The organism is Micromonospora sp. NPDC047187 (assembly GCF_040643355.1).
Taxonomy (GTDB): Bacteria; Actinomycetota; Actinomycetes; order Mycobacteriales; family Micromonosporaceae; genus Micromonospora; species Micromonospora salmantinae.
This window is the reverse complement of sequence record NZ_JBEYUF010000004.1, coordinates 1-55925: the sequence shown is the minus strand read 5'-3', so window position 1 is coordinate 55925 and position 55925 is coordinate 1. Positions and strand designations below refer to the sequence as shown.

The following is a 55925-nucleotide window of genomic DNA, read 5'->3' as shown; positions in this document are numbered from 1 at the left end:
CAGCCCCTCGCCCAGGTCGGGCAGGTTGAACGTCTTGATCCGGGACATGTCGCTCACCAGCCGAAGGTGCGGTCGACAGCGTCGAGCACCCGGTCGAGGTCGGGCAGGAACTCCTCCTCCACCCGGGCGGCCGGGTAGGGGATGTCGAAGCCGGTCACCCGCAGCACCGGCGACTCCAGGGAGTAGAAGCACTCCTCGGTGATCCGGGCGGCCAACTCGGCGCCGAGGCCGATGTTGGACGGTGCCTCGTGCACCACGACCACACGGCCGGTGCGCTTCACCGACTCGTACGCCGCCGTCAGGTCCAGCGGCGAGAGCGAGCGCAGGTCGATGACCTCCAACTCCCGGCCGTCCTCGGCGGCGGCGGTCGCCGCCTCCAGGCAGGTCCGCACCATCGGGCCGTAGGCCAACACGGTGACGTCGGTGCCGGGCCGCACGACCCGGGCCGAGTGCAGGGGGTACGCGTCGGACAGCGGCGCGTCCAGGTCGACCTGGCCCTTCTCCCAGTAGCGCCGCTTGGGCTCCAGGAAGACGATCGGGTCGTCCGAGGCGATGGCCTGCTGGATCATCACGTACGCGTCCTGCGGGTTGGCGCAGGTCACCACCTTCAGGCCGGCGGTGTGCGCGAAGTACGCCTCCGGCGACTCGGAGTGGTGCTCGACCGCGCCGATGCCGCCGCCGAACGGGATCCGGATCACCATGGGGATGCTGAGCCGGCCGCCCGAGCGGTAGTGCATCTTCGCCACCTGCGACACGATCTGGTCGTACGCGGGGTAGACGAAGCCGTCGAACTGGATCTCGCAGACCGGCCGGTAGCCGCGGATGGCCAGACCGACAGCGGTGCCGATGATGCCGGACTCGGCCAACGGGGTGTCGATCACCCGCTGGTCGCCGAAGTCCTTCTGGAGACCGTCGGTGATCCGGAAGACGCCGCCGAGCTTGCCGACGTCCTCGCCCATGATGATGACCTTGGGGTCGTTCTCCAGGGCGCGGCGCAGACCGGTGTTGAGGGCCTTTCCGATGGTGAGCGTCTCCGTGGCCATCAGTGGGCGCTCCCCTCGAACGACTCCATGTAGCGGCTGAACTTCGCGCGCTGCTCGTCGAGCAGCGGAGACCCGTTGGGGTAGACGTGGTCGAACATCGTCACCGGCTCCGGGTCCGGCATCTCCAGGACCCGCTCGCGCAGGTGCACCGACTCGCGGCGGGCCTGCTCGTCGACCTCGGCGAAGAAGCCCGCGTCGGCGATCTGCTGCTTCTCCAGGAATGCCTTGACCCGGGCGATCGGGTCCTTGGCCTGCCACGCCTCGACCTCGCTGGCGATGCGGTAGCGGGTCGGGTCGTCGGAGGTGGTGTGTGCGCCCATCCGGTAGGTGTACGCCTCGATCAGGCTCGGGCCCTGCCCGAGGCGGGCGTTGTCCAGCGCGGTGCGGGTGACCGCGTACGTGGCGAGCACGTCGTTGCCGTCCACCCGTACGCCGGGGAAGCCGAAGCCGGCGGCCCGCTGGTAGAGCGGGACACGGGTCTGCCGCTCCAGCGGCTCGGAGATCGCGTACTGGTTGTTCTGGCAGAAGAAGACCAGCGGCGCGTTGAACACGCTGGCCCAGACGAACGCCTCGTTCACGTCGCCCTGGCTGGTGGCGCCGTCGCCGAAGTAGGCGATCGCCGCCTCGCCGTCGTCGGTGCCGGTCTTGCCGTCGATGGTGATCCCCATCGCGTAGCCGGTCGCGTGCAGGGTCTGCGCCCCGATGACGATCGTGTACATGTTGAACTTGAACTCGTTCGGGTCCCAGCCGCCCTGGTCGACGCCGCGGAACAGGCCGAGCGGCATGATCGGGTCGATGCCCCGGCAGTAGAGGACGCCGTGCTCCCGGTAGGTCGGGAAGGCCATGTCCTGGGTACGCAGCGCCCGCCCGGAGCCGACCTGGGCGGCTTCCTGGCCGAGCAGGCTGGCCCACAGGCCCAGCTCGCCCTGGCGCTGGAGAGCGGTCGCCTCGGCGTCCAGCTTCCGGACCAGCACCAGGTCGCGGTAGAGACCGCGGTATTCCTCGTCGGTGAAGTCGACGCGGTACTCGGTGCCGTCCGGCCCGGTGGCGCTGTCGATCCGCTCGCCTTCGGGGGTGAGGAGCTGCACCAGCGCGGGGTCGCCGGCCGCGCCCTTTTTGGAGCGGGGTGCGGCCCGCCTGCTGCGGGTGGTGCCCCCGGGGTCGCCCTTTGCCATCGGTCTCTCCCTGTCGTGTCTGCGTCGGCACCGGGGGGTCACCCGGCCGCGCAACTCGTGCGCCTGCCCGGCTGCTGCCGGACCGGTTCCTGGCGGCCGCGCCTAGCCCCGGTGGGGGTTGCCGCACGGCGTGATCCGGGTTCTGGCCGAACCCGGATCGGGAGCGCCGGCGCTCAACCGCGCCTGCCGCGAGGGTGCGCGGAGGTCACGGCTGCGTTGCCGTCGTGCTCCATATTCGCAGAGCAGGTGAGCGCGCCCACAGTACGCCTGCCTCCGCAATCCGACCGCCCCTGCTTTGACGCCGTTTGTCGCCATCATGCCGGCCCGCGTCTCCCATGCGTTGCGGCACGATTCGTCACCGTTCGGGCAGCACTGCGTGTCGACACGCGGTGGAGGTTGGCTGACCCACCGTGACTGCGCGAGGCTGATTCCCGCAGGATCGCGCCTATCGGGTTATTTGTCGGGTTTCTTGCCCCGGTGGCGCCCATTCATGTCCTCCGACGGCCGACGACTAGGGGTGTGCGGTGTACGAGCCAGGTGACGGTCCCGGCACACCAGCGCTTGGTAGGCACCGGTCAACCGGCGGCTACCGCCGGATGGTCGGTGTCCACCGGGCCCCCGGCGCCGGTGGCCCCTCCCGCGGTTACCTGCTCACCGTCGCGTTGCTGGCCGGCACGGCGTCGATGCCCATCCTCGCCGCGATCAGCGCGGGCTCGGCCACCCCGGGCAGCACCGCACTACCGGACAGCAGCACCCCGTTCATGCCGACCCCGTCCGTCGGGCCGGTGGTGATCCCAATGCCGATGACCAGCCAACCACCGCTTTCCCCGCTCGGTACACCCAGCGTCGGCCCGACCAGCGGCTGGCTGCCGGCCGCCCCGTCGCGTCCACGGGAAGGGCCCGCCGCTGCCGATCCCGGGCCCGCCCGGTGGACGACCGCCCCGCCGGTGGCACCGAGACCCCCGCGGAGCACCTCGCCGCCGGTGCCCCCGCCCGTCGCTCCGCCACCGCCGACCGACCCCGACCCGACCGATCCGCCGGATCCGGACCCGACCGATCCGCCGGATCCGGACCCGACCGATCCGCCGGATCCGGACCCGACCGATCCGCCGGACCCGGACCCGACCGACTCGCCGGGTCCGGACCCGACCGGCTCGGCCGACCCCGATCCGACTCCGACCCTGACGGTGGACCCGACGCCCACCCTGGAGCCGACACCCACACCGACCGACGACGCGACAGCGACCGCCGTGCCGACCAGCACCCGGTCCGTGCCGGCTCCCACACCCACGCCGCCCGCGGTACCGACCCGCCGACCCAGCCCGGCGATCCCGTCGCCGTCGGCCGTCGCCTCGACGCCCAGCGTCAGCCCGGCGCCACTGGCCGGACCGACGTACCCCGCGGTGTCGCCGACGGTACGGTGACGATCAGGCGCGGCCTGTCCGGCGACGGCGGCGCTCGGCGGTAGGCGCGTACCGGAGGGGGTGGCGTGGGCGGCGGTGCGGAACCCCGCCCGGTCACCACCCGGCCCGGCCCGGGGTTGCGGATCGCCCGGCTGGTCACCGAGGTGACCGCCCCGGCGGTGCTCGTGTCACTGCTGATCATCACGGTGAGCTGGCACAGCGCCAGCCGTCCCGGTCAGGGCCTCGTCTGGGGTCTGCTCGCCACTCTGTTCGTCACCGGCATCCCGTTCGCCTACATCGTCGGCGGCGTACGCCGTGGCCGGCTCACCGACCACCACGTCGGCCGCCGGGAGCAGCGCCGGGCGCCGCTGCTGGTCGGCCTCGGTTCGGTAGCGGCGGGGCTCGCCCTGCTCGCCGTGCTCGGCGCACCCCGCCCGGTGCTGGCACTGGCGGTGGCCGGCCTCGTCGGCCTCGTCGTGGCCGTGTCGGTCAGCCACTGGTGGAAGATGTCGATCCACTCGGCGGTGGCCGCCGGCACGCTGGTCATCCTGATGCTGACCTTCGGGACCCTGCTGGTCGCCGCCGCACCGCTGCTGGCGGTGGTCGGCTGGTCCCGGGTACGGCTGAAAGACCACACGCTGGCGCAGGTGCTGACCGGAGGTGCGCTCGGCGCCCTGATCGCCGCGGCGATCTTCGGACCGCTGCGCTAGCCCGATCCAGGGCGGGCGGCGTGCCGCTCAGCCCTGGCGGGCGACGCCGGCCGGGCCGAGGGCGGGCGGCGCGTGGCCGCCCACCCTGGGACGCCGTCAGGCGCCGTCGTCGGCGAGGCGGTGGCGGTTCGCCTCGATCCACGCGTCCAGCGCGGCCGGGTCGTCCGGGTCCACCCCGTCGGCCATCAGCTGCGCCACCGCAGCGGTGGCAGCGCTGCGCCGCTCACCGGTCGAGTAGAGGCGGGCGAACTCCGGCACCATCTCCTCGATCGCCTCGTCGGTGCGCGTCGCCGCCGCCTCGGGCAGCCCGCGCTGGCGCGACGCGTACCGCGCCCAGGCCCGCAGCACCCGGGGAAGCATCGCCGCGTCGTCCATGTCCAGCACGGCCCGGCGGTGCACCCAGTCGAGCAGGAAGAGCCCGGACACCGCCGGACTCCAGCGCATCGGATCGGCGTCCGGGAAGCTCGCCGAGTGGTCCAGCAGCAGGCTCAGGCAGAAGTGCAGGGAGGCCAACTCCGGGCCGTCGACGGCGTCCAGCCCGAAGCGGGCCGCCTCCGGCGCGGCGAGGAACCGCCGGACCAGGTCGGTGCGTTCGGCCGCGGAGAGCGGCTCGACCTCCGCCGGACCGGTCGGAACGGCCGCGATGGGCAGCGTCGCCAGCCGGGCCCCGACCAACGCTCGGTCGGTGGCGAGTGACCCCTCGCCGGGCAACTCGCCCAGGTCGTCGGTGACCGCAAGATGGCGAGCCACCTCGCCCCGGAACCGGGCTGGATCTTCGGCCCGGAACCAGGTCAACTCGTCGTCGGCGCACATCTGCCGGACCTGGTCCAGGATCCGTTCGGCCGGCCCGCCCACGAAGATGTCCTTGGTGATCCCGATGTTGTGGTCCACCAGGGCCACCAGCGCGTGCTCCGAGCCGCCGGACTCGTCGTCGTAGGCGAAGGTCGCGAGGTAGGAGGTCTGGTCGCCGTACACGTCGCCGTACGCCCAGGTGCCGGTTAGGTGCACCCGGCCGAGCTGGGCCGTCCAGGTGGGCGCCTGGCTGCCCGGGCGCACCCGATCGGCACCCTCGGCGGTCGGGACAAGCGTGGCGAAGACCTGCCGGATGGTGGTCGCCGCCGCGATCCTGCGGCGTGCGGTGGCGGCGAGAAAGCCGGTGACGAACTCCCGTACGGCGGCGTCGCGGTCGGTCTCCGCGATCGCGTAGACACTGCCCAGCAGGGCGCTGCCGAGCATCTCGGCGTCGAGGGCGGACTCCAGCTTGGTCACGTCGCGTGCGGCGTGCAGCACCGCGTCGTAGGGGGTCTGAGGCGTGGCCATGCTCCGACCCTACGCCGCCGGAGGCGTACGCAGAGCGGTAGCGAGCCGTGCGGAGCGTCAGCGGCGTGCGGCGTCCCGCAGCGCGTCGCGTGCCTCCTCGTACGAGCCGAGCACGATCCGTACCGGTGTCAGCACGTACTCGTCGCCCACCTGGGCGACCCGCGCCGTCAGCCGCTGGTCGGCGCGGGCCCGGGCGCGCCGGGCGGCCCAGCGCACCACCGGCCGGGTCAGCGCCGCCACGAGCAGCCCGGCCAGCAGGCCGCCGAGCAGCAGCACTGTCGGCAGCGGCACCTGGCCGACCATCGGGTTGTCCAGCGCGGGCAGGCCGAGCGCCCGCAGCGCGTAGCCGAGCACCAGCCAGCCCAGCCCGACCACGGCGGCGAGGGTGACCAACCACTGCACACCGCCGACGATTCGCCACCACAGCGGGCGACGGTCGAGGCCGAGGTCGGTGCCGGCGATCGTGCGATCCAGGGCGTCCGGCAGGTCGCCGAGGCGGGACCGGGCGGCGGAGGTCACCGCGCCGGGCCAGGCGGCGGGCAGGTCGGCGGCGGCCCGGTCGGCCACCGCGCGGATGGCGAGGCCGAGCGCCGAGCGTTGGGCGGCCGTCGGGTCCGGTACCGAGGTGGCCGCGACCAGGCTCTCCGCCGGGTCGGCCTGGTCGCCGGTCGGGCCGGGCAGGTGCAGCCGACGCAGCGGGTCGGGTCGCAACCGCCGCCAGCCCCGGACCACGGGCCAGCCGGTGGCCGCGCCGGCCCGGTGCCGGTACGCCCGTTCCACGGCCTCGGTCACCGCTGGCACCCCGGCCGCCCCGGCCAACGCCCGGTTCAGCCCGTTGACGGCGGTGTCGTCCGGCCCGCCCGCAGGCCGGGCCGAACCGACCAGCTCGTCCAGGCCGGCGACGACCGTGTCGACGTCACCCGCGAGCCGGCGCAACGCGGCCTGCCGCTCGGCGACGGTGCGCTCCAGCGCACTGCGCAGCCCGACCATCCCGGCCGGATCGATGGCGGTGGTGGCCAGCAGGGGCACCCCGGTCAACCCGTCCGTGTCGAGCAGCCGACGCAGGTCGTCCAGGACCCGGGGTACCTCGACCGGGGGCAGCCGGTCGGCCTGGTTGAGCACGACCAGCGTGACCTCGCGGTGCCTGTGGAACTCGCGCAGGTAGCTGTCGTGGATGACCCGGTCGGCGTACTTCTGTGGGTCGACCACCCAGACCACCTGGTCGACAAGGCCCAGGAGTCGGTCCACCTCGAGCCGGTGCGATCGCTGCACCGAGTCGAAGTCGGGCAGGTCGAGCAGGATCAGCCCGTGCAGGGCCGTCTCGTCGTCCGCGTCCAGGGCGCTCTCCCGGACGAAGCGGTGTCGGGGCAGTACGCCGATCCAGTCGAGCAGATGGTTGGCGCCCTCCAGCGGCCCCCACACGCAGGCGTGGGTGACGCCGGTGGTCGGCCGACGGACCCCGACCGGCGAGAGTTCCAGTTGGGCCAACGCGTTGAACAGGCTGGACTTGCCGCTGCCCGTGGCACCGGCCAGGGCGACCACTGTGTGGTCCCGGGACAGCGCGAGCCGGGCGCCGGCCCGTTCGACCACTGTGTGCGCGGGCACCAGGTCGGCGTCCGGCAGCAGACCGTCCACGGCGGTCAGGAACCGGCGTACCGCGTCCAGGCGGGCGATCAGCGCGTCGGCGTCGACCCGCTGATCCCCGCGGAACACCTCGCGTACCCGGCCGGCGATGTTGCTCACCGGGAACCCTCCTCGTCGGCGGCGGACAGGCCGCTGCGGTGCCGGGCCAGCTCGACCCGGCCGGCGGCCCGGCGCAGCCCGTCGCCGGCGTCCTCGGCGGGGCGGGCGTCGGCGGTGCGGCTCAAGAAGCGGTCCGCCTCCGCGTCGAGCAGCGTCCGCACCCGGTCCAGCAGGTCGGCGCGGGCCTTGGCGGCGAGGGTACGCACCGCCTGGTCGCCGAAGATCGCCTGGAGGACGGCCTGCGCGGCGACAGTGGTGCCGGCCCCGGTGGCAAGCTCCAGCCCGGTCGGGATGAACGCGGTGGAGGCGAAGACGGCGATCATCACGGCCAGCCCGGTGGCGTTCACCGCGTACGCGGCGGTGCGGGCCACGAACCGCTTGTCACCGCCCTCGACCCGGACCAGTTCCAGCACTCCGCGCTGCCAGTTCCGGACCATGCGCTCGGCGCGTTCGGGCAGGTCGTCGCTCGGGTGGGCGAGCGCCGGGTCGAGCAGCCCGGCGCCGGCCGGATGTGCCTTCCACCCGGTGTACGCGGACTCGGCGGCCTCCGAGGCCACCCCGCGCAGCAGCGTCACCAGTTGCGACTCGATGGCGTTGCGCAGCTCGACGGCGGGCGCCGGTCGACCGGTGACGGCGGCCACCACCCGGTCCCGGAGGCGTCCGATCCGTGCCTCCAGCGTGCGGAACAGCTCGCCGGTGCCGACGAACTCCTGCCAGCGGGCGAGCACCTCACCCCGGAGCAGCCGGCCGTCCTGGAGCCCCTGCTCGACGGTGCGCTCGGCACCCCGGTACGCGGCCCGGACCCGTTCGTCCAGCCCGTCGGCGGCGGCGAGCTGCTCGTCGGCGGCGTCGGCCAGATCCTCCACGGCGGGGTGGAGTGCGGCCAGCGCCCCGTCGAGGGTCTGGCGGACCACCGCCGCCCGCGCGTCCACGTCGGCGGCCAACCGGGCGAACCAGTCGGCCAGTGGGGCGGTGACTCCCTCGGGCAGCAGCCCCTGGCCGTCGACCCAGGTCTCGGGCAACACGAACAGCGGCGCCCGGCCGAGGCCCTGCTCGGCGAGCATCTCGGTCAGGTGCGCGGCGATCTCGTCGGTGGCCTCGGCGGGCACCCGGTCCAGCACCATGGCGATCACCGCGCCGCGCGCCCGGGCACTGCGCAGCAGCTCCCAGGGCACCGCGTCGGCGTACCGGGCGGCGGTGGTGACGAAGAGCCACAGATCGGCGGCGGCCAGCAGTTGGGTGGCGAGCGCCCGGTTGGCGTCGACTACCGAGTCGATGTCGGGCGCGTCGAGGAAGGCCAGCCCGGCGGGCAGGGCCGGGGCGGTGACCAGGTGCAGGGCGCGCGGATCGTCGCTCGGCTCGGTGGTGCGGGTCAGCCCGGGCAGGAGGTCACCCTGCCGAAACCAGGCCGCGTCGGACGGGTTGCAGACCAGCACCGGGGAGCGGGTGGTCGGCCGGAGCACGCCGGCGGCGCTGACCCGGGCCTTGACCAGGCTGTTGACCAGGGTCGACTTACCCGCGCCGGTGGAGCCGCCGACGACCACGAGCAGTGGGGCGTCCAACCGGGCGAGCCGGGGCAGCAGGTAGTCGTCGAGTTGGTCGGTGAGTGCGGTGGCGCTGTGCCGGGCAGAGTTGGCGGAGGGCAGCGCGAGGGGATACCGGGTCGCGCCGATCGCCTCCCGGAGACCCGACAGTGCGCCGGGGAGGCTGTCGTCCCCGGTGGTGGCGGGCGGCTCCTCCGCGGCGTCCGGCGGGTCGGTGCGGGCTGCGACGGCGGGCGCACCGGAACGGGTGGCGGGATCGCCGTGCGTCGTCACCGCTAAAGCGTGCCCGACCGATGCAAGGGAAGACAACCGGACGGTAATAACGGCTGGGTTGCGTCGGGTTGACTCAAGTCAACTTGACGATTGGCCAACGCGTGGCACTATTGAGTCAAGTTCACTCAACTTGTGGTGGGGCCCGCTGCGAGCGGTGCTCGCCAGCAGCCCACGGGCGATGCCCGTCACCTGCACAACCTTACGAAGCGAGGAAGCGAAGATGGCACGTGCGGTCGGTATCGACCTCGGCACGACGAACTCCTGCGTCAGCGTTCTCGAGGGCGGTGAGCCCACCGTCATCGCCAACGCTGAGGGGTCGCGGACGACTCCTTCGATCGTCGCGTTCGCCCGTAACGGCGAGGTGCTCGTCGGTGAGGTCGCCAAGCGCCAGGCGGTGACCAACCCGGACCGGACGATCCGGTCGGTCAAGCGCGAGGTCGGCACGAACTGGTCCGTCGACATCGACGGCAAGAAGTACACCCCGCAGGAGATCTCGGCCCGGACGCTGATGAAGCTCAAGCGGGACGCCGAGGCGTACCTGGGTGAGCAGATCACCGACGCGGTGATCACCGTTCCGGCCTACTTCAACGACAGCCAGCGCCAGGCCACCAAGGAGGCCGGTGAGATCGCCGGCTTCAACGTGCTGCGGATCGTCAACGAGCCGACCGCGGCCGCCCTGGCGTACGGGCTGGACAAGGGCTCCAAGGAGCAGACCGTCCTGGTCTTCGACCTCGGCGGCGGCACCTTCGACGTGTCGCTGCTGGAGTTGGCCGAGGGCGTCGTCGAGGTCAAGTCGACCAGCGGTGACAACCAGCTCGGTGGCGACGACTGGGACCAGCGGATCATCGACCACCTGGTCAAGACGTTCCGCGGCGAGCACGGCATCGACCTGGCTCAGGACAAGATGGCCCTCCAGCGGCTCCGCGAGGCAGCCGAGAAGGCCAAGATCGAGCTGTCCGCCGCCACCACCACCAACATCAACCTGCCGTACATCACCGCCGGCGCGGCCGGCCCGCTGCACCTCGACGTGACGCTCAGCCGCGCCGAGTTCCAGCGGATGACGCAGGACCTGCTGGACCGTTGCAAGGGCCCGTTCGAGCAGGCCGTGAAGGACGCCGGGATCAAGATCTCCGACGTCGAGCACGTCATCCTGGTCGGCGGTTCGACCCGGATGCCCGCCGTGACGGACCTGGTCAAGCAGCTCACCGGCCGCGACCCCAACAAGGGCGTCAACCCGGACGAGGTCGTCGCCGTCGGCGCCGCCCTCCAGGCCGGTGTGCTCAAGGGTGAGGTCAAGGACGTCCTGCTGCTCGACGTGACCCCGCTGAGCCTGGGCATCGAGACCAAGGGCGGCATCTTCACCAAGCTGATCGAGCGCAACACCACCATCCCGACCAAGCGTTCCGAGGTCTTCACCACGGCGGACGACAACCAGCCGTCGGTGCTGATCCAGGTGTTCCAGGGTGAGCGTGAGATCGCGGCGTACAACAAGAAGCTCGGCACCTTCGAGCTGACCGGCCTCCCGCCGGCGCCGCGCGGCGTGCCGCAGATCGAGGTCGCCTTCGACATCGACGCCAACGGCATCGTCAACGTGCACGCCAAGGACCTGGGCACCGGCAAGGAACAGAAGATGACGATCACCGGCGGCTCCTCGCTGCCGAAGGACGACATCGAGCGGATGCGCCGGGACGCCGAGGAGCACGCGGAGGAGGACAAGCGCCGCCGCGACGACGCCGAGACCCGCAACGTGGCCGAGGCGCTCCAGTGGCAGACCGAGAAGTTCCTCGCCGAGAGCGGCGACAAGCTGCCCGGTGAGAACCGCGAGCAGCTCAACGAGGCGCTCGGCGAGCTGCGTGGCGCCCTCGGCGGTCAGGACATCGAGAAGATCAAGTCGGCGCACGAGAAGCTGGCTCAGGTCTCCCAGCAGGCCGGTTCGCTGCTCTACTCGCAGCAGGCCGAGCAGGGTCAGCAGCCGGGTGGCGAGCCCGGCCCGGGTGCGACCGGTGCGACCGGTGCGACCGGCGCGCAGGCCGGCGGCGCCGACGACGTGGTCGACGCGGAAATCGTGGACGAGGACGGCAAGAAGTGACCGTCGGCCTCCGACACGTTCTCACCGCGAAGGGGATGAGGTAGCCGCATGACGCAGAAGCCACGAGCCGCCGACCCGGGCGACACCGGGTCGGCGCCGGGTGGCTCCGCGACCACGGAGCCGACCAGCGACGGGGAGCGGGTCGTCATCCGCAACAACCGCAAGCTCGTCGACACCGCCGAGCCGGAGGGGACCGCCGCCGACGCGGAGACCGGTGTGCCGGCCGAGGGTCTGGTCGAGGACGCCGAGGTAGTGGTCGACGAGATCGAGGTCGAGGTCAACTCCACCGACGGGCCGGAGCCGTCCGGTCCGCCGGTGGTCGACGCCCCGGCGCAGCCGGTGGACGGCGGCGGCACGGGCACCTCGCTCGGCGCTGAGCTGGAGGCGCTCCGGGCCGAGCTCGACGAGCGGACCAGGGACCTGCAGCGGGTGTCGGCGGAGTACGCCAACTACCGCAAGCGGGTCGACCGCGACCGCAGCCTCGTCCAGGAGCAGGCGACCGGCTCGGTGCTGGCCGCGCTGCTGCCGATCCTGGACGACCTGGACCGGGCCCGGGAACACGGCGACCTGGTCGGGCCGTTCGGCACGGTGGCGGAACAACTCACCACCGCGCTGGGCAAGTTCGGCCTGAACGCCTTCGGCGAGCAGGGCGACCCGTTCGATCCGACCCGGCACGAGGCGGTCGCGCACCAGACCTCGGCCGACGTCAGCGAGCCGACCTGCGTACAGGTCATGCGACGCGGCTACCAGCTCGGTGAGCGGCTGCTGCGCCCCGCGCTGGTCGCGGTCGCGGATCCGGAATAGTGCCAGACAGTGACCGGGCCGTCCCGCCCACCGTTCAGCGGTGGGCGGGACGGCCGGGCCACCAGGGTCGGAAGGAGGTGGACCGGTGAGTTCGAAGGACTGGATCGAGAAGGACTTCTACGCCGTGCTCGGCGTGGACAAGGCCGCCTCCGCGGATGACATCAAGAAGGCGTACCGCAAGGTGGCCCGGGAGTCGCACCCGGACCACAACCCGGGCGACCCGAAGGCCGAGGAGCGGTTCAAGGCCGCGTCCGAGGCGTACAACGTGCTGTCGGACAGCGGCCGCCGTCGCGAGTACGACGAGATGCGTTCGCTGTTCGGCTCGGGCGCGTTCCGGCGCAACGCCCGGGGTGGGGGTCAGCCGGGCGGCATGCCGTTCGACGTCTCCGACATGTTCGGCGGCGGCGGAGGCGGCGATCGTCGCTTCGGTGGCGCCGGCTTCCAGGACCTCTTCAGCTCGATCTTCAGTGGCGGTCAGGCCGGTGGGCAGGCCGCACCACACGGTCCGGCCCGTGGTCGGGACGTGGAGACCGAGGTGGCGCTGGACTTCGGCGACGCGGTGCGCGGAGTGACGCTGCCCCTGACGTTGCGCGCGCCGGGAGTCTGCGACACCTGCCACGGCAACGGGGCCAAGCCCGGCACCCAGCCGCGTACCTGCCCGGTCTGTCATGGTGCCGGCGTGACCACCCGTAACCAGGGGTCGTTCAGCTTCTCCGAGCCGTGCCGCAACTGCCAGGGCGTCGGCACAGTGGTCGAGGAGAAGTGCCCGGAGTGCCACGGCAGCGGCGGTGTCACCAAGACCCGCACCATGAACGTGCGCTTCCCGGCCGGTGTGGCCGACGGTCAACGCATCCGGCTGGCCGGGCGTGGCGAGCCGGGCGAGCGCGGCGGCCCGGCCGGCGACCTCTTCGTACATGTCAAGGTTCGGCCGGACGAGCTGTTCGGGCGTACCGGGGACGACCTGACGCTGACCGTGCCGGTCACCTTCGCGGAGGCCGTGCTCGGCACGGACCTGCGGGTGCCCACGCTCGACGGTGCGATGACCCTGCGGGTGCCGCCGGGAACGCCGAGCGGGCGGGTGCTGCGGGCCCGGGGCAAGGGTGTGGTCCGTCGCGACGGGCAGGCCGGTGACCTGCTGGTCACGCTGGACGTGGTGGTGCCGGCCCGGTTGTCGGACGAGGCGCGTACGGCGCTGGAGTCGTTCGCCGAGCAGACCCCGCCGGCGGCCCGGGAACATCTCGACGCACGGGTGCGTCGAGTCAGTTAGTCCGGTGGAATGGACGCGGAGGTGAGCGGGATGTCGGGCGAGTTCCTCGGTTCGGGCGACCCTGCCTACGAGGCCAAGGTGCTGATGATCTCGGTAGCGGCACGGATGGCGGGGATGCACCCGCAGACCCTGCGCCAGTACGACCGACTGGGGCTGGTGCAGCCCGGCCGGGCCGCTGGTGGCGGGCGTCGCTACAGCGTCCGCGACGTGGTGCTGCTGCGCGAGGTGCAGCGGCTCAGCCAGGACGACGGGATCAACCTGGCCGGCGTCAAGCGGATCATCGGGCTGGAGCGGCTGCTGGAGCAGGCGCAGCAGCGGGTGGCCCGGCTGGAGGCGGAACTGGACGCCGCGTACCGCCGGGTGGCGGAGCTGGAGTCGTTGGCCCGCTTCCCGGGCCGGGATCTGGTGCCGACCAACCGCACGTCCACCGCCCTGGTGGTGTGGCGCCCCCGCCGGACGCCCGATCGCTGACCTGCCGCTCACCCGGATCTGTCTTCTCGGCCCGGACCGCGCTGGATTCCCGGCGCGGTCCGGGCCGCTTCAGTTAGCCTGTCGATAAGGGTCCAATCGGCTTAATATGGACCTACCGGCATGGCGAGGGGGAGCGATGGCGGAACCGGCGAAAAAGGTGGCCCAGCAGACCGAGGACCGGTTGGAGAACCTGGCCGAGACCGTCCGCAAGAAGTTCGACAAGGTGACCGAGGGGACCTACCGGGACCGGATCATCGCGGGCCGGTTCGCCGAAGACGGCGACCACGCCGGCGAACGGGGCCGAGCCGAGACGGAACGCAAGCAGGACTGACCGGTGACCGACGTGCGGGCCGGGACCCACGGGGGGTCCCGGCCCGTTCGCCGCGCCGGGGTCGCGGCCCGTTCGCCGTAACTGAGTGCGGGCCGTGCCTCAGCCGAGGCGGCGGTTCTCGCGGACCAAGCCGCCCTCGCACCAGTCCCGGTAGACGAAGAGGTCCGGTCGGGCCAACAGCACCCGGCCGTTGTGCGCCCAGATCCTCATCAGCTCGTCGCCGTCACGCTCGGCCTGTTCGACGAGCTTGCGGAAGCGGCGCTTGGGGTGGGCGCGGAAGTTCGTCCGGATGCCGTCGGCCGCGTAGATGTAGAGGCAGTGCAGCGCGAAACGCCGGGCCGGGCAGGTTGGATCCATCGCCAACTCGAAGAGCGTCAACACCAGCCGGTCGCCGGAGACCAGCAGGTCCCAGTCGGGTGGCATCGAGGCCAACGGCACCGAATCGGGCTTGTACGCCCAAGCTCGCAACTCCGCCGGAGTCGGATCGACGGGGTTGGCGAAGCCGTGGAACGTCGACTCCTGCACGCTCACCGGCCAACCTTCCGCTCTCGCCCGCGTTTGGCAACGCTGCCTGCGGACCCTGGCTGCTGGGGCGAAACGGTAACCCGCCGTCGGGTGCTGCGGTAGTACCCGCGGGGAGCAATTCCGCAACCGTTGGCACGGGCGGGTCCATTGCATCGACAGCGCAGCCGATGATGCACCAATGACTATCCACGTTAGACGGTTCCAGCGGGGCGCCGAGGCCGAGTTCGTCGCCGGGCTGGAGTGGCTTTTCGCCCCTCCCGGTAGCCGTCCCGGGGATTGGGACCGCGACCGCGCCGTCGAGCGAACCGCGCAATTGCTCGCCCACGAGGACGTCGCACTCTTCGCGGCACGATCGGACGAAGATCAGTTGATCGGCGTGGCCAGCGTCTACGTGGACATCCTCTCCGTGCGCTTCGGCCGTCGGGCGTCGATCGAGGATCTCGCCGTGCACCCCGAGTGGCGCTCCCGGGGTGTCGGCTCCAGCCTCCTCACGGCGGCCAGGGCGTGGGCGCACGAACAGGGTGCCGACTACGTCTTCCTGGAGTCCGGCCTGGCCCGAACCGAGGCGCACCGCTTCTACCTCCGCGAGGGTGCGACCCACGCCGCCGCGGCGTTCAGGTGGAGCTCAGGGCACTGAGTCGACCACCGGGACCGGCTCCCGCCGTTGGGCCGCCGCACGGCTGCGCAGCCACCGCTTGAACCACGGGAAGTCGGGCAGCCGAGCCAGGATCGGCCCGGTCACCACGGTGATCAGGACGTACGTCGCGGCCAGCGCCGCCAACTGCGGCTCGACGCTCCCGGCGGCCACCGCGAGACCGGCGATGACGATGGAGAACTCACCACGAGGTACGAGCGCCAGACCGGCTCGCCATCGACCGGGTTCCGCGATGCCGACCCGGCGGGCCGCGAGGTACCCGGTGAGCGTCTTCGTCGCCATGGTGACCACTGCCAACGCGAGCGCCGGCAGCAGCACCGGCGGGATGTCCCGTGGGTCGGTGACCAGGCCGAAGAAGACGAAGAACACCGCCGCGAACAGGTCTCGCAGCGGCGAGAGCAGTTCGGTCGCATGGTGCGCCACCGGGCCGGAGAGCGCGATGCCGACCAGGAACGCGCCGACCGCCGCCGACACCTGGAGCTTCGCCGCGAGCCCGGCGATCAGCAGGGTCAGACCGAGTACGCCGAGCAGCAGCGCCTCCGGGTCCTTCGCCGACAGGGCGGAGGAGATGAGGTGGCCGTACCGGATGGCGACCACCAGCACGAGCAGCACCGTGCCCACTGCGACGGCGAGTGCGATGCCGCCACCGAGCAGGCCGGTGCCGGCCAGTACGGCGGTGACCAGCGGCAGGTAGAGCGCCATCGCCAGGTCCTCGATCACGAGGACCGAGAGGATCACCGGGGTTTCCCGGTTACCGAGTCTTCCCAGGTCGGCGAGGACCTTGGCGATCACGCCCGAGGACGAGACCCAGGTGATGCCGCCGAGTACCAGGGCGGCGACCCAGTCCCAGCCGAGCAGCAGGGCGAAGGCCGCGCCGGGCAGCGCGTTGAACACGCCGTCGATCAGCCCTGCGGGGGCCGCCGACCGGAGGTTGCCGACCAGTTCGTTGGCCGAGTATTCCAGGCCGAGCATCACCAGCAGCAGGATGACGCCGATCTCGGCGCCCACCGCGAAGAACTCCTCGCTGGCGGCGAGCGGGAGCAGCCCACCGTGCCCGAACGCCAGCCCGGCGAGCAGGTAGAGGGGGATGGGTGACAGCCCTACCCGGCGGCTGAGCCGCCCGAGGACGCCAAGGAGCAGCAGCAGCGCGCCGACTTCGACGAGCAGAGTGGTGGAATCGTGCATCCGCCTCAGCCGTCCGGGTCACTGTCGGCGAGGATGGCGGAAACGCCGTCGAGACCTCTACGGGTCCCGACAACGACCACCACGTCGCCGGCCGCGAAGCGGAAGGAGGGGAGTGGCGAGACGATCACTTCGCCTTCACGCAGTACAGCCACGATGGAGGCGCTGGTGCGGGTACGCGCCTTGGTGTCGCCGAGCTTCCGGTTGACGTACGGGGAGCCGGCCGTGATGGCGATCTGCTCGGTGAGCAGACCGGCGGCCTGCTCCCGGAGCCCGGAGAGCTGGCCGAGCATCAGCGACGCGCCGAGGATGTCGGCCAGAGCCTCAGCCTCGTCGTCGGTCAGCGGAATGTCCGACTGGCAGGCGTCGGGGTCGTCGGGATCGTAGAGAACGAGATCACGGCGGCCGTTGCGGTGAGAAACGACGCCCAGGCGGCGTCCGGACTCCGTCACCAGATCGTGACGTACCCCGATCCCGGGTAAGGCGGTCTGCTCGACACGTACTCGCACCCTCCAAGGCTACCGCTTTGTGAACAGAGCGCAGATCTTGGAGGGACAGCATCCCTCGGGCCGGCCCGGCGCAGCCCATTGGCCATGTTTACGACTTCTCCGCTACGAACACACCGACACCTCCCAGCGTCTCGGTCAGCCCGGTCGCGCGGAGAATCATCATGGCCTTACCGACCACGGTGTCCGACACGCCGTACTCGTTGCAGAGCTGCGACCGGCTCGGCAGTTTCGTGCCGGGTGGCCACTCGCCTGATTCGATCTTTTCCCGCAGCTCGTCTGCGAGCACCTGGTACTGCTGCTTGGGCATACACACTCCCCGGATGGCACGCCCATTCGATCACGCGATCACCTCCAACCTCAAGCAATCGGAGGTAGGTCGTTGACCTACAACCGCTACCGATTGTAGGTTCGAGACGAACGCTTCCGGATGGCACTGGGGCGCTCAGCGGGCCGGGACGAGCTTCCCCGTGGTTCGTTCCGGCCCCGTTCTTTCGCGCGCAACGAATTACACCGCCGAGGAGAGGGCAGCGCTGATGGTGGATCGAGGGTGGCGGCGATGACCGGGCGGTACGTCATCCACCTGCCGATATCCGCGCCCGATCTGGCCCGCGCGAAGATGCTGGGGCGGACCGCCGGTCGGTCGCTGGCCTTCCTGGCTCGGATCGACCTCGGCGGGATCACCGTCTCGACCGAGGACAACCAGGGGGTACGGCACTGGGTCTTCTGCGACCGGCGGCTGGACGGTGACCGTCGCTGCGTGCTCCGCGCCGACCACGAAACCCCGTGCACCGCCCGGTTGCCCCGGCGAATCGGCCCTTAGGGGCCGTACCAGATCAAGCGGTCGGTGCCCGCCCCGGTCGAGCGGGGCGGGTACCGATCGGTCGCACCGGACGCCGAGGTCAGCGGAGGCTGCTGAAGAACTCGCGGATGTCGGCGACCAGCCGCTCGGTGGCCTGGTGGGCGGCGTAGTGGCCGCCGACGTCGCCCCGGCCGTCGACGTCGGTCTCGTACGCCGTCCACCGGACGATGTTCGCGTGGTCCCGTTCGGCGAAGCGGCGGATGGACTGGAAGTCGCCGGGGAACATGGCCAGCGCGGTCGGAGCGGTGGTCGGCTCGGTCGGCGGCTCGCCGGCGTGCGCGTCCTCCCAGTAGAGCCGGATCGCCGAGGCGGCCGTGCCGGTGAACCAGTAGAGCGCCACGTTGGCCAGGATGAAGTCGGCGTCCAGACTCTCGTCGAAGAGCTGGGCGTTCCAGGCGAGCAGCCCCACCGGCGAGTCGGTCAGCGCGAACGCCAGGGTCTGCGGTTGCTGACTGTGCACCTGGTTGAAGGAGAACTTGTTCTCGTAGAACCACTGGAGGTGCCCGAGCGCGGCCTGGTCCGTCTCGGAGAGCCCGGCGAACTCGGCCGGGTCGCCGGAGGGGAACGAGAAGAGTTGGGTGACGTGTACGCCGAGCACCCGCTCCGGGGCGATCCGGCCCAGCTCCGGCGCGATCATCGAGCCGGCGTCGTTGCCGACCGCGCCGTAGCTGTCGTACCCCAGGCGGTTCATCAGCTCGGCCCAGGCGCGGGCGATGCGGAACCGGTTCCAGCCGGCGTTGCGGGTCGGGCCGGAGAAGCCGAAGCCCGGCAGTGACGGGACGACCACGTGGAAGGCCGGTGCGTCCGGGTCGGTCGGCTCGGTGAGCGGGGCGATCACGTCGAGGTACTCCAGCACCGAGCCGGGCCAGCCGTGGGTGAGCACCAGTGCCGTGGCGTCCGGCCGGGACGACCGGACGTGCAGGAAGTGGATCTGCTCGCCGTCGATCTCGGTGACGAACTGCGGGTGAGCGTTCAGGTGGGCCTCGACGGCACGCCAGTCGAACTCGCCCCGCCACCGGTCGACGAGGTCGCGCACCCGGTCGATGCTCATCCCGTACGAGTCGCCGGCGCCGCGCAGGTCGGCGGGCCAGAGGGTGCGGTCCAGCCGGGCGGCCAGGTCGTCGAGGGCGGTCTGCGGGATCTCGACGCGGAACGGGCGGATCGCGGTGTCGCTCATGGCGGAACTCCTTCGGAACGGAATGTTTCGTTCTGCAATCACCATAGCAGAGCGGAATGATCCGTTCCACTGTTAGGCTGGGGGCATGTCAACGACTTCCGGCAAGAGGCTGGGCGGTCGCCGCGCCCAGGCCGCCCGCAACGACGAGGTCATCCTCGAAGCCGCCCGCGCCGTCTTCCTCGACGACCCGAAGGCCCCGATCGCCGCCGTCGCGGAGCGCGCGGGCGTCGGGATCAGCGCCCTCTACCGGCGGTACGCGGGCAAGGAGGACCTGCTGCGCCAGCTCTGCCACGACGGGCTGCGCCGGTACGTCGCGGAGGCCGAGACCGCCCTCGACGAGCCGGACGACTGGGCCGCGTTCACCGGCTTCCTGGCCCGGGTGGTCGACGCCGACGTGCACTCGCTCACCGTCCACCTGGCCGGCACCTTCACCCCGACCGAGGAGATGGGCCGGGACGCGATGCGCGCCGGCGAGTTGGCCACCGCCCTGGTCGACCGGGCACACGCCAGCGGGCGGCTGCGCCCCGACGCTGTCGTACACGACCTGGGGTTGTTGTTGGAGGCGTGCGCCGCGGTCCGCGTACCCGATCCGGAGCGGACCCGCCAACTGCGCCGCCGGCAGCTCGCGGTCCTGCTGGCCGGCCTGTCGTCGGCGCCGGGCGCGGACCCGCTGCCCGGCCCGCCTCCGGCGGCCGGCGAGTTCGACTGGCGGTGGCGGCGCCGGGAGTGATGGGCGTCACGCGCTAAGGTTGAGCGGAATACGCTCAACTCTGGTTGTGTCCAACCCAGTGGACAACGCCGATCCGGGGGAGCCCATGAACACCGAAAGACTCACCACCAAGAGCCGCGAAACCATCACGGGCGCTGTCGCGCTGGCCAACCAGCGTGGTCACGCCACAGTGGAGCCCTGGCACCTGCTCCTGTCACTCCTGGACACCGACGGTTCGACCGCCACCGGCCTGCTGCGCGCCGTCGGGGCCGACCCGACCGAGCTGCGCCAGGCCGCCCAGCGCGCTGTCGACAATTTGCCGGCCGCCCGCGGCTCCAGCCTCGCCGAGCCGACGTTGGCGCGGGAGTTCGTCAACGCCATCGGCGCCGCCGAGCAGATCGCCCGACCGCTGGGCGACGAGTACACCTCCACCGAGCACCTGCTCGCCGGCCTGGCCCGGGTGGGCGGGGCGGTGTCCGGCGCGCTGAAGACCGCCGGCGCCACCGAGGAAGCCCTGGTCGCCGCCTTCCCGACCGTTCGCGGTGGGGACCGTCGGGTCACCACCGCCGACCCCGAGCAGACCTACCAGGCCCTCACCAAGTACGGCGTCGACCTCACCGCCAGCGCCCGGGACGGCAAGATCGACCCGGTCATCGGCCGGGACTCCGAGATCCGTCGGGTCATCCAGGTGCTCTCCCGGCGTACCAAGAACAACCCGGTGCTGATCGGCGAGCCCGGCGTCGGCAAGACCGCGATCGTCGAGGGCCTGGCCCAGCGGATCGTCACCGGCGACGTGCCCGAGTCCCTGCGCGACAAGAAGCTGATCTCGCTGGACCTCGGTGCGATGGTCGCCGGGGCGCAGTACCGCGGCCAGTTCGAGGAGCGACTGAAGTCCGTCCTGGAGGAGATCAAGAACTCCAACGGGCAGGTCATCACGTTCCTCGACGAACTGCACACGGTCGTCGGCGCCGGCAAGGGCGAGGGCTCGATGGACGCCGGCAACATGCTCAAGCCGATGCTGGCCCGTGGCGAGCTGCGGATGGTGGGCGCCACCACGCTGGACGAGTACCGCGAGCACATCGAGAAGGACCCGGCGCTGGAGCGTCGTTTCCAGCCGGTGCTCGTCGGTGAGCCGACCATCGAGGACACCATCGGCATCCTGCGCGGGCTCAAGGAGCGCTACGAGGTGCACCACGGCGTACGGATCACCGACGCCGCGCTGGTGGCCGCCGCGACGCTGTCCGACCGTTACATCACCGAGCGGTTCCTGCCGGACAAGGCGATCGACCTGGTCGACGAGTCCGCGTCCCGGCTCCGGATGGAGATCGACTCGCGTCCGGTCGAGGTGGACGAGATCGAGCGGGCGGTCCGCCGGCTGGAGATCGAGGAGATGGCCCTGGCCAAGGAGCCGGACGCCGCCTCGGCCGAGCGGTTGGAGCGGCTCCGCAAGGAGTTGGCCGACAAGCGCGAGCAGCTCACAGTGCTCTCCGAGCGCTGGCAGACGGAGAAGAGCCACATCACCAAGCTCTCGACCGCCAAGGAGGAGTTGGAACGCCTCGGCGGTGAGGCCGAGCGGGCCGAGCGGGACGGCGAGCTGGAACGCGCCGCCGAGCTGCGCTACGGCCGGATCCCCGCCCTGAAGGTCGAGCTGAAGCAGGCCGCGGAGGAACTGGCCCAGCTCCAGTCCGACGGCGCGATGCTCAAGGAGGAGGTCGGCGCGGACGACATCGCCGCTGTGGTCGCCTCCTGGACCGGCATCCCCGCCGGCCGCCTGCTGGAGGGTGAGACGGCCAAGCTGCTGCGGATGGAGGAGTCGCTGGGCGGCCGGGTGGTCGGCCAGACCGAGGCGGTCGGCGCGGTCTCCGACGCGGTACGCCGTGCCCGGGCCGGTATCGCCGACCCGGATCGCCCGACCGGCAGCTTCCTCTTCCTCGGCCCGACCGGCGTCGGCAAGACCGAGCTGGCCAAGGCCCTCGCCGAGTTCCTCTTCGACGACGAGCGGGCCATGGTCCGCATCGACATGAGCGAGTACGGCGAGAAGCACTCGGTCGCTCGCCTGGTCGGTGCCCCGCCCGGCTACGTCGGTTACACCGAGGGTGGTCAGCTCACCGAGGCGGTGCGCCGACGGCCGTACTCGGTGGTGCTGCTGGACGAGGTGGAGAAGGCCCACCCGGACGTCTTCGACGTGCTGCTCCAGGTGCTCGACGACGGCCGGCTCACCGACGGCCAGGGCCGCACTGTGGACTTCCGCAACGCGATCCTGATCCTCACGTCCAACCTCGGGTCGTCGGTGATCAGCGATCTGACGCTCGCCGATGAGCAGCGCCGGGAGGGCGTGCTGGCCGTGGTCCGGTCGCACTTCAAGCCGGAGTTCCTCAACCGGCTGGACGACATCGTGGTCTTCGCCTCGCTGCGCGGGGACGACCTGCGCTCCATCGTCGACATCCAGTTGAACCGGATGCGGCGTCGGTTGGCCGATCGCCGTCTGGGTCTGGAGATCACCGATGCCGCCCGGGACTGGCTGGCCGAGCACGGTTACGACCCGATCTACGGTGCGCGACCGCTCCGCCGCCTGGTTCAGACCGCAATCGGAGACCAACTGGCGAAGGCCCTCCTGTCCGGCCAGATCCGCGACGGCGAAACCGTGAAGGTGGACCGCGCCACCGAAACCAACACCCTGTCCGTCACCGCCGCCTGATCCGTCGCACCCGGGCCGATCCCGCCTCGCAGGCGGGGTCGGCCCGACCCGTTCTCCGCCCCCGACGGTGCCCCACCGGGACGCTCCGTAGCTGCCGTATCACCAGGCAATGATGAGTTTCTCCAGGTGCGCGGGGTTGTTACCGTTCCCGCCGACGCACTTGGGGAGGTGGTCGGCATGAACGGTCCCGTGGCGTACCTGGTGGCGACGCTGGGGTGTCTGATCGGAGTCGCCGGGGTCGTGGTGGCGGTGGTGGCGGTTCGCAAGGGCCGCAAGGCCGCCCGGCCGGCTGCACCCGCAGACCCGTTCCGGGACACCGACAGCGACGCGCTCCGCGGTGACCCGCGCAGGCTCAAGCCCGGCGACATCGTCGAGATCCGCCGGGTGTCGTACGCGGTCCGGGGCTCGGTGCATCTGAATGAGGGCGGCTGGAGCTGGGCCGAGCACCTGCTCGACACCGTCGAGGGCGACAAGCGCTGGCTCTCCGTGGAGGAGGACCCGGACCTGGAGTTGGTGCTCTGGACCGCCGAGCCGGCCGCCACGATCGCCCCGGGCGCGTCCGCCCTCGACTTTGCCGGCCGCCGCTACGCCTTGGAAGAGTCCGGTCAGGCCCGCTTCACGGCCACCGGCAGCACCGGCCTCGACCCCGGTGGCACCCTTCGATACCACGACTACCGGGCCCAGGGCGGCGAACGGCTTTCCTTCGAGGCGTACGGCCAGGCCGGCTGGGAGGTCGCCCGGGGCGAGCAACTGCACCGCGCCGACGTGATGGTGTACCCGCAGGCCGGGCCGGAGGCCAGCTGACGTGTTGGTGAGCCTCCACACCCCATACGTCGACACCTGCGCCGCCGACTTGAGCCTGGCACTCGGCGGCCCGGAGCGGCCCGCGCTGCACGTCCGCGACCTCACGCTGCCCGGGGACGTCCGGCTACGGCTGCGCCTGCTCGGCGCGTCCCACCAGGTCGTGCTGGCCGAACCCGGCAGTGCGGTCGGACTCACCGAGACGGTCGCCTGCCTGCCTGGTCGGCCGCCGCACCTGCCCGGCGCCCTGCACGACGAGGCGGGCGGCTACCGCTTCACCGCCAGCGTGCTGCGCCCCGCCAACGGTGAGTTGCACACCCGGATCGCCGGGCTCCGCGCCGACCTGGCCGACGACCCGTATGCCCTGGTCGGAGTCTTTCCCGGTGACCCGGACGCGGTCACCGCGCTGGCCGTGCGCACCGACCTGCCGCACCTGTCGGTCGGCTGGCGTACCTGGCACGCGTACCCGCAGACCAATGAGCTGGTCCTGACCGAGACGGTGGTGGCACTGCGATGACGTACCGACGCTGGTTCGTGGTGGGCGCGGCGACGGCAGTGGTCGGCGTGCTGGTCGCGGCCTTCGCGCTCGTCAACGGCACCTTCTCCCCGCGCGCCTACGTGCAGGACAGGTACTCGCGAGCGGCCAGCCGGGACATCGGCCGGGAAGCGACCGCGTACACCTCGTCCAAGTCACCGACCACTGTCGCCGAGGAACTGACCGACGCGTGGAAGCCGTCCGACCGGTACGCCGACGGCAGCGGCGTCTACCTGCGCTACGACGACGACTCGGTGGTGATCCTGCCGATCGCCGCCGGCTCGGTGATTCTGCTCGAAGACATGAAAACCGCTCACCCTCGTTACCACTCGACCGTCGGGTCGTACTGGGGCTGGGGACGCGGCAGCAGCGTGCGGGGCGGCGGCCCCGGCACCGGCAAGTAGCCCGACGCCCGACCCCTTGACCTGGAGCCCTCCGTGCAGAACCTCGTCATCGATCTACTGGCCACCCTTGCCTTCGGCGCGGTCGGCGTCGTCCTCATGGGCATCGGCTACGGGCTGGTCGACCTGACCACTCCCGGCAAGCTCCACGAACTGATCTGGACCGAGCGCAACCGCAACGCGGCGCTGCTGCTCGCGTCCAACCTGCTCGGCGTCGGCACCATCGTTGTCGCGGCGATCGTCGCCAGCGACGACGACCTCGCCCTGGGGCTGGTCGGCGCGGCGGCCTACGGGATCGTCGGCCTGGTGATCATGGCCGCGGCGTTCCTGCTGCTCGACGCGGTGACCCCGGGCCGGCTCGGCGAGCTGCTGGTCGACCCGGAGCCGCACCCCGCCGTGTGGGTGTCGGCAGTGGTGCACCTGGCCACCGGCGCGATCATCGCCGCCGCGATCCTCTGATGACCGGGGGACCGCGACCGCGCGGTGCCGGTCGGCCGTACCCGGGGCGGTCATGAGCACCGGGGCGCCGCGGGTGGTCGACGGCGGCACCGAGGCCCGGCCGCACTGGCGGCTGGCCCGCGCGGCGGTGCTGGTCGCGGTCTTCGTCTGCGCCGCCTGCGGGCTGGTCTACGAGCTGGCCCTGGTCGCGCTCGGCAGCTACCTGATCGGCGACACCGTCGGGCAGGCGTCGATCGTGCTCGGCGTGATGGTCTTCGCGATGGGGGTCGGCGCGCTGGTCGCGAAGCCGTTGCAGCCCCGGGCCGCCGCCGCGTTCGCGGTGATCGAACTGACCCTGGCCCTGCTCGGTGGTCTGTCCGTGCTCGGCCTCTACGCCGCCTTCGCCTGGCTCGACCTGTACGGCCCGGCGCTGGTCGGCACCGCCTTCGTGCTGGGCCTGCTGATCGGCGCGGAGATTCCGCTGCTGATGGTGATGCTGCAGCGCATCCGCGAGCAGGCCGCCGGCAGTGCGGTGGCCGACCTGTTCGCCGCCGACTACGTCGGCGCGCTGCTCGGCGGGCTCGCCTTCCCGTTCCTGTTGATCCCCGTCTTCGGCCAGCTCAAGGGCGCCCTGGTGGTCGGCGCGGTGAACGCGGTGGCCGGTCTCGCCCTGGTCTGCACGGTGTTCCGGAGGGAGCTGAGCCGCCGCGCCCGGCTCGTCCTCGGCGCCGGCTCTGTCGTGGTCGCGCTCTGCCTGGGGTACGCCTGGGTGACCGCCGCCGACTTCGAGGTGACCGCCCGGCAGCAGCTCTACCGGGACCCCGTGGTGTACGCCGAACGCTCCCGTTACCAGGAGATCGTGCTGACCCGGTCGGTGCGGGAGGTCGGCCACGCCGACACCGACCTGCGGTTGTTCCTCAACGGTGATCTTCAGTTCAGCTCGGTCGACGAGTACCGCTACCACGAGGCGCTGGTGCATCCGGCGATGCGCGGCCCGCGCGGCGACGTCCTGGTTCTCGGTGCCGGCGACGGCCTCGCCGTCCGGGAGATCCTGCGGTACCCGGACGTCCGCCGGGTGACAGTGGTCGACCTCGACCCGGCGGTGGTGGCGCTGGCCAGCACCGTGCCGCAGCTACGGGAGCTCAACGGCGGCTCGCTCGACGACCCCCGCGTGCGGGTGCTGAACACTGACGCGTTCGGCTGGCTGCGTACCGCCGCCGAGCGCTTCGACGTGGTGGTCGCCGACCTGCCCGACCCGGACGAGACGGCCACCGCCAAGCTCTACACGGTCGAGTTCTACGCGCTGATCAGGTCGGTGCTCGCCGAGCAGGGACGGCTGGTGGTGCAGTCCGGCTCGCCGTACTTCGCGCCCCGCTCCTACTGGTCGATCGATGCGTCGGTGCGGGAAGCCGGCTTCGCCACAGTGCCGTACCACGTCGACGTGCCGTCCTTCGGCGACTGGGGTTTCCTGCTCGCCACGGCGGGAACCGTCCCGCCGGTGCTGGAACTGCCGGCCGACGCGCCCCGGTTGCGTTTCCTCGACCCGGGCGTGCTGCGGGCGGCGGCGGCCTTTCCCCCCGACCGCGCCCGCCTGAACGTGCCCCCCAGCACCCTCCTTCGACCGAGGGTCCTCGACTACGCCCGCACGGAGTGGCGCGGCTACTGACCCCCACGACCTGGCGCCTGGACAAGGCGGCTGTGTCAGGAGAGTGTCCGCTCATGGCGCAAACCTCTTGATTAACGGGGTGGAGTGGGGGCGGACGGGGAAAGGGTGGAGGCATGTTTGGGATGCGGAAGGCTTGGGAGCGCGAATTGGGCGCCGCCGTCGACGAGTTGGTGGCGGCTGACACGCTCGCCTTCGGGGGAGTTGGCTTCGCCGGGACCCTGTTGCCGGTGACCGAGGCGTACCACCGGGTCGAGGCCGCCCTCAGCGACCACCCCGAGGAGGTACGCCGCCAGCTCGACCGGGTGCTGGCCGACGGCACGCCCGCCGGCCGGGCGTACGCGGCCACGCTGCTCGAGCGGGTCGACCCGGAGGCGGCCCGAGCGGCCTGGACGTCGCTGCGGGACGATCCGAGCGAGTTCACCACCTTCGTCGGCTGCGTGATGGACAGGGAAACCCTCGGCACGTACGCCAGTCGGCGGCTCGCCGCAGCATGATCCATTCGCCGGTCGGTGCTGCCCGATTGGTTCTGCCGGTCGCCGACGCCGCGTACCGCGAACGAGGCGCTGCCCGGCCCGGCCTGGGTGATGCCCGTCCCCACCTACGCCCCGACCGGTTACGGATATCCGACAGCTCCGCTCGTGCCGGGCTTCCTGCCGCCGAACCAGCCGCTCCCACCCGGCTACCTGATCTGCCCCGACCCGGCCGCGCACCTGACCCCGGGCGCGCCGGGCACCTCACCAGGGCCGACCGGACCCCCGGCGGCACCTCCGCAGGACGCACCCGACCACACTCGCTAGCTGAGCTGTCGGCCACAGCGCGGGCCTTCCTGGTGCCGAGGGTTGTTACCGTCTGCGCCGACGTACCTGGGGAGGTGGTCGGGTGGACGCGCTGGTGACGTGCCTGGTGGCGGCTGTTGCCGTACTCGCGGTGGTGGTGGTGGTCGTCGTGCGGGCCCGCCGACGGCCGACGGCCCGGCCCGACGGCCAGCAGGCGGAGCCGCCGCGCGGCGGCCCGCTCCGCCTGGCCCCGGGCGACCGCGTGCGGATCCGCGAGCGGGAGTACGCGGTGAGCGCCACGATCCGGCTGGTCGAGGGCGACTGGAGTTGGGTGCAGCACCTCCTCGACGACGACTCCGGCACCCGACACCGGCTCTCCGTGGAGGACGGCCCCGAACTCGAGCTGGTGTTCTGGACCGCCGAACCGGGCGCCACCGTCACCCCGGGCGCCCCGACCATCGAACTCGGCGGGCGGCGCTACACCTGGGCCGAGACCGGGCAGGCGCGTTACACAGCCACCGGCGAGACCGACCTGCCGTCGGCCGGGACGATGCGCTACCACGACTACCAGTCCGGCGGTGCCGCGCGGCTCTCCTTCGAGGCGTACGGCGAAGAGGGTTGGCGGGTCGCCCGCGGTGACCTGCTCGACCCCGCCGACCTGACGATCCGCCCGCCCCGTGCCTGAGACCCGCTGAACCGGACCGGGCGGACGCGCCGGGCTCGTCACGGCATGCCGAACTGGCTGGTTGTCGATACGGTGTGGGCGCGATCTTAGGGAAGGAGAATCGTGGTCGATTCCCAGAGCACGCCGGCCCGTCAGCGGCCATCCATTGTGTCGATTTCCAGTTACCTGCTCTTCCTGTTCCTGGCACTCCAGGTGATCACTCTGATCATCACGCTCAGCACCTTCGGCAAGACGCGGGACGCGCTCCGTGCGGCGTACGCGGACAGCGCCACCGACGGTGACCAGGTGGCCGACGTCTTCGCCGTCATCGGCATCGGCGGCAGCATCGTCCTGCTGCTGCTCGCGGTCGTGCTGGGCGTGCTGGCCCTGTTCAACAACCAGGGCCGCAACGGCGCCCGGATCACCACCTGGATCGTCGGCGGCATCATGGTCTGCTGCGTCGGCGGTGGCCTGCTCAGCAACGCGGCCGGTGGTCTCAACACCGGTGGCGGGAATGCCGGCGACGGGCCGAGCCCGGAGGAGATCCAGCGCCGTCTGGAGGAGGCCCTGCCCTCCTGGGTCACCCCGGTCAGCCTCCTGCTCGGCGTGCTCAGCCTGATCGCGCTGATCGCGGCGCTGGTCCTGCTGGCGCTGCCGAAGGCCAACCCGTTCTTCCGCAAGCAGACCGCGGGCTGGGAGCCGCCGACCCCGGGCGCCAGCTACCCGGGTCCGCAGGCGCCCGGTCAGCCGGGCTACCCGCAGGCATCGGGTGAGCCCGGTTATCCGTCGAGTGGGGAGCCGAGCTACCCGCCGCCACCGGCCGCGAACCGGCCGGACGACACGCCGCCCACGGACCGGCCCGGGTCAACCCCGCCGCCGACCAACTGACGGCTCGATAAGCACGACGCCGACGATCCCTCCGAGTAGGTTGCAACCCGACGCCTACCGGAGGGATTCGTCGTGTCGTACCCGGAATCGGCACCGGCCCGCCGGCCCGCCGCCGTCCTGTCGGCCGCGACCGTGCTGTTGGTGATGGCGGTCGCCGCGCTCGCGTACGCCGTGGTCGACCTGGTGGTGCTGGGCGGGACTGTCGACGCGTTCCGCTCCGCCGCCCGCGACACCTCGGCAAGCTCCGAGCAGATCGACGACGTGGTGACTCTGCTCCGCGCGTCCGCGGTGCTGTCGGCGGTGGTGGCGGCGCTCTCCGCGCCACTGCTCGCCGGCCTCGCCCTCGGGCTGCTGGCCGGCCGCAACGGCGTCCGGGTGGCGACCTGGGTGGTCAGCGGGCTCGGCCTTCTCGGCGGCTGCTGCAGCGTGGCGGTGGTCGTCGGCGAACGGGCCGCGCCATTGCAACTGGGCTCCGGTGAGCAGGCTCTCGCCGAGTTGCTGGGCCTGATCGGCGACGCGTACCCGTCCTGGTGGATCCCGCTCAACGCCGGGCTTTCCGTCGCCCAAGGGCTCGGTTACCTTGTAGTAGCTACGCTGCTGGCACTGCCGGCCGCGAGCAGCTGGTTCGGCCGCCACCGCTCGACACCAACCGCACCGCCCCACTTCATGCCCGCCCCGCACCAGCCCCCGTCGGCGCCGCCCGCGCCCCCGTACCCGCCCAGGTGAGGACCACTCCGTGACGCTCGACCCCACCACTGCCGAGCGCCGAGCCCTGATCACCGGGGCCACCGCCGGCATCGGCGCGGCGTTCACGCGGCGGCTGGCCGCCGACGGCTGGCACCTGGTGCTCGTTGCCCGCGACGCGGCGCGGCTGACCGAGCTGGCCACCGAGCTGGGTTCCACGTACGGACGCGAGGTGGAGACGATCTCGGCGGATCTGTCCACCGACGACGGATGCGCCACCGTGGAGCAGCGGCTCGCCGACGGCAGCCCGGTGCACCTGTTGGTCAACAATGCGGGGATCAGCCTGAACAAACCGTTCCTGCGCTCCACGGCGGAGGACGAGGCGCGACTGTTGCGACTCAACGTGCACGCGGTCATGCGGCTGACCCTGGCGGCGCTCCGACCGATGACCGAACGGCGAAATGGGGCAGTGATAAATGTCTCTTCGGTCGCCGGTTTCGGTACGGCCATGCCCGGATCGACGTACTCGGCCAGCAAGGCGTGGGTCACCAACTTCAGTGAGTCCGTCGGGCAGTCGGCGCGGCCGTTCGGCGTACAGGTGATGGCCCTCTGCCCCGGCTACACCCGCACCGAATTCCATCAGCGAGCCGGCATCAACATGTCCAAGACGCCGGAGTGGCTGTGGCTGCGGGCCGAGGATGTGGTGGACGAAGCCCTGCGTGACCTGCGCAAAGGCAAGATGGTCAGCATCCCGGCGTGGAAGTACAAAGTGGTCGTCGCCGGCATGCGACACGCGCCGCGGCGGCTGCTCCAGGCGGTCGCGCGGGACACCCGCGGCCGGATCGGTCGCGACGAGCGCTGAGCTTCGACCGGCCCGCCGACAGCGAGCGAGTGGTGGGACGGCGTTGGCACGCCGCTGTCGGGCCAGTTGCTGAGCGTAGTCGAGCATCGCCAGTCATCGGTTCCCCCCGGGGCTGATCAGGGTGGACCCCGCACACGGCGTTCAGAGTTGCGCAGTAACCTCTATCGCCATGGGGGACCACGACGACCTGCGTAAATTCATTACCGACCTGGCTGTGGTCCACGGCCGGGTCGTGCTCTCGTCGGGGCGCGAGGCAGACTGGTACGTGGATCTGCGGCGCGTCACGCTCCATCACCGGGCCGCTCCTCTGGTCGGCCGGGTGTTGCTCGACCTCACCGCCGACTGGGAGTTCGACGCCGTTGGGGGCCTCACCCTGGGCGCGGATCCTGTCGCGCTCTCGATGCTGCACGCCGCCGCTCCGACCGGCCGGGCCCTGGACGCCTTTGTGGTGCGCAAGGCGGGCAAGGCCCACGGTCTTCAGCGGCGGATCGAGGGACCGGAGGTGGCTGGCCGTCGAGTGTTGGCGGTGGAGGACACATCCACGACGGGCGGAAGTGTTTTGACCGCTGTCGAGGCGCTTCGCGAGGCCGGGGCGGAAGTCGTGGGCGTGGTGGTTATTGTTGATCGAGGCGCCGGCGACGCGGTGCGAGCCGCCGGATTGCCGTACCGGGCGGCCTATACGTTGGCTGACCTCGGCCTTGTGGCGTAAAAGTCTGCCGATTCGGATCTGCTGATATGCAGGCGGATCGATGCTGCTGGTGGAAGGATGGAATACGTGGGAACTGCGTTGGCCGAAATGACTATGCCTCAGATCTCGCCGCTAAACGGCGAGCCGATCGAACGTGCCGATGCCGAGCGTCTCGCCGGGGTCCTCAAGGCCCTTGCTGATCCTGCTCGGTTGCGGCTGCTCAGCCTGATCCAGTCGGCCCCCGAGGGCGAGGCGTGCGTCTGTGACCTGACGGCGCCGCTCGGCCTCTCTCAGCCGACGGTCAGTCATCACCTGCGTATCCTCACCGAGGCTGGCTTGTTGCAGCGGGAGAAGCGCGGTGTCTGGGCGTACTACAGCCTGGTCCCGAGTGCGATCGCGACGATCGCCGACCTGCTGACCCCGCCGCGTAAGCGGGCCACCAAGAAGGCCCGCTGACCTAGGCACTACACGCCGTCCCGAGCCGGGGCGGCGTCCGGTGGCGAGCCAGGGGTGGCGCCACCGGTGGTTGACACCTGCTCGTCCCCGGTCGCACCACCGGAGGCCGGGTTCGACATGCCGACGGCCGACCCCCTCACCAGGGGGCCGGCCGTCGTCGTACCGCTCAACGGTCCTGACCGTGCTCCGGGCGCTGACGGCCGTGCTCGTGCCGGTCGTGGTCGAACGCCTCACGGGCCGCCTCCACCGCGCCGGCGGCACTGGCCGCCGCGACCACCGCGACCGCCTCGCCGCGCTTACGAGCCCGCCGGTCGCGCAGGAACTCGAAGAAGATCGGCAGCACCGAGATCACAATGATCAGGGCCACCACCGGCAGGATGTAGTGGTCGATCTTGTCGCCGATGGCCTGGTAGATCTGCTCGGCCAGCAGGTAGCCGATCAGCAGGATGCCGTCCACCCAGAGCACCGCGCCGACGATGTTCCAGAGCAGGAACTTCTTGGCCGGCATGCCGAGCGCGCCCGCGACCGGGTTGAGGAACGTGCGGACGATCGGAATGAAGCGCGCCAGCACGACGGCCTTCGCCGGGCCGAACTTCTGGAAGTAGTACTCGGCCTTCTCCACGTACTCCTTCTTGAAGAGACGGGAGTTCGGCCGCTCGAACATCGGCCGGCCGTACCGCGCGCCGAGCCAGTGCCCCAGCTGCGCGCCGACGATCGCGCAGATCGGCCCACCGATCAGCAGACCGGTGAGGGAGAGGCGGGTGCCGTCGCCGAAGATCGCGTCCGCCACCGGTGACGAGGCGACCCCGGCGAGGAACAGCAGCGAGTCACCGGGGAAGAAGAAGCCCACCAGCAGGCCGGTCTCGGCGAAGAGGATCACCCACACGCCGATCAGCCCGAAGGTCTGCAACAGATCCTTGGGATCGAGCGGGTTCAGGGCGACGCTCTCCACGAGAGCGCGGGTCTTCTCAGCTGTGTCCACGGCCACAAAGGGTACCGAAGCCCAGGGCCCCGGCCGCGCCGGACCGGCCCGTCACCACCCGCCCGCGCCGTGGGGTCAAACGACGGTGCCCCGGCGTCGTGGGGTCCAACGACGGTGCCCCGCCGACCGTGGTGGTCGACGGGGCGCCGGTGGTGCGGGGTGGGTCAGGCGACGAAGCGGGTCCGGCGGCGCTTGGCCACCAGGTAGCCGCCGACGCCCGCGGCGAGCAGCAGCGCGCCGAGGCCGACGATCAGGCCGGTGGACTGACCGGTGACCGGCAGCGAGCCGCCGTCGTCACCGCCGCCCTGGCCGCCGTCTCCGCCGCCGTTCACCAGGATCTGCGCGGTGTCGTTGGCCGGGTTCAGGTCCTTGATCTCGGTCTCCTCGTGCCCGGTACGCAGCGTGACCTCGCCGGCCTGGTCGCCGGCCTGGTCGATCCGCACCTGGAACTCGTAGTCGACCTTCTCGCCCTTCTTGATCGAGCCGTCCACGAAGCACCGGTAGACCCGCGCGCCGGGCTTGCCCGGCTCCCACCCGTCGTCCTCGGAGTCGAAGCAGTTCTCCGAAGCGCGGACGGCGGTGACGCCCTTCGGCAGCGTGACGGTGGTGCCGATCCAGGGCGACTCGCCGCCACCCGCGTTGACGGCCGCCGGCCCGTTGTTGACGTAGCCGACCGTGAGCGCGACGGTGGCGCCGACGTCACCGGTCACCGTCGCGCCGCGCGCTGCCACATCGGCCCGCTGGTCGCCGGTCACCTGAAGGTCGACCCAGGTCGAGTTGTCCAACGGGTTGACGTCGGTCTGCCGGGAGCGCAGGTTCATGACCGGCTCGAGCTTCAGCTCACCCTCGGTCCCGTTCGGCCCGAGCTTGGCCGGGAGTTCGGCCACGGACCTGTACTCGTCCCAGTCGGCAGGCGTGAACCAGGTGGAGAACCCGCCGAAGGCGTTCGGCGCCCAGCTGTCGGCGGGCACGGTGAACCCGAAGCTGTCGTCGAGGCGGAAGCTACTGTTCTCGCCGATGGTCGTGTCGAAGCGGCAGACGAACGCGAAGTCGTGCAGCGGGCCCTCGGTGTACTCGCAGTTCTCGTAGCGCTTCGACGGCTGAAGACCGTCCGCGCCGACGACGTAGAGAACCGCGTCCTTCGCGGGCACCTCGCCCCGGTTCGTCACCTGGAACGGAGCCTTCAGCGTGGCGCCGGGCGCGCCCTTGAGCTCCAGGGACTCGTTGGTGGTGAGGTCGACGCCCTCGCCGATTTCCACCGTCGAGCTGTAGGAGGCGGATCCGGACTTGCCGTCCGGCGTGACAGTGAAACTCAGCTCGCCCTTCTGATCGGGCTTGGCGTCGGCCTTTGCGCGAACGACGAGGGAGACGAGGTTCAGGTACGAGCCGTCGTCGTCCTGGTCCTCGACCTTGCACGTCAGGATCGCACCGGACTCGGTGCAGTTGTCCCCGCTGCTCTCGACGTCGGCGAAACCGTAGACCTTGCTCCGGTCCACCTTGATCGTGTAGTCGTCGGGCTGCCGCTCCGTGGTGAGCGAGAAGAGGGTGAGCCACTTCTCGGTGCCGCCGGGCGCGACGATCACGTTGTTGGCGTACAGGTCGAGATTCTCTACCGGTGCGGCGAGGGCTGCCGGTGCGGCAAAGGCGGGGGTGGCGGAGGCGGCGACGAGCGCGCCTGCGACGCCCAGCCCGGCGAGCCAACGCCGGGTGGAGTGGGTGAGCATCAGGGGAGTTCCTCCAGTTGGGGGATCAGGTGGAGCCTGCGGATCTTAAGGAATCGCTAAGGCTGACTGCAGCCCTCAAAACCGCCCGCTGGGCAAGACGAACCAAAAGGTTGATCGAAGTCACCGCAATGTCGGTCGGTCCGCTTCCGTCATCTGAGGCAGGAGCCCTCGGGAGGCGCAGTGACGTACGAGGAGTTCGCGACGACGCCCCGCCGGCCCGGTAAGGGACGGCGGGGCGTCGGTCGGGTCGGGGTGGGTCAGGCGGGGAAGCGGCTGCCTTGGCGTCGGGCGAGCAGGTAGCAGCCCACACCGGTGACGAGCAGCAGGGCGCCGATGCCGACGATCAGGTTGGTGGGGGCACCGGTGATGGGCAGCGAACCGCCCCCGCCCGCGCCACCGTCGCCATCACCGTCGCCTTGGTCACCGCCGCCCTGGGCCGCGTTGACCACGATGGTGGCCTTGTCGTTGGCCGGTTCGATGTCGTCCTTGAAGCCCTCGCCGCCGGGGCACTCGCACGGTGCGTTGACCCGCACCGCACCCCGGGCGTTGGAGACGACCTTGTCGATACGCAGCCGGAACTTCATGGCGTAGGTCTGCCCGGCCACCAGGAGCATCTCCGAGGCGCACGAGTACGTGCGGGTGGTGTCCTGCCGCAACCAGCAGTTGTCGGGGACCTCGACGGCGGTGGTGCCCGGCGGTAGCTCGACGTCGGTGTGGGTGGCGGCCTCGAAGTCTCCGTTCGTTCCGTCGAGCGTCGCCGGGCCGTTGTTCCGGAAGCCGACTGTCGCCGTGACGACGGTGCCGGCCGCGCCCTTGAGCGTGGCGCCGATCGCCGCGAGGTCGGTGCCGTTCACGCCGGTGGCCCTGATAATCCATGCGGTGTAGTCGTTACCCGGGCCGACATCGGTCTGGTCGGCCTGCCGCACCCTGCTGGGTGCCTCGGTCATGGTCAGTTTCGGGCCGCTGCCGGGGTTGGCCGCTCGTGCGCCGACGGCCGTCCGCACCCGGGTCAGGTCCTCGAAGTCGGCGCTGGTCATGAACTGGGCGTAGCCGGAGTGGCTGGCCGGCGCGTATGTGTCCTTGACGAATTCGAGGTTCAGCGTGGTGGCCAGCCCGGTGCCCACCGGGATGTCCTCGTCGAAGTGGCAGGAGACCAGGTGGTCGCCGGAGTAGCGGCAGTTGCTGAACCGGTCCTTGGTTCGGATCGAGTAGGGGAGGTCGAAGACCGCGACGAACCCGGTGACGGCCTTGTCGCCGGCGTTGGCCACGACCAGCGGCACCGTGAACTTCCCACCCGGCTTGGCGGAGAGGCTGGTGTACGGTCCGCCGGCCAGGTCGACCCCCTCGCCGACCCGGACCCGGGAGGTGTAGCTGCCGCGCCGCCCGCCGGCCGCCTGGAAGCTGACAGCGACGTCGCCGGAGTCGCCGAGCTGCGCATCTTCGGTGAGGCCGAGGTGAACCCGCTTGGCCCCGTTGCGGTAGATCCCGCTGCCGAGCGGCGGCATCTCGTACAGGACGACATCGGAGCGCTCCGTGCAGACGAGAACGCCCGGCTCCGGCGCGGTGCACTCCTGGCCGTCGGCAGGAGCCACAGTGATCTTGGTGGCCAGGGAGCGGTAGTCGTACCGCACGGAGACGTCGGTGAGGACCGTCGGCTCGTCGGCGTGCAGCAACAGGCCACGGATGGTCGCCTCCGAGCCGATGGCCAGCGTGGCGTCCTGGAAGTAAGGCTCGATCGTGGGTGCGGCGACGGCGGGGGTGGCGGAGGCGGCGATCAACACGCCTGCGGCGCCGAGGCCGGTCAGCCAGCGGAGCGAGTGCTTGAGCATGGGGGTCCTCCCGTGGGGGTACAGGTGGCGCTCGTCCAACCTAGGGACGCCAGACTCCTCCGGTAACCCCTCTCGGATCGATATTCGTCTAATGACCCGAACGGCTGAACACCCCTGTCGCAACGGGCAGCCGACCCCGTGACGGAATCAGCGGTAGTCGTCCTCGTCCCCGGTGACCACCCGGGCCTGCTCCATGGCGTCCCAGTCGTCGACCTCCAGGCCGCGGTGCGGCTCACTGTCGACGTCGGCCGGGCCGGCGACGGTGGCCTGCTCGACCGCGTCGGCCGGGTTCGCCTCGGGGTCCCGTTCGTTGGGCGCGAGGTGGTCGCCGGGGGTGAAGTCCTCGTCGGGCTGACCCATCATCCCTCCCGGGGGTCTCGGGGCACGGTTCCCACCCACCGTACGGGTTGGGCCGGCGCACCGCCCGGAAGCGGAGTAGGCGGAATCAGCCCTCGGCGACGCGACCCGGTGCCAGGATGGTGCCGTGGGCTTCCTCATCAGACTGGCGATCACCGCTGTCGCGTTGTGGATAACCACGCTGATCGTGCCCGGGGTCGACGTGCACGGTCGTTCGGGTGGCAACACAGTGCTCACCCTGATCGTGGTGGCGCTGATCTTCGGCGTGATCAACGCGGTGCTCAAGCCGGTGATCCGGGTCGTCGGTTGTGTGTTCTACCTACTGACCCTGGGCCTGTTCGCGCTGGTGGTCAACGCGTTGCTGTTCCTGCTCACCGACCGGATCGCCCGCGGGCTCGACCTGCCGTTCCAGGTGGACGGATTCTGGCCGGCGTTCTGGGGAGCCATCGTGATGACCGTGGTGACCTGGTTGATCAGCGTCATCGTGCCGGACAACCTGGATCGCCGGTGAACGGCTAGCACCCGGGTCGGTTGTTCCGGCGCACCTCACCTACGGGATACTTCCGGGCGGAGGACAGCGCGGTCCGGCGCACAAATGAAGAACAGCGGCCAGCACGGCCGAGAGTGGTAAGTAAGGAGCGCATCACATGCCCATCGCTTCCCCCGAGGCTTACGCGGAGATGCTGGACCGCGCCAAGGCTGGCCGGTACGCGTACCCCGCGATCAACGTGACCTCCTCCCAGACGCTGAACGCGGCGCTCAAGGGCTTCGCCGACGCGGAGAGCGACGGCATCATCCAGGTCTCCACCGGTGGCGCCGAATACCTCTCCGGGCCCTCGATCAAGGACATGGTCACCGGCGCGGTGGCGTTCGCCGCGTACGCGCACGAGGTCGCCAAGAAGTACTCGGTGAACATCGCCCTGCACACCGACCACTGCCCGAAGGACAAGCTGGACGGGTTCGTGCGTCCGCTGATGGGCATCTCGCAGGAGCGGGTGAAGCGCGGCGAGGAGCCGCTGTACCAGTCGCACATGTGGGACGGCTCGGCCGTGCCGGTCGCGGAGAACCTGCAGATCGCCGCGCAGCTGCTCGACGAGGCCGCCAAGGCCAAGATCGTCCTTGAGATCGAGGTCGGTGTCGTCGGTGGCGAGGAGGACGGCGTCGAGAACGCCATCAACGACAAGCTCTACACCACCACCGATGACGGCCTGGCGATGGTCGAGGCGCTCGGCCTCGGCGAGAAGGGCCGCTACATGGCGGCGCTGACCTTCGGCAACGTGCACGGCGTCTACAAGCCGGGCAACGTCAAGCTCCGTCCGGAGATCCTCAAGCAGATCCAGGACGCCGTCGGCGCCAAGTACGGCAAGGACAAGCCGCTCAGCCTGGTCTTCCACGGCGGCTCGGGCTCCCTGCTGAGCGAGATCCGCGAGGCTCTGGACTACGGCGTGGTGAAGATGAACATCGACACCGACACCCAGTACGCCTTCACCCGCCCCGTCGTGGACCACATGCTCCGCAACTACGACGGCGTGCTGAAGATCGACGGCGAGGTCGGCAACAAGAAGCAGTACGACCCGCGCGCCTGGGGCAAGGCCGCCGAGGCCGGCCTGGCCGCCCGGGTCGTCGAGGCCTGCGAGCACCTGCGCTCCACCGGCACCACGATGACCAAGTAACGACGTCCGACCCGACGGCCGGCTTCCCGCACGGGGAGCCGGCCGTTCGTCGTCAGGCCGTCAGCAGGCGTACGGCCTCGCGCACGTCGTCGGTGAGGTGGATCGTCGACGACAGGTCACCGAACGGGGACGCGGCCAGCAGCGGACGCAACAGCGCCTCCACCGGCAACTCCACTGTCCAGTAGGCGCGGTCCAGGAAGATGTACGCCCCGCTGGCGCCGTCGGTGCCGTAGTAGGTCTTGGTGGCCGCCTGGAACACCTCCTGCACCGTGCCCGCCCGCCCCGGCGCGAAGACGATGCCGCCCCGGGCGAGGCGCAGGATGGTGTCCTCGCGGATCGCGTTCGAGAAGTACTTCGCGATCCGCCCGGCGAACAGGTTCGCCGGCTCGTGCCCGTACAGCCAGGTCGGAATGGCCAGACCACCCGCACGCGCCCAGTCCAGGTCGTCGCCGCGCTGCCGGGGCACCCCCGCGTACCGCTGCCGGACCGTCAGCGCGGTGGCCGTGTACCGGTGGTGGTCGGTGAAGTCGGGGGCGGTGGCCAGCAGGTCGATCGCGGCCGTCACATCGGTCGCCGGCCGGTCCGCCAGGTAGGCGCCAAGGTTCGCGGCCTCCATCACACCCGGGCCGCCGCCGGTCACCACCAGCCGGTCGGCCCGCGCCAGCTCCCAACCCAGCACCGCCGCCATCCGGTACGCCGGACTGCCGCGCCGCACCGCGTGCCCGCCCATGATGCCCACCACCGACTGCGGCCCGTGCGCGGTCAGCCAGATCCGGGTGGCGTCGGCCAGCGCGTTGTCCACGCCGTGGTCGTGCAGCCGCTGACCCAGCGCCTCCTTGACGTCCGGCAACGCGCCACCGTGCGCCCGGTAGTGGTCGTACACCCGGGTGTCGTACATCCCGGTGAACCCGCCCTCGGCGAACCCGGCGGCCAGTTCGTCCGGGGTGTAGAGGTGCGTCGGCTGGGTCGGGTACGGCAACCCGGAGAACGGCGGCACCACGTTCGCGCCGCGCCGGACCAGGTCGGCGCCCACGTCCCGGGACGCGAACCGGCAACCGACGAAGAGGGTGCCGGCGACGTCGACGCCGGTCAGGTCGGGCACCGGCGCGAGGTCGAGCCGCAGGCCCTGCACGGTCAGCCCGGTCAGCCGACCGGTGGCCAGCTGTTGGTCGAACTCGGCCCGGGTCTGGATCTCACCGGCGTGCAGGTGCGGCTCGATGACGTCCGCGGGAGGTGGGGTCGGCACCGGGCCATCCTGCCCCTCCGCAGGGGCCGGTCAAACCTCGGGCCAGGGGTGGAACCGACAGGAGCCCGATGGTCGTGGCCACCGGGCTCCTGCATAACCGGTTCCTGGGGAGGCTCCGGACTATTAGTTGTAGTGGAAAACGCCAGGCAGCGGCATAGGCCGCAGGCGTGACCAACTCCTCAGCCGTTCAGCGGGACACGTCGGCCGACCCGCTCGCGTGTCGCCCTGTCTAGCGGGTTGAATGGGGCGATGCAGAACCTTTTGCCAGAGCCACCGGCCACCCGCCTGCCCGTGAACGACGAGGCCGACGCCGCCCTGGCCGCCGCCGACGAGGCCGGCACCGATGAGGCGTACGCCAACGTGGCGGCCGGCTTCCCGACCTACAGCGCGGCCTGGGCGGAGCTCGCGGCGCGGGCGTTCGCGCAGGGCCAGGTGGTGACGGCGTACGCGTACGCCCGCACCGGTTACCACCGGGGCCTCGACCAGCTGCGCCGCAGTGGTTGGAAGGGGCACGGCCCGGTGCCGTGGTCACACGAGCCCAACCGGGGCTTCCTCCGTTGCCTCTACGTGCTGTCCCGCGCCGCCGACGAGATCGGCGAGGCCGACGAGGCGGCCCGCTGTGCCCAGTTCCTGCGCGACTGCGACCCGGAAGCGGCGGACGCGCTGGCGAGCAACTGACCCCGCCCCGGCGGCCGGCCCGACATCGGGCCGGCCGTCGGTGGGTTGGGCCCTACAGCCCTTCGGCGACCGCCGCGGCGATCTTCAGCCAGGCGTCCCGGGTGGCCGAGGAGAGCCCGCCGTACCGGATCGGCTCGCCACTGTCGATGAGCCGCTCGTACGGGGCCAGCAGCACCGCCCGGGTGCGGGCCGCGAAGTGCTCCTGGATGGCCGGCAGGTCGATCTCCTTGCGGGACGGTGGCATCGACACCACCGTCACGGCCTGACGGACCAGCCGTTGCCGGCCGCTCTGTTCCAGGTGGTCGAGCATCCGGGCGGCGGTCTCGGCGGAGTCGTTACGGGCCGACATGGTGACCACCAACTGGTCGGTGGCGTCCATCGACGCCTGCCAGTTCTGTGCCCGGACGTTGTTCCCGGTGTCCACGAAGATCAACTTGTAGAACCGGCTGACCACCTCACGGATCTCGGCGAACGCGGCAGCCGTCAACATCTCGCCACCGGTGGCCGACTCGTCCGAGGCCAGGACGTCGAACATCCCCTCGCCCTGCGAGCGGACGTACTGCGACAGGTCGCCGACCCGCCCGTGCGCACCCTGGAACTGCCCGAGGTCACGCAGCATGTCCCGCACGGTGCGGGAGTGGAAGTCCTGTTGGGCGCGCATCCCCAGGGTGCCCTGGGTTTCGTTGTTGTCCCAGGCCAGCACGTAGCCGCCACGCTTCTGACCGAACGTCATCGCGAGCAGCAGGATGGCCACCGTCTTACCGGCACCACCCTTCGGGTTCACCACGGTCACCTGCCGCAGACCGCCGAAGTTGCGGCGCACCATCTCGATGTCCCGCTTGAGCTCCTGCTCGTGCCGCCCGGGAGAGAGTCGGAGCAGGCCCATCTTGTTGACCACCGCGCGTACACCCATTGTCGCCACCGGGTCGGCGGGTCGAACCTGGCGGCGTCGGGCGAAGTCCTCGGCGGTCGGAGCGGCGGTGGTGTCCGGTGTCCAGCTCGCGTCCGGGTACGCGGCCGCGTCCGGGTACGCGGGGGCCGGCACCCGGGTCACCCCGTCGGCCTCCTGGTACGGCTGCCCGGGCGTGCCGCCGGGCGAGCCCTGCTGCCAGGGCGGCGGGTACCAACCCGGCGAGGGCGGGAACGGCCCGGGTGGTGGGGTCCCCGGCCCGGCCTGCCCAGCAGCGTGCTGCGGTGCGGCAATGCCGTGCGGTGGGTTGTTGAACTGCGTCACGTCGGGCGGCGGTGGAATCTGCGCCGGGCCGGCCTGGCCGGGGATGAACGGCTGCCCGGGGTGTGCCTGCCCGGCGTCGGCGTGCGGGGCGACCGGCGGCGGCGGAATCGGAGGCGTCGCGCCGGACTCGCCCTGGGCGGGCGTGGCCGTTCCGGCCGGGCGTTGCGGCGGGTACGCCCACGGCGACTCGGCAATCGGCCGCGCCGGCCCGTCGGCGGACCCGTCCGCACCGGGCCCGCCGGCCTGGTGCACCGGCTGGCCGGGCTGCGGTGTCGGCCCATCAGCCTGCGGTGTCGGCCCACCAGTCTGGGGCACGGTCCCGCCAGGCTGCGGTGCCGGCCCGGCCGCCGCGAGGGCTGCGGCCGAGGGGTCTGCCGGTGCGGGGCCGGCGGCCGTCGGGCTGTCGGTGGCGTTCGGGCTGGCGGCGGACGCGGTGGCCGCCGGGACGGGCCGGTCGGCGGCTGCGGCCGTGGTGGGGCGGTCGGCGGCTGCCGATGCGGCGGGGCGGTCGGCGGCGGTCGGGTTGTCCAGGGTGAACGGCAGGTTCAGGTCGACGCCGCCCGGGGTGATCGGCCCGGCGGTCGGGCCCCGGTCGCCGGGTTGTACCTGAGTCGCTTCACCGGCCTGGCTGGCCGGGTCGGGCGCGGCACTGCCCGCGTCGCTCGCGGAGGGACGGCCGTCCCTCGGCGCGGAGGTGGTGCTCGGCGTCGCGGCGGCAGCCGGCATGCTGGTGCCGGCTGGCCCACCGTTGCTCCCCGGGCCGGTCGCCGGCGGCGTCGGCCGGGCGCCGGTCGCTGGCGGAGCGGGCGGTGACGCAGCGGCCGGGTCGGTCGGCGGCGGCCAACTCGGCTGCGCCGGCGCCCAACCCGACCCGGCGCCGGACGGGCCGCTGGCCCCCCACCCCCCGGGCGCCGGGACGGCGCCGGTGAGCGACGGGTAGTCCGACGGCGAGGGCGGCGACTGGGCCGCAGCGCCCGGCTGGCCGGGAACCGGCGGTCGCCCGATCGGCGGCGCGGCCACCGGTGGCGTGACCGGATGTGTGACCGGCGACGGCCCACCCCGCTGCTCGGTGACCGCAGCCCACGGCGGCACCGCGCCCCGGTCGCCCGGATCTGGCGGCCAGAGTGGTTCGACGTCCCGCTCCGGCACCGGCTGCTGGCCGGGCACCTGCGCCCGGTCGGCGTTCTCGTCCATTACGGCCCTCCCCAGTCCTCCTGCGAGGATAGGCCCAATCGCCCAACAGGGCCGATCGGCGCAGGCAGGTCGGCCGGTCGGTGCGGTCGAGGTCAGATCGACCAGACCGCCCACGCGCCCGGCTCGACCCACCAGGAACGCTTCCGGGTCAGCTCGCCCTCGACACCATCGTCGAGGTACGGCACCTTGCCCTCCCTGGGCAGCACCGACACCGCCCGCCCACGGGCCCGCCGAACTTCGAGGCGTACCCGCTTGCGCCCCCAGGCCGAGCGGACGACCACCGGCACGGCCACCGCGACCTCGACCTGGCCGTCGGCCGGGTCCGGTGCGGTCAGCAGCGTCACGTCGTTGAGCGTCGCGTACCCGCCGGCGTTGCCGACGGCGCAGGCCAGCAGCGGTTCCGCACCGTCGGTGAGGATGGTGTCGTCGACCTCCACCCGGGCGCGCCAGTGCAGCGGCCGGCCGGCGTCGTCGGCCGCGCCGAGGAGCGCGCCGTCCAGGGTCACCGAGCCGCCGTCGTTGCGCAGCAGGTCCAACCGGCGCGGCGTGCCGTCCAGCACCGCGGTGGCCACCGCCGCCGGGTCACGGGGCAGCCCGAGCTGCGCGACCAGGTCCCGTTGGGTGCCGCCGCGGGCCGGGTCGAGCGGGAGTACGGCCACCGGCGGCAGGTCGGGCAGGGTCCGGTTGCCGGGCAGGTCCGCCGGGCGCTTGCTCGGCGCCGGGGCGTACCGCTTGACCAGCCGGCGCAGCACTGCGCGCAACTGCCCGTCGCTGGCAGTGGCGACGACCAGCCGGGTCTTGCTGTCCGGATCCGGCCAGGTGAGGCCGTCCGGGCGGGTCGGGCCGTCGAGCCGGGCCAACACCGCGTCGATCTCCGCGTCGGAGCGGGCGGTGACCGTCTCCACCCGGGCGCCCCGGGCGTTCAGCGCGTCGGCGCACGCCAGCACCGGCACCCGGGGCCGCTCCGTCGCGCACTGCCCGGTGTCGGTGCTGGCCTGGCCGGTGTCGGTCTGGTCGGTGTCGGTCTGGTCGGTGTCGGCTTGGCCGGTGTCGGTCTGGCTCGTCGGGGCGGTGTCGGCCCCGGTCGCGCCGCCGCAGCAGGCCCCGCCGCTGCCACAGCCCCCGGGAGCGTCCCGCTCCGAACCGAGGGTGAGCAGCACCACGTCGTACACGGAAGGAGCCTCCTGCCTCTCGACGCGACCCCTGCCGGCCGCGCCGTCACTACTTGTTAACCTGACACCCCGGGCTCGCCGAGCGGTCGCCACCTGGCACCCGAGCCTTCTGGAGGCGGAAAAGATGCCAGCGATCGTGCTCATCGGCGCTCAGTGGGGCGACGAGGGCAAGGGCAAGGTTACCGACCTGCTGGGTGAGCGGGTCGACTACGTCGTGCGCTACTCCGGCGGCAACAACGCCGGGCACACGGTGATCACCCCGGACGGCCAGAAGTACGCGCTGCACCTGATGCCGTCCGGTGCGCTCTCGCCGAACGCGATGATCGTCATCGGCAACGGTGTGGTGGTCGACCCGAAGGTGCTGCTCGCCGAGATCGACGGCCTGGCGGAGCGCGGCGTCGACGTGTCCCGGCTGCGGATCTCCGGTGACGCGCACCTGATCATGCCGCATCACCGGGCGCTGGACCGGGTCATCGAGCGGTACCTCGGCTCGTCCCGGATCGGCACCACCGGCCGCGGCATCGGCCCGGCGTACGGCGACAAGGTCGCCCGGATCGGCATCCGCCTCCAGGACCTGCTCGACCCGGGCATCCTGCGCAAGAAGCTGGAACTCGCGCTGCGCGAGAAGAACCAGATCCTGTTCAAGGTCTACAACCGCAAGGCGATCGACCTCGAGGCGACCGTCGAGGAGTACCTGGCGTACGCCGAGCGCCTCAAGCCGTACATCGCGGAGACCCGGGCGATGCTCTGGGACGCCCTGGACCGGGGCGAGACGGTGCTGCTGGAAGGCGCCCAGGCCACCATGCTCGACATGGACCACGGCACCTACCCCTTCGTGACCTCGTCGAACCCGACCGCCGGTGGCGCCTGCGTGGGCGCGGGCATCCCGCCGACCGCGATCAACAAGGTCATCGCGGTGAGCAAGGCGTACACCACCCGGGTGGGTGCCGGGCCGTTCCCGACCGAGCTGTTCGACGCCAACGGTGACCACCTGCGCAAGATCGGCGCGGAGTACGGCACCACCACCGGGCGGGAGCGCCGGTGCGGGTGGTTCGACGCGGTCGTCGCCCGGTACGCCTGCCGCCTCAACGGCGTCACCGACCTGGTCATCACCAAGCTGGACGTGCTCACCGGCCTGCCCAAGGTGCCGATCTGCGTCGGCTACGAGATCAACGGCGTCCGGGTCGACGACATGCCGATGAGCCAGACGGACTTCCACCACGCCAAGCCCGTCTTCGAGGAACTCGACGGCTGGTGGGAGGACATCACCAAGGCCCGCACCATCGACGACCTTCCGGAGAACGCCCGCCGCTACATCGCGAGGGTCGAAGAACTCTGCAACACGAGGGTGAGCGTCGTAGGCGTAGGCCCAGGCCGAGAAGAAAACGTAGTCCTCCACCCCCTCCTCCCCTAACCCCACCACCCCAACCCCCAACCCCCACCCCCACCCGGTGCCCGCCTCGGTGATCAAGAGGTTTGCGTCAGATCTGGTCGTGAGGTTGACGTAAACCTCTTGATCACCGAGGCGGACTGTGGGGTTATCCACAGGGGCTCGAGGGTTGTCCACAGGGGCTTCGTTCGAGTGGGGTGGGTGGGCAGGGTGTGGGTGTGGGTGCACATCAACTTCTTCACCACATTGCGGCCGGGCAGGACGGCATGGTCACCCTGGGCCAGGCATTGCGTGCCGGCCTGACCAGGGACCAGATCCGACAGTTGCACCGGTCCGGCAGGTGGCAGCGGGTTCTCCGTGGGTGCTTCGTTCCAGAAGCGGAGTTGAGTGATTCGACGCGTCGGCGGGCGCGAATCCGCGCTGCGGTCATGAGCCTCGGCCCAGGCGCCTTCGCTGTTCTGGACTCCGCGTTGGAGTTGCACGGCATCGCGGGTCTTCGCCGGACAGCACAGGTCCACGTCTCGGTGCCAGTCGATCGACCCCGACCTCAGCGCTCACTGGTGCCGTGGTTGACGGTGCATCAGGTGACCGTCGGCCCCGGCGACATCGTCCAGGTTGCGGGCATCCCGGCGACCTCTCCGCTTCGCACCGTCTCGGACGTCATCCTTCGGGTTGATCGTTATCCAGCGGTCTCGGTCCTCGACTCAGCTCTGAACCAGGGTCGCATCGATCCGGCACATCTGGCGGCCATTCCGAGCCTGATCCGGGGGCGTCGGGGCGCGGTCATGGCACGCGCCTGCCTCGCCGAGGCGGACGGGCGGGCGCAGTCGCCGCTGGAGACGCGTAGCCGGCTGCGGTGCGTGGACGGCCGGGTGCCGCCGGACACGCTGCAGTTGGAAGTGCGCGACGATGACGGCTATCTGCTCGGCATTGGCGACCTGGGCTGGCGCGGCCCAAGGCTGATTGCCGAAGCGGACGGCCGAGACGCGCATGGCACTCCGGAGGCCGCCTACGCCGACCGCCGTCGCCAGAACCGCCTGGTCAACGCTGGCTGGACCATCCTCCGTTTCACCTGGCAGGACACCCTCCACCCCACCTACATCCCCCAAACGGTCCGCCAAGCGATCGCAGTCGCGGTCGCCCAACGAAGGTGATCAAGAGGTTTCCGTCAAGAACGAGTCCACCGCTGACGCAAACCTCTTGATCACCGAGGCCCTACGGGGGCGGGCGAGGTGGAGGGGGACAGTAGGATCTCGGGCGTGCGGGTTCTTTTGGTGGGTGGTGGCGGGCGGGAGCACGCGCTTGCGCTTGGGTTGACGGACGATCCTGGGGTTTCCGCGCTTGTTGCGGCGCCGGGTAATCCGGGGATCGCCAGCGTGGCTGAGCTGCGAGCGGTCACTCCGACAGATCCGGCCGCGGTGGCGGCGTTGGCCGTGGAGGTGGCGGCTGACCTGGTGGTGGTCGGGCCCGAGGCGCCACTTGTCGCCGGGGTCGCCGATGCGGTACGCGCCAAGGGCATCGCCGTGTTCGGTCCATCCGGTGCGGCCGCGCAGTTGGAGGGCTCCAAGGCGTTCGCCAAGGACGTGATGACCGCCGCCGGCGTGCCGACCGCCCGGGCGTACGTCTGCACGGACGAGGAGAGCACCGCCCGGGCGCTGGACGAGTTCGGCGCGCCGTACGTGGTGAAGGACGACGGGCTCGCCGCCGGCAAGGGCGTGGTGGTGACCGACGACCGGGCCGCCGCGTTGGCACACGCGGACGAGTGTGGACGTGTCGTGGTCGAGGAGTTCCTCGACGGCCCGGAGGTCAGCCTCTTCGTGGTCACCGACGGCGAGGCGGCGCTGCCGCTGGTGCCGGCACAGGACTTCAAGCGGCTCGGCGACGGCGACACCGGGCCGAACACCGGTGGCATGGGGGCGTACGCGCCACTGGCCTGGGCCCCGTCCGGCCTGGTCGACGACGTGATGCGCGATGTGGTCCACCCGACGCTCGCGGAGATGCGTCGCCGGGGCACCCCGTTCGCCGGCCTGCTCTACGTCGGGCTCGCGATCACCGCCGCCGGCCCTCGGGTGATCGAGTTCAACGCGCGCTTCGGTGACCCGGAGACCCAGGTGGTGCTCGCGTTGCTGGAGACCCCGTTGGGTGGGCTGCTGCACGCGGCGGCCACCGGCTCGTTGGCCGAGCATCCGCCGCTGCGGTGGCGGAGCGGCAGCGCCGTGACCGTGGTGCTCGCCTCGGCGGGTTATCCGGCCGCGCCGCGCACCGGCGACGTGATCACCGGTGCGGACCGTCCGGGCATCATCCACGCGGGCACCGCCCGTCGGGCCAGCGACGGCGCGTTGCTCTCCGCCGGCGGCCGGGTCCTCTGCGGTACGGCCACCGGCGCCGACCTGGCCGCCGCGCGGGACGCCGCGTACGCGCTGGTGGACGGGGTGGAGTTGGCCGGCTCGCAGCACCGCACCGACATCGCCGCCGCCGCGATCGAGGATCGGATCACGATTCCCGGCTGAACACCGACCTCGACCCGGCGGGCACGCACCAGCCGCGGCGCCTCCCCGCCCGTCAGCCGTAGTAGCGGCGCAGTTCTCGGGTGAGCACCTTGCCGGTGGCGTTGCGAGGCAGGTACTTCACGAAGATCACGTCCCGGGGGACGCTGAACCGGGCCAGGAAGTGCCGGACGTACTCGCGGACCGCCTCGGGGTCGAGGGTCTCGCCGGGGTGCAGGGCGAGGAACGCGGAGAGGCGCTGGCCGTACTCGGGGTCGGGCACGCCGATCACGGCCGCCTCGCGGACCTGTGGCAGTTGCGCGAGCAGGTCCTCCACCTCGGACGGGAAGACGTTCTCGCCGCCAGAGACGATCATGTCGTCGGCCCGCCCGTCGACGAAGAGCAGCCCGTCGGCGTTGAGCCGGCCGAGGTCGCCGGTGTCGAGCAGGCCGTCGTGGGTTTCCCGGTTGGCGCCTGAGGTGTAGCCCTCGAAGAGCATCTCGTTGCCGACGAGGATCCGCCCGACCCGTCCGTCCGGTACGGGTTGGCCGTCGTCGTCGAGCAGTTCCAGCCGGGTGCCGTGCGGGGGACGACCGGCGGTGGTGGGTGCCTGACGCAGGTCCTGCGGGCCGGCGATGGAGGCCCAGGAGACCTCGGTGGACCCGTAGAGGTTGTAGAGGACGTCTCCGTAGACGTCCATGAACTTCGGGGCCAGCCCGCCGGGCAGGGCGGAGCCGCTCACTGCGACGACAGTGAGCGGGGGGCGCGGGTCCGGCGGGGGCACCTCCAGCAGCCGTTGCAGCATCACCGGTACGGCGAAGAGAGCGTCGCACCGGTGCGTGCTCAGGGCGGCGAGCGTGGCGGCCGGGTCGAAGCGGCGGTGCAGCACGATGGTGGCTCGTAGTGCCAGGCAGACCTGGAGGGCGGCGAATCCCCAGGTGTGGAAGATCGGCGCGGCGATCATCACCCGGTCCCGGGCGTGCAGGGGGATGCGGTCGATGATGGACACCAGTGGACCGAAGCCGCTGGGCGTCGGTCGGCGAGCGCCCTTGGGCGTACCGGTGGTGCCGGAGGTGAGGACGATGATCCGGCCGTCGCGCTCGGGCGGGTGGAGGTCACCCGGCAGTGCCCCGGCCACCAATTCCTCGCGGGCGCGTTCGTCGAGCCGGGACAGCTCGGCGGGGAGGCCGAGGACCCGCTCGGCGAACTCGTCGTCGTGCACGAGGAGCCGCAGCCGCTGTTCCTCGGCGACGGTGCCCAGCTGGGCGGCGCTGAGCCCGGTGTTGACAAGTACCGCGTCGACGCCGAGCAGGGTGGCGGCGACGATCGTCTCGATCAGTCCGTGGTGGTTACGGCAGAGCACGCCGATCCGGTCGCCGGCCTGTACGCCGAGCCCGGCCCGCATCGAGCGGGCCATCCGCTCGGCCCGGTCGAGCAGGTCGTGGTAGGTCAGCTCGACGCCGTTCTCGTCGATGACGGCGGGTCGGCCCGGGTCCCGGGCGGCTGCTTGGCGTAGCTCGCCTGCCAGGCTCCACCCCCACGTGCGCAACGCGTTGAGCTGCGAGGCGACCCGGACCGGGCTGCCGGGGGTGAGCAGCCCGCGACGGGTCAGCGTGGCAACGATGAACGGCAGGTCCATGCCGCAGACCTCCTCGGGTGGTGCGCGGACGGGGCGTCGGCCCGCCCGTCCATCAGGGCTTCTTTCCTTGATCATGCACTGGGCGCGGCTGAAGGCCCAGTTGGCGTCGGCGTGGGGTGACAAAGACGGCAAAGATCGTGGAATCCGGGCCACCGTCGGCCCGACCCTGGTCGAGGAGGGGTCGGGCCGACGGCGGTCAGCGGATCTGCATCCCGGAGATCGCCCGGGAGATGACCAGTCGTTGGATTTCCGAGGTGCCCTCGAAGATGGTGTAGATCTTGGCGTCCCGGTACCAGCGCTCGACCGGGTGGTCACGCAGGAAGCCGGCCCCGCCGAGCAGTTGCACTGCCTTCTCGGTGACCGAAACGGCCACTTCGCCGGCCTTGAGCTTGGACATCGATCCTTCGCCCGCGGTGAACGGGCGGTTGTTGCGGCCCATCCACGAGGCCCGCCAGACCAGCAGCCGCGCCGCGTCGATCTCCATCCGCATGTCGGCCAGCGCGAACGCTACCGCCTGGTTCTCGATGATCGGGCGTCCGAACTGGACCCGGTCCTTCGCGTAGTCGAGGGCGTACTCGTAGGCGGCCCGGGCCACGCCGAGCGCCTGGGCGCCGACGGTGGGTCGGGACAGCTCGAAGGTGCGCATCGCGGCCTGCCCGGTGGCTCGCTGACCGGAGCGGGCACGGTCGAGTCGTTCCAGCAGGGCGTCTCGTCCGCCGAGCAGGCAGCGGCCGGGTACGCGGACCCCGTCGAGGAAGACGTCGGCGGTGTGTGACGCGCGGAGGCCGAGTTTGCGCAGCTTGCGGGTGGCGGCCAGGCCGGGGGTGCCCGGCGGTACGACGAACGCCGCCTGACCCCGGGAGCCGAGCGCGGGGTCGACGGAGGCGGTGACCACGTGCACTCCGGCGATTCCGCCGTTGGTGGCGTACGCCTTCTGGCCGGTGAGCACCCACTCGTCGGTGGCCTCGTCGTAGACGGCCCGGGTGCGCATCGCGCCGACGTCGGAGCCGGCTTCCGGCTCGCTGGTGCAGAAGGCGGCGACGGCTGGCGAGTCGACGTCGCCGAAGCACTGCGGCACCCACTCGACCATCTGGTCGGGGGTGCCGGCGCCGTAGATGGCGGCGACGGCGAGTGAGGTGCCGAAGATGCTCATGCCGATGCCGGCGTCACCCCAGAACAGTTCTTCGCTGGCGATCGGCAGGGAGAGCCCGGTGGGGTCGGCCCAGCAGGTGGCGAGGAACTCGAAGCCGTAGAGGCCGACCTTGGCGGCTTCCTGGATCACCGGCCAGGGGGTGTCCTCGCGCTCGTCCCACTCGGCGGCGGCTGGGCGCACGACCTCGGCGGCGAAGCCGTGCACCCAGTCGCGTAGATCCCGCTGTTCCTCGTTCAGGTCGAGCGAGAACTCAGCCATGTCAGGCCTTGGGGATGTCGAACAGGTTGGCGATGTTGGCGGCGAGGCCGAGGTCGCCCTTCGCCTTCAACTTGCCGGTCATGAACATCATCACCGGGTTGGCGCCACCGGAGACGATCTTCAGGAACTCGACCGGGCCCATGGTGAGGCTCAGCTTCGGGTCGTGCTGCGGGGTCTCGTTCACGACGCAGGTGCCGTCGGCGATGACCACCTCGTAGGTGTCGCTGCCGCCGTCGGGGCGACCGGTGATGATCCAGTGGATGACCGCGTTTGTGGAACCGGCCCGGTCCGCGCGGAACAGCGACGGCATCCGGCCGAACACCTCGCCCAGGACCTTGTCGCGCAGGTCGCCGGACATCACCTGGGCGATCTTGTCGTCCGGGGTGGACTTGACCAGCTGGGCGAACTCCTTGGGGCCCACGTTGGCGAAGGTGGCCGGGTCGAAGTCAGTCATCAGGTGCGCCTTCCGGAAGATTGGCTACTCGCGCGTAACCCTACGCACGAGTAGGTATGCTCGCAAGGTGTCCAGCGTCCCCGCCTTCAAGCGCCTGCCTCGCGCCGTCCGCGAGCAGCAGATGCTCGACGCGGCCGTCAAGGTCTTCTCCCGACGTGGCTTCCACGCCGCCAGCATGGACGAGATCGCCGAGGACGCCGGCATCTCCAAACCCATGGTGTACGCGTACCTCGGCACCAAGGAGGAGCTCTTCGTCGCCTGCCTGCACCGGGAGGGCACCCGGATGATGCAGGCCATCGCCGGGGCGGCGGCTCCCGACCTGCCGGCCGACGAGCGGCTCTGGCGCGGGCTGAGGGCGTTCTTCGGCTTCGTGGGCGCCCATCGGGACGGCTGGGCGGTGCTCTACCGGCAGGCCCGGGGCGAGCAGCCGTTCGCCGGCGAGTTGGCCACCATGCGGGCCCGGCTGGTCGAGGTGGTCGCCGGAATGCTCGACCACGCGCTGCGCGCCGAGGGCCGCGAGATCGCCGCCATCGACCTGGAGGTCGTCGCGTACGCCCTGGTCGGCGCGACCGAGTCGTTGGCCGACTGGCTCGCGGACCACCCGGACGCGGAGCCGGAGAAGACTGCCACCCGGATGATGAACGTGGCCTGGCTCGGTGCCGCCCAACTGCTGCACGGCGTCACCTGGCGTCCGCCGGCCGACTGACGGCCCCGGCGGGAACGGCGTCGGTGCCCGGGCTCGCCGACCCGCGCCGTACGGCGGCGGTTGCGGAGCCAGCGGACCACCTCGACGACCACCGTCACCGTCAGGGCCAGGCCCAGACCGAGCAGGAGACCGCGCAGCGGGTCCTGCTCGAAGGCCAGCCCGCCGACGTAGCCGACCAGCGCCGAGTAGAGCCCCCACGAGCTGGCGGCCAGCGCGTCGAAGGCCAGGAACCGTCGCCGTGGATAGCGCACCGCGCCCATGGTGAGGGTGACAGCGGTCCGGCCGCCCGGAACGTAGCGGGCCACGGTGAGGATCAGACCGCCCCGGGTGGCGATCCCCCGACGGGCCCGGTCGATGGCGCCTCGGCGTCGACCGTCGGGGGGCAGCCGGTCGAGCAGCCGGGTGCCGCCACCCCGCCCGATGGCGTACGAGACGTGGTCGCCGACCAGCGCCCCGGCGGCTGCCACCAGGATCACCGCCGGCAGGTACGGCGCTCCGGAGGCCGCGAACACCCCTGCGGTGATCACCGCCGTCTCGCTCGGCACCACCGGGAAGAAGCCGTCGAGCACCGCGATCGCGAAGATCGCCAGGTACACCCAGGGTGAGGACATCGTGTCGTGCAGCAGGTCGAGCAGATCCATGATCCCGATGCTGGTCGGCGCGGCGGCTCCCGACATCGGCCAGTGGTCAGGTGGGCGGCACTACTTAGGTAGCGGCCGGCCCGGACTGTGCATCGGGGTCATCCCCCACCTCACCCCGGTACGGCGCTGTGGGGCGGCCCGACACGTCGGCTGAGCCCTAGGCTCGCTGCGTGGCCTCCAACGCCGTCGCCCTCCGGCGGGTCGTCCATCGGTACGCCCCGCCGCTGCTCGCCGTCCTGGTCGCCGCAGCCGTGTGGGCCAGCGCGACCGGTGACATCGGGGTCCACTCGCCGCTGCCGAGCGTGGTCGTGCTGCTGATCGCACTGGGCTCAGCATGGGCCGCCGGTACGGTCCGGACCCGCCGCTGGCCGTTGTTCCTGGCCGCGGCGGTCGGCTGGTTGGTGCTCGCCGCGGCGGCCGCCGGGGTGCTGGCCTCGTACCAGGCGGGTCTGCGGTTGCGCGGTCGCCAACTCGCCGGTTACCTCGCCGGTGCGGCCCTGGTGCTGACCGGCGGGGTGCTGGTCGGGCTGGCGGTGGGTGGCGTACGCCGGATCACCACCGCCAGCACCGGCAACGTGCTGCTGCTCGCCGCCTGCCTGGTGGGGCTTCCGTTGGTCTTCGGCCTCTGGGTGCGGGCCCGTCAGGACACGCTCGCCGCTCTGCGGGACCGGGCCGAGCGGCTGGAACGCGAGCAGGAGGCCCGCGCCGACCGGGTCCGTGCCGAGGAGCGGACCCGGATCGCCCGGGAGATGCACGACGTGGTGGCACACCGGGTCTCGTTGATGGTGGTGCATGCCGGGGCGCTGGAGGTGACCGCCGTGGACCCGGCGACCGTCGAGGCCGCCGCGCTGATCCGGACGACCGGCAGGCAGGCGCTCACCGACCTGCGCGAGGTGCTGGGTGTGCTGCGCCAGGCCGGCCCGGCCGTGACGCCGGAGCGGGGGCTCGACACGTTGGACGAGTTGATCGGGGAGTCCCGTGCCGCCGGACTGCGGGTGTCCCGGCAGGACGAGGGTGTGCCGACGGCACTGCCGGCGACGCTGGGGCGTACCGCGTACCGGGTGGTCCGTGAGGCGCTGACCAACGTGCGCAAACACGCGGCCGACGCCGAGACGACGGTCTGCCTGCGCTACCTGCCCGACGGGCTGGAGGTGCTGGTCCGCAACGGCCCGTCCGAGGGCGGGTCGGCGCTGCCGGGTGCCGGGCAGGGGCTGCTCGGGCTGCGTGAGCGGGTGGAGCTGCTCGGCGGCCGGTTGGAGGCAGCTCCGGTGGACGGCGGCTTCCTGGTCCGGGCTCTGATCCCGCTGGCGGGTGCGGCGTGATCCGGGTGGTGGTGGTCGACGACGAGCAGCTGGTCCGGGCCGGGCTGCGGCTGATCCTTGAGGCGGCGGAGGACATCACTGTCGTCGGAGAGGCGGCGGACGGCGCCGGCGCGCTGGAGCAGGCCCAGCGGTTACGCCCCGACGTGGTGCTGCTCGACGTGCGGATGCCGGGCGTCGACGGGCTGACCGCAGCGCCCGACGTCGTCGCCGCCGGCCCAAAGGTGATCATGTTGACCACCTTCGACCTCGACGAGTACGTGCACCGCGCGCTGCGGGCCGGCGCTGTCGGCTTCCTGCTCAAGGACACTCCGCCCCGGGAGTTGGCCGCCGCCGTCCGTACGGTGGCCGCCGGCAACGCGATGCTCGCCCCGACGGTGACCCGGCGTCTGATCAGCTCGTTCGCCGAGCGTGGCCCGGCCCGCCGGGACGCGGCCCGTGAGCGGCTCGCACCGCTGACCGAGCGGGAGCTGGCGATCGTCCGGGAGGTGGCGCGCGGGCACGGCAACGCGGAGATCGCCCGGCGGCTGACGATGAGCGAGGCCACGGTCAAGGCACACGTCAGCCGGGCGCTGGCGAAACTCCACGCGGGCAACCGTGTGCAGTTGGCCATCCTGGTGTACGACGCCGACCTGCTGTGACGGGTGTCAGGTCGATCCGGCCCGGTCGGTGGTGCTGGTGGTGGCGGCGCGCTGGCGCGCCCGGTGGCGCAGCCAACGGACGCCCTCGATGCCCAGCGTGACGATCACCGACAGGCCGATCCCGGCGAGGACGCCCTTGACGGGGTGCCGTTCGAAGGCCAGCCCACCGAAGTAGCCGAGCAACCCGCAGTACAGGGCCCAGGTGACCGTTGCAATCGCGTCGTACAGCAGGAACGACCGGCGGGAATAGCGCACCGCGCCCATGGTGAGGGTGACGGCCGTCCGCCCGCCCGGCAGGTACCGGGAGGTGGTCAGGATCAGCCCGCCGCGCCGGTTCAGCGCGCGCCGGGCCCACTCCGAGCTGGCTCGTCGGCGGCTGCCGTCGGGAAACCCGGCGAGGCGTCTCGCGCCGCCACCGCGCCCGATGGCGTACGAGACGTGGTCACCGGCGCAGGCGCCCAGGGCGGCGGCGCCGATCACCGCCGCCAGCTTGGGATTTCCGCTGGTGGAGAGCACGGCGGCGGTGATGACGGCCGCCTCGCCGGGTACGGCCGGAAAGAACGCGTCGACCGCCGTGAGCCCGAAGATCAGCAGGTACACCCACGGTGAGGCGACCAGCTGTCGGAGCAGGTCGAGCGCGGAGTCCATGCCCCCATGCTCGCCGGGCGCGACCCGCCCGGTGGCCGAAGCCGTTGGATAACCCCCACCTCTCCCCGCGCCGATCTTGCACTTTGTGTCCGAACCAACCCCCGCAAAAGCTGCATAACAACTACCGAAAGTGCAAGATCGACGGGGGCAGGGCGGGGCGGGGCGGGGCGGGGCGGGGCGGGGCGGGGCGGGGCGGGGACGGGGTGGGTCAGGCCGCGTGGGCCAGGGTTCGTGGGGCTAGCAGGGGGCCGTGTGGGGTCTTGTCGTTGGCGGTGGGGCCGTGCGAGGTGAGCACCACCGGGGCGTCCAGCTCCGCGCTTACCGCTGCGGGCCAGTCCTGCGGTTTGTCGTCGTACAGCGGGCGGGAGCGCAGCAGGCGGGCGGTGAGCGCGGCCTGCCGGTCCAGGTCACCGGGCGGGCCCGGGGTGAGCCGGTCCGTGGTGTCGTAGCGGCGGCAGATCCGCAGGTCGGGGCCGGCCAGGTCGAGGTGGGTCAGGGCCAAACCGTCCACACCGCCGGCTGCGGCGAGGGCGTACCGGTGGGCGACCGCGTCGAAGTGGCCGAACCGGAACCGGCCCTGCCAGGGGTTCGTGGCGTTGTGCGCGTCGGCGAACGGCAGGCTCGGATCCTCGGTCACCAACGGACCGTGCCCGTGCCGGGTGGTCACCACGCGGAGCACCCCGATCCGGGTCACGTCGCCGGGCCGGCCCGCCTCGGCGAGCAGGCTGTCGACGTTGGCGAACGTGGTGGTGCTCCAGGTGGTGTACGGGTGGAAGCCGTGCCACTCGTCGAGCAGCACCCCCTGCGCGCCCTCGAAGACGCAGGTCCCGGTGCGCAACGCCCCGGCGAGCCAGCTGCCGTCGACGACGGCGACCCGGTCGGCGAACCCGGTGAACGCGGGCAGGCAGTCCTCGATCGGTGGCGCTTCCAACTGGCCCAGCTCGGCGGTCAGCCGGTCCCGCAGTGTGGTCAGCCGGCGGCGCAACAGTGCCGGGTGGTGGCAGTCGGCGACCCGCGGCGCGTCGTCGGGGGGGGGGGGGGGGTCTGCCGCCCGCCCCCCCCCCCCCCCCCCCCCGCGGGGCGCGCGGGCGGGGACCCCGCGGGGGGGGGCGGGGCGGGGGGGGGGGGCGGGGGTGGGGGGGGGGGCCTCGGCCG

General features: G+C 71.7%; 55 protein-coding genes and 3 pseudogenes (1 of these 58 running past the window's edge). 34 read left to right on the top strand and 24 right to left on the bottom strand.

The annotated features are described in order from the left end of the window. The 3 genes in view from ABZ794_RS09465 to pdhA are tightly spaced (each overlapping or abutting the next) and all read right to left on the bottom strand, a layout consistent with a single transcriptional unit that may run on beyond the window. On the bottom strand, positions 1 to 57 hold the 5' portion of the coding sequence (locus ABZ794_RS09465) for a dihydrolipoamide acetyltransferase family protein (protein ID WP_238689467.1). 1398 nt of this gene lie to the left of the window's left edge; only the first 57 of its 1455 coding nucleotides appear in the window; it begins with the start codon at positions 55 to 57; its stop codon lies beyond the left edge, outside the window. Then, positions 54 to 1043 (bottom strand): alpha-ketoacid dehydrogenase subunit beta, encoded by a 990-nt coding sequence (locus ABZ794_RS09460; protein ID WP_210783013.1) that lies wholly within the window; start codon positions 1041 to 1043, stop codon positions 54 to 56. The genes ABZ794_RS09465 and ABZ794_RS09460 overlap by 4 nt, the downstream gene beginning before the upstream one ends. Beyond that, positions 1043 to 2218 carry a pyruvate dehydrogenase (acetyl-transferring) E1 component subunit alpha gene (pdhA, locus tag ABZ794_RS09455; RefSeq protein ID WP_210783011.1) on the bottom strand — a complete coding sequence of 392 codons (1176 nt, stop codon included), beginning with the start codon at positions 2216 to 2218 and terminating at the stop codon, positions 1043 to 1045. The genes ABZ794_RS09460 and pdhA overlap by 1 nt, the downstream gene beginning before the upstream one ends. 596 nt (positions 2219 to 2814) lie before the next feature. On the opposite strand from pdhA, the gene ABZ794_RS09450 reads away from it, so the two are divergent. After that, positions 2815 to 3642 (top strand): hypothetical protein, encoded by an 828-nt coding sequence (locus ABZ794_RS09450; RefSeq protein WP_357515009.1) that lies wholly within the window; start codon positions 2815 to 2817, stop codon positions 3640 to 3642. 65 nt (positions 3643 to 3707) lie between these two features. Next, a complete protein-coding gene (locus tag ABZ794_RS09445; protein ID WP_210783007.1) occupies positions 3708 to 4331 on the top strand; it encodes a phosphatase PAP2 family protein in 624 nt (207 codons plus the stop codon). Between the two features lie 96 nt (positions 4332 to 4427). Here ABZ794_RS09445 and ABZ794_RS09440 read toward each other — a convergent pair whose 3' ends face one another. Genes ABZ794_RS09440 through ABZ794_RS09430 form a run of 3 tightly spaced genes read right to left on the bottom strand, consistent with a single transcriptional unit; the run spans position 4428 to position 9211 of the window. Then, positions 4428 to 5651 carry a hypothetical protein gene (locus ABZ794_RS09440; protein WP_210783005.1) on the bottom strand — a complete coding sequence of 408 codons (1224 nt, stop codon included), beginning with the start codon at positions 5649 to 5651 and terminating at the stop codon, positions 4428 to 4430. A 57-nt stretch (positions 5652 to 5708) separates the two neighbouring features. After that, complete coding sequence (locus ABZ794_RS09435) at positions 5709 to 7394, bottom strand: GTPase (RefSeq protein ID WP_357515006.1); 1686 nt, start codon at positions 7392 to 7394, stop codon at positions 5709 to 5711. Next, the gene (locus tag ABZ794_RS09430; protein WP_357515004.1) at positions 7391 to 9211 is read right to left on the bottom strand and encodes an ABC transporter; all 1821 of its coding nucleotides are present in this window, start codon (positions 9209 to 9211) and stop codon (positions 7391 to 7393) included. The genes ABZ794_RS09435 and ABZ794_RS09430 overlap by 4 nt, the downstream gene beginning before the upstream one ends. Before the next feature lie 220 nt (positions 9212 to 9431). Between ABZ794_RS09430 and dnaK the strand changes: the two genes are divergently transcribed. From dnaK to ABZ794_RS09405, 5 genes are all read left to right on the top strand, one after another. After that, positions 9432 to 11300: a molecular chaperone DnaK gene (gene dnaK / locus ABZ794_RS09425; protein ID WP_112586096.1), complete on the top strand. Its 1869-nt coding sequence runs from the start codon at positions 9432 to 9434 to the stop codon at positions 11298 to 11300. Positions 11301 to 11348: 48 nt separating this feature from the next. Next, positions 11349 to 12104, top strand: coding sequence for a nucleotide exchange factor GrpE (gene grpE / locus ABZ794_RS09420; protein ID WP_357515002.1), 756 nt, complete (start codon positions 11349 to 11351; stop codon positions 12102 to 12104). Positions 12105 to 12189: 85 nt separating this feature from the next. Continuing rightward, complete coding sequence (gene dnaJ, locus ABZ794_RS09415; protein WP_210782998.1) at positions 12190 to 13371, top strand: molecular chaperone DnaJ; 1182 nt, start codon at positions 12190 to 12192, stop codon at positions 13369 to 13371. 30 nt (positions 13372 to 13401) lie between these two features. Continuing rightward, positions 13402 to 13842, top strand: coding sequence for a helix-turn-helix transcriptional regulator (locus ABZ794_RS09410; protein ID WP_030332087.1), 441 nt, complete (start codon positions 13402 to 13404; stop codon positions 13840 to 13842). Positions 13843 to 13978: 136 nt separating this feature from the next. Then, the gene (locus tag ABZ794_RS09405) at positions 13979 to 14173 is read left to right on the top strand and encodes a hypothetical protein (protein WP_210782997.1); all 195 of its coding nucleotides are present in this window, start codon (positions 13979 to 13981) and stop codon (positions 14171 to 14173) included. Between the two features lie 99 nt (positions 14174 to 14272). Here the strand turns inward: ABZ794_RS09405 and ABZ794_RS09400 are convergent, their stop codons facing one another. Next, the gene (locus tag ABZ794_RS09400) at positions 14273 to 14704 is read right to left on the bottom strand and encodes a hypothetical protein (protein ID WP_151491008.1); all 432 of its coding nucleotides are present in this window, start codon (positions 14702 to 14704) and stop codon (positions 14273 to 14275) included. A gap of 172 nt (positions 14705 to 14876) precedes the next feature. Here ABZ794_RS09400 and ABZ794_RS09395 point away from each other — a divergent pair, with 172 nt between their 5' ends. Continuing rightward, positions 14877 to 15335 carry a GNAT family N-acetyltransferase gene (locus ABZ794_RS09395; RefSeq protein ID WP_238689461.1) on the top strand — a complete coding sequence of 153 codons (459 nt, stop codon included), beginning with the start codon at positions 14877 to 14879 and terminating at the stop codon, positions 15333 to 15335. On the opposite strand, the gene ABZ794_RS09390 is transcribed toward ABZ794_RS09395, so the two are convergent. The 3 genes from ABZ794_RS09390 to ABZ794_RS09380 form a co-directional block, all read right to left on the bottom strand. Continuing rightward, positions 15324 to 16538, bottom strand: coding sequence for a cation:proton antiporter (locus tag ABZ794_RS09390; protein WP_238689460.1), 1215 nt, complete (start codon positions 16536 to 16538; stop codon positions 15324 to 15326). The two genes, ABZ794_RS09395 and ABZ794_RS09390, sit on opposite strands and share 12 nt — an antisense overlap. Before the next feature lie 5 nt (positions 16539 to 16543). Continuing rightward, the gene (locus ABZ794_RS09385) at positions 16544 to 17044 is read right to left on the bottom strand and encodes a TrkA C-terminal domain-containing protein (RefSeq protein WP_030332098.1); all 501 of its coding nucleotides are present in this window, start codon (positions 17042 to 17044) and stop codon (positions 16544 to 16546) included. A gap of 88 nt (positions 17045 to 17132) precedes the next feature. Further along, positions 17133 to 17351: a winged helix-turn-helix domain-containing protein gene (locus ABZ794_RS09380; protein ID WP_357514999.1), complete on the bottom strand. Its 219-nt coding sequence runs from the start codon at positions 17349 to 17351 to the stop codon at positions 17133 to 17135. A 249-nt stretch (positions 17352 to 17600) separates the two neighbouring features. Here ABZ794_RS09380 and ABZ794_RS09375 point away from each other — a divergent pair, with 249 nt between their 5' ends. Further along, the gene (locus ABZ794_RS09375; protein ID WP_210782993.1) at positions 17601 to 17864 is read left to right on the top strand and encodes a hypothetical protein; all 264 of its coding nucleotides are present in this window, start codon (positions 17601 to 17603) and stop codon (positions 17862 to 17864) included. 79 nt (positions 17865 to 17943) lie between these two features. Here ABZ794_RS09375 and ABZ794_RS09370 read toward each other — a convergent pair whose 3' ends face one another. Next, complete coding sequence (locus tag ABZ794_RS09370) at positions 17944 to 19080, bottom strand: epoxide hydrolase (protein WP_357514996.1); 1137 nt, start codon at positions 19078 to 19080, stop codon at positions 17944 to 17946. 85 nt (positions 19081 to 19165) lie between these two features. On the opposite strand from ABZ794_RS09370, the gene ABZ794_RS09365 reads away from it, so the two are divergent. From ABZ794_RS09365 to ABZ794_RS09295, 15 genes are all read left to right on the top strand, one after another. Then, positions 19166 to 19810, top strand: a complete 645-nt coding sequence (locus ABZ794_RS09365) for a helix-turn-helix domain-containing protein (protein WP_357514994.1) — start codon at positions 19166 to 19168, stop codon at positions 19808 to 19810. 85 nt (positions 19811 to 19895) lie between these two features. Continuing rightward, a complete protein-coding gene (clpB, locus tag ABZ794_RS09360) occupies positions 19896 to 22487 on the top strand; it encodes an ATP-dependent chaperone ClpB (protein WP_210782987.1) in 2592 nt (863 codons plus the stop codon). A 177-nt stretch (positions 22488 to 22664) separates the two neighbouring features. Further along, a complete protein-coding gene (locus tag ABZ794_RS09355) occupies positions 22665 to 23291 on the top strand; it encodes a DUF4178 domain-containing protein (protein ID WP_210782985.1) in 627 nt (208 codons plus the stop codon). A 1-nt stretch (position 23292) separates the two neighbouring features. Next, positions 23293 to 23805 (top strand): DUF2617 family protein, encoded by a 513-nt coding sequence (locus tag ABZ794_RS09350; RefSeq protein ID WP_238689456.1) that lies wholly within the window; start codon positions 23293 to 23295, stop codon positions 23803 to 23805. Then, entirely contained in the window at positions 23802 to 24227 is a 426-nt protein-coding gene (locus tag ABZ794_RS09345; protein WP_210782981.1) for a DUF4247 domain-containing protein, read from the top strand. Before ABZ794_RS09350 ends, ABZ794_RS09345 begins: the two co-directional genes overlap by 4 nt. A gap of 33 nt (positions 24228 to 24260) precedes the next feature. Next, positions 24261 to 24683, top strand: a complete 423-nt coding sequence (locus tag ABZ794_RS09340; protein ID WP_210782979.1) for a DUF350 domain-containing protein — start codon at positions 24261 to 24263, stop codon at positions 24681 to 24683. 52 nt (positions 24684 to 24735) lie between these two features. Beyond that, on the top strand, positions 24736 to 26328 hold the full coding sequence (locus tag ABZ794_RS09335) for a polyamine aminopropyltransferase (protein ID WP_210782977.1): 1593 nt from the start codon (positions 24736 to 24738) through the stop codon (positions 26326 to 26328). A 122-nt stretch (positions 26329 to 26450) separates the two neighbouring features. Further along, a complete protein-coding gene (locus ABZ794_RS09330; RefSeq protein WP_357514990.1) occupies positions 26451 to 26822 on the top strand; it encodes a hypothetical protein in 372 nt (123 codons plus the stop codon). Positions 26823 to 26837: 15 nt separating this feature from the next. Continuing rightward, complete coding sequence (locus ABZ794_RS09325; RefSeq protein WP_210782973.1) at positions 26838 to 27125, top strand: hypothetical protein; 288 nt, start codon at positions 26838 to 26840, stop codon at positions 27123 to 27125. 82 nt (positions 27126 to 27207) lie between these two features. After that, positions 27208 to 27789, top strand: a complete 582-nt coding sequence (locus ABZ794_RS09320) for a DUF4178 domain-containing protein (protein ID WP_238689453.1) — start codon at positions 27208 to 27210, stop codon at positions 27787 to 27789. Positions 27790 to 27891: 102 nt separating this feature from the next. Beyond that, entirely contained in the window at positions 27892 to 28656 is a 765-nt protein-coding gene (locus tag ABZ794_RS09315) for a hypothetical protein (protein ID WP_238689452.1), read from the top strand. Positions 28657 to 28728: 72 nt separating this feature from the next. Continuing rightward, on the top strand, positions 28729 to 29382 hold the full coding sequence (locus ABZ794_RS09310) for a hypothetical protein (protein WP_357514987.1): 654 nt from the start codon (positions 28729 to 28731) through the stop codon (positions 29380 to 29382). Between the two features lie 10 nt (positions 29383 to 29392). Then, on the top strand, positions 29393 to 30202 hold the full coding sequence (locus ABZ794_RS09305; protein ID WP_210782965.1) for an SDR family oxidoreductase: 810 nt from the start codon (positions 29393 to 29395) through the stop codon (positions 30200 to 30202). 169 nt (positions 30203 to 30371) lie between these two features. Next, the gene (gene pyrE, locus ABZ794_RS09300; RefSeq protein WP_112586136.1) at positions 30372 to 30911 is read left to right on the top strand and encodes an orotate phosphoribosyltransferase; all 540 of its coding nucleotides are present in this window, start codon (positions 30372 to 30374) and stop codon (positions 30909 to 30911) included. Positions 30912 to 30968: 57 nt separating this feature from the next. Next, on the top strand, positions 30969 to 31346 hold the full coding sequence (locus tag ABZ794_RS09295; RefSeq protein ID WP_030332125.1) for a metalloregulator ArsR/SmtB family transcription factor: 378 nt from the start codon (positions 30969 to 30971) through the stop codon (positions 31344 to 31346). 166 nt (positions 31347 to 31512) lie between these two features. Here the strand turns inward: ABZ794_RS09295 and ABZ794_RS09290 are convergent, their stop codons facing one another. From ABZ794_RS09290 to ABZ794_RS09275, 4 genes are all read right to left on the bottom strand, one after another. Beyond that, complete coding sequence (locus ABZ794_RS09290) at positions 31513 to 32334, bottom strand: DedA family protein (protein ID WP_238689451.1); 822 nt, start codon at positions 32332 to 32334, stop codon at positions 31513 to 31515. Positions 32335 to 32492: 158 nt separating this feature from the next. Next, the gene (locus ABZ794_RS09285; RefSeq protein ID WP_357514985.1) at positions 32493 to 34052 is read right to left on the bottom strand and encodes an LPXTG cell wall anchor domain-containing protein; all 1560 of its coding nucleotides are present in this window, start codon (positions 34050 to 34052) and stop codon (positions 32493 to 32495) included. Positions 34053 to 34309: 257 nt separating this feature from the next. Next, on the bottom strand, positions 34310 to 35881 hold the full coding sequence (locus ABZ794_RS09280) for an LPXTG cell wall anchor domain-containing protein (RefSeq protein ID WP_210782959.1): 1572 nt from the start codon (positions 35879 to 35881) through the stop codon (positions 34310 to 34312). Between the two features lie 147 nt (positions 35882 to 36028). Continuing rightward, positions 36029 to 36241, bottom strand: coding sequence for a hypothetical protein (locus tag ABZ794_RS09275; RefSeq protein WP_210782957.1), 213 nt, complete (start codon positions 36239 to 36241; stop codon positions 36029 to 36031). A 124-nt stretch (positions 36242 to 36365) separates the two neighbouring features. On the opposite strand from ABZ794_RS09275, the gene ABZ794_RS09270 reads away from it, so the two are divergent. Together ABZ794_RS09270 and fbaA are read left to right on the top strand one after the other, a co-directional pair. Next, positions 36366 to 36749, top strand: a complete 384-nt coding sequence (locus tag ABZ794_RS09270; RefSeq protein ID WP_030491363.1) for a phage holin family protein — start codon at positions 36366 to 36368, stop codon at positions 36747 to 36749. A 136-nt stretch (positions 36750 to 36885) separates the two neighbouring features. Beyond that, positions 36886 to 37911 (top strand): class II fructose-bisphosphate aldolase, encoded by a 1026-nt coding sequence (fbaA, locus tag ABZ794_RS09265; protein WP_124853722.1) that lies wholly within the window; start codon positions 36886 to 36888, stop codon positions 37909 to 37911. A gap of 52 nt (positions 37912 to 37963) precedes the next feature. Here the strand turns inward: fbaA and ABZ794_RS09260 are convergent, their stop codons facing one another. Beyond that, entirely contained in the window at positions 37964 to 39157 is a 1194-nt protein-coding gene (locus ABZ794_RS09260; RefSeq protein ID WP_210782955.1) for a hypothetical protein, read from the bottom strand. 249 nt (positions 39158 to 39406) lie between these two features. Between ABZ794_RS09260 and ABZ794_RS09255 the strand changes: the two genes are divergently transcribed. Further along, positions 39407 to 39835: a DUF3151 domain-containing protein gene (locus ABZ794_RS09255; protein ID WP_091396135.1), complete on the top strand. Its 429-nt coding sequence runs from the start codon at positions 39407 to 39409 to the stop codon at positions 39833 to 39835. Between the two features lie 52 nt (positions 39836 to 39887). On the opposite strand, the gene ABZ794_RS09250 is transcribed toward ABZ794_RS09255, so the two are convergent. Together ABZ794_RS09250 and ABZ794_RS09245 are read right to left on the bottom strand one after the other, a co-directional pair. Then, the gene (locus ABZ794_RS09250) at positions 39888 to 41639 is read right to left on the bottom strand and encodes a chromosome partitioning protein (RefSeq protein WP_357515292.1); all 1752 of its coding nucleotides are present in this window, start codon (positions 41637 to 41639) and stop codon (positions 39888 to 39890) included. A 716-nt stretch (positions 41640 to 42355) separates the two neighbouring features. After that, entirely contained in the window at positions 42356 to 43435 is a 1080-nt protein-coding gene (locus tag ABZ794_RS09245) for a hypothetical protein (protein ID WP_210782951.1), read from the bottom strand. A gap of 124 nt (positions 43436 to 43559) precedes the next feature. On the opposite strand from ABZ794_RS09245, the gene ABZ794_RS09240 reads away from it, so the two are divergent. The 4 genes and pseudogenes from ABZ794_RS09240 to purD all read left to right on the top strand — a co-directional run bounded on the left by ABZ794_RS09240 (position 43560) and on the right by purD (position 47335). Then, positions 43560 to 44849 carry an adenylosuccinate synthase gene (locus tag ABZ794_RS09240; protein ID WP_210782949.1) on the top strand — a complete coding sequence of 430 codons (1290 nt, stop codon included), beginning with the start codon at positions 43560 to 43562 and terminating at the stop codon, positions 44847 to 44849. A 173-nt stretch (positions 44850 to 45022) separates the two neighbouring features. Continuing rightward, positions 45023 to 45181, top strand: a pseudogene (locus ABZ794_RS09235) (type IV toxin-antitoxin system AbiEi family antitoxin domain-containing protein); the annotation flags it as partial. 228 nt (positions 45182 to 45409) lie between these two features. Next, complete coding sequence (locus tag ABZ794_RS09230) at positions 45410 to 45979, top strand: endonuclease domain-containing protein (protein WP_238689268.1); 570 nt, start codon at positions 45410 to 45412, stop codon at positions 45977 to 45979. 105 nt (positions 45980 to 46084) lie between these two features. Further along, positions 46085 to 47335 (top strand): phosphoribosylamine--glycine ligase, encoded by a 1251-nt coding sequence (gene purD, locus ABZ794_RS09225; RefSeq protein WP_357514981.1) that lies wholly within the window; start codon positions 46085 to 46087, stop codon positions 47333 to 47335. 52 nt (positions 47336 to 47387) lie between these two features. Here the strand turns inward: purD and ABZ794_RS09220 are convergent, their stop codons facing one another. The 3 genes from ABZ794_RS09220 to ABZ794_RS09210 form a co-directional block, all read right to left on the bottom strand. Beyond that, a complete protein-coding gene (locus ABZ794_RS09220; protein ID WP_210787406.1) occupies positions 47388 to 48950 on the bottom strand; it encodes an AMP-binding protein in 1563 nt (520 codons plus the stop codon). A gap of 196 nt (positions 48951 to 49146) precedes the next feature. Continuing rightward, positions 49147 to 50361: an acyl-CoA dehydrogenase family protein gene (locus ABZ794_RS09215; RefSeq protein WP_210787407.1), complete on the bottom strand. Its 1215-nt coding sequence runs from the start codon at positions 50359 to 50361 to the stop codon at positions 49147 to 49149. Position 50362: 1 nt separating this feature from the next. Next, on the bottom strand, positions 50363 to 50815 hold the full coding sequence (locus tag ABZ794_RS09210; RefSeq protein WP_196920508.1) for an SCP2 sterol-binding domain-containing protein: 453 nt from the start codon (positions 50813 to 50815) through the stop codon (positions 50363 to 50365). A gap of 67 nt (positions 50816 to 50882) precedes the next feature. Here ABZ794_RS09210 and ABZ794_RS09205 point away from each other — a divergent pair, with 67 nt between their 5' ends. Continuing rightward, the gene (locus tag ABZ794_RS09205; RefSeq protein ID WP_357514978.1) at positions 50883 to 51521 is read left to right on the top strand and encodes a TetR/AcrR family transcriptional regulator; all 639 of its coding nucleotides are present in this window, start codon (positions 50883 to 50885) and stop codon (positions 51519 to 51521) included. A gap of 44 nt (positions 51522 to 51565) precedes the next feature. Here the strand turns inward: ABZ794_RS09205 and ABZ794_RS09200 are convergent. Then, positions 51566 to 52165: pseudogene (locus ABZ794_RS09200) on the bottom strand (DedA family protein); the annotation flags it as partial. A 167-nt stretch (positions 52166 to 52332) separates the two neighbouring features. On the opposite strand from ABZ794_RS09200, the gene ABZ794_RS09195 reads away from it, so the two are divergent. Together ABZ794_RS09195 and ABZ794_RS09190 are read left to right on the top strand one after the other, a co-directional pair. Beyond that, a complete protein-coding gene (locus ABZ794_RS09195; protein ID WP_210787410.1) occupies positions 52333 to 53484 on the top strand; it encodes a histidine kinase in 1152 nt (383 codons plus the stop codon). After that, positions 53481 to 54122 carry a response regulator transcription factor gene (locus ABZ794_RS09190; RefSeq protein ID WP_238689266.1) on the top strand — a complete coding sequence of 214 codons (642 nt, stop codon included), beginning with the start codon at positions 53481 to 53483 and terminating at the stop codon, positions 54120 to 54122. The genes ABZ794_RS09195 and ABZ794_RS09190 overlap by 4 nt, the downstream gene beginning before the upstream one ends. A gap of 6 nt (positions 54123 to 54128) precedes the next feature. On the opposite strand, the gene ABZ794_RS09185 is transcribed toward ABZ794_RS09190, so the two are convergent. Together ABZ794_RS09185 and ABZ794_RS09180 are read right to left on the bottom strand one after the other, a co-directional pair. Then, entirely contained in the window at positions 54129 to 54770 is a 642-nt protein-coding gene (locus ABZ794_RS09185; RefSeq protein WP_210787412.1) for a DedA family protein, read from the bottom strand. A 208-nt stretch (positions 54771 to 54978) separates the two neighbouring features. Further along, positions 54979 to 55800, bottom strand: a pseudogene (locus tag ABZ794_RS09180) (adenylosuccinate synthetase); the annotation flags it as partial. Between the last annotated feature and the right edge of the window lie 125 nt (positions 55801 to 55925).

What these genes read in the sequence shown, in the direction of transcription:
- ABZ794_RS09460 (WP_210783013.1), bottom strand. Translation starts at nt 1,043, where the DNA reads ATGGCCACGGAGACGCTCACCATCGGAAAGGCCCTCAACACCGGTCTG.
- pdhA (WP_210783011.1), bottom strand. Translation starts at nt 2,218, where the DNA reads ATGGCAAAGGGCGACCCCGGGGGCACCACCCGCAGCAGGCGGGCCGCA.
- ABZ794_RS09450 (WP_357515009.1), top strand. Translation starts at nt 2,815, where the DNA reads ATGGTCGGTGTCCACCGGGCCCCCGGCGCCGGTGGCCCCTCCCGCGGT.
- ABZ794_RS09440 (WP_210783005.1), bottom strand. Translation starts at nt 5,651, where the DNA reads ATGGCCACGCCTCAGACCCCCTACGACGCGGTGCTGCACGCCGCACGC.
- dnaK (WP_112586096.1), top strand. Translation starts at nt 9,432, where the DNA reads ATGGCACGTGCGGTCGGTATCGACCTCGGCACGACGAACTCCTGCGTC.
- grpE (WP_357515002.1), top strand. Translation starts at nt 11,349, where the DNA reads ATGACGCAGAAGCCACGAGCCGCCGACCCGGGCGACACCGGGTCGGCG.
- ABZ794_RS09410 (WP_030332087.1), top strand. Translation starts at nt 13,402, where the DNA reads ATGTCGGGCGAGTTCCTCGGTTCGGGCGACCCTGCCTACGAGGCCAAG.
- ABZ794_RS09405 (WP_210782997.1), top strand. Translation starts at nt 13,979, where the DNA reads ATGGCGGAACCGGCGAAAAAGGTGGCCCAGCAGACCGAGGACCGGTTG.
- ABZ794_RS09395 (WP_238689461.1), top strand. Translation starts at nt 14,877, where the DNA reads ATGACTATCCACGTTAGACGGTTCCAGCGGGGCGCCGAGGCCGAGTTC.
- ABZ794_RS09390 (WP_238689460.1), bottom strand. Translation starts at nt 16,538, where the DNA reads ATGCACGATTCCACCACTCTGCTCGTCGAAGTCGGCGCGCTGCTGCTG.
- ABZ794_RS09380 (WP_357514999.1), bottom strand. Translation starts at nt 17,351, where the DNA reads ATGCCCAAGCAGCAGTACCAGGTGCTCGCAGACGAGCTGCGGGAAAAG.
- ABZ794_RS09375 (WP_210782993.1), top strand. Translation starts at nt 17,601, where the DNA reads ATGACCGGGCGGTACGTCATCCACCTGCCGATATCCGCGCCCGATCTG.
- ABZ794_RS09370 (WP_357514996.1), bottom strand. Translation starts at nt 19,080, where the DNA reads ATGAGCGACACCGCGATCCGCCCGTTCCGCGTCGAGATCCCGCAGACC.
- ABZ794_RS09365 (WP_357514994.1), top strand. Translation starts at nt 19,166, where the DNA reads ATGTCAACGACTTCCGGCAAGAGGCTGGGCGGTCGCCGCGCCCAGGCC.
- clpB (WP_210782987.1), top strand. Translation starts at nt 19,896, where the DNA reads ATGAACACCGAAAGACTCACCACCAAGAGCCGCGAAACCATCACGGGC.
- ABZ794_RS09355 (WP_210782985.1), top strand. Translation starts at nt 22,665, where the DNA reads ATGAACGGTCCCGTGGCGTACCTGGTGGCGACGCTGGGGTGTCTGATC.
- ABZ794_RS09345 (WP_210782981.1), top strand. Translation starts at nt 23,802, where the DNA reads ATGACGTACCGACGCTGGTTCGTGGTGGGCGCGGCGACGGCAGTGGTC.
- ABZ794_RS09335 (WP_210782977.1), top strand. Translation starts at nt 24,736, where the DNA reads ATGAGCACCGGGGCGCCGCGGGTGGTCGACGGCGGCACCGAGGCCCGG.
- ABZ794_RS09330 (WP_357514990.1), top strand. Translation starts at nt 26,451, where the DNA reads ATGCGGAAGGCTTGGGAGCGCGAATTGGGCGCCGCCGTCGACGAGTTG.
- pyrE (WP_112586136.1), top strand. Translation starts at nt 30,372, where the DNA reads ATGGGGGACCACGACGACCTGCGTAAATTCATTACCGACCTGGCTGTG.
- ABZ794_RS09295 (WP_030332125.1), top strand. Translation starts at nt 30,969, where the DNA reads ATGGAATACGTGGGAACTGCGTTGGCCGAAATGACTATGCCTCAGATC.
- ABZ794_RS09285 (WP_357514985.1), bottom strand. Translation starts at nt 34,052, where the DNA reads ATGCTCACCCACTCCACCCGGCGTTGGCTCGCCGGGCTGGGCGTCGCA.
- ABZ794_RS09280 (WP_210782959.1), bottom strand. Translation starts at nt 35,881, where the DNA reads ATGCTCAAGCACTCGCTCCGCTGGCTGACCGGCCTCGGCGCCGCAGGC.
- ABZ794_RS09275 (WP_210782957.1), bottom strand. Translation starts at nt 36,241, where the DNA reads ATGGGTCAGCCCGACGAGGACTTCACCCCCGGCGACCACCTCGCGCCC.
- fbaA (WP_124853722.1), top strand. Translation starts at nt 36,886, where the DNA reads ATGCCCATCGCTTCCCCCGAGGCTTACGCGGAGATGCTGGACCGCGCC.
- ABZ794_RS09255 (WP_091396135.1), top strand. Translation starts at nt 39,407, where the DNA reads ATGCAGAACCTTTTGCCAGAGCCACCGGCCACCCGCCTGCCCGTGAAC.
- ABZ794_RS09240 (WP_210782949.1), top strand. Translation starts at nt 43,560, where the DNA reads ATGCCAGCGATCGTGCTCATCGGCGCTCAGTGGGGCGACGAGGGCAAG.
- ABZ794_RS09220 (WP_210787406.1), bottom strand. Translation starts at nt 48,950, where the DNA reads ATGGACCTGCCGTTCATCGTTGCCACGCTGACCCGTCGCGGGCTGCTC.
- ABZ794_RS09215 (WP_210787407.1), bottom strand. Translation starts at nt 50,361, where the DNA reads ATGGCTGAGTTCTCGCTCGACCTGAACGAGGAACAGCGGGATCTACGC.
- ABZ794_RS09210 (WP_196920508.1), bottom strand. Translation starts at nt 50,815, where the DNA reads ATGACTGACTTCGACCCGGCCACCTTCGCCAACGTGGGCCCCAAGGAG.
- ABZ794_RS09185 (WP_210787412.1), bottom strand. Translation starts at nt 54,770, where the DNA reads ATGGACTCCGCGCTCGACCTGCTCCGACAGCTGGTCGCCTCACCGTGG.